The sequence below is a fragment of the Delftia sp. CH05 genome (assembly GCF_009827015.1).
Taxonomy (GTDB): domain Bacteria; phylum Pseudomonadota; class Gammaproteobacteria; order Burkholderiales; family Burkholderiaceae_C; genus Comamonas; species Comamonas tsuruhatensis.
On sequence record NZ_WUMG01000014.1, the window covers coordinates 1 to 53,607 of the forward strand.

A 53,607-nucleotide genomic window follows, 5' to 3' on the forward strand; every position below is an offset into this window, starting at 1 on the left:
GCGGGGGAATCCGGGGGAGAAAGCTCGTTCAACGCAGAAATCCGTCGTCAACTGTTCTGAAGCGCAGCCCGGCGCATTGCCAGGCGGGTGGCCGCAAGGTCCCAGCCCCCCCATCCGCAGGATTTGAACAGCACCGGCACCTGCGGGCGCAGCCATTGCTCGCGCACCACCTGCTCCAGCGTGGGCAGGGCGGCCACGTCCATGCCCGCCTGCAGCAGATCACCGGCTTCGTGCAGCGCATCTGCGGTATCGACGACGACGCGGCCCGCCTGCGCAAGGCCCAGGCACAGGCGGGGCGCCAGCTCCACCATCTGCGGCGTGAAGGCGCCCACGGCCGAGACGAAGGCATCGGCGCGCGGGGCTGCATGCAGCACCACGGCGCGGGCCGGCGTGCAGGTCACGATCAGCGGGCAATGGCGCGCGGCGGCCTCCAGATCCTGCACGGCACTGGCCTGCAGGCCCATGGCATGCGCCTGGCTGACCAGTGACTGGGCGCTCTCGGCGCTGCGCGATGCCACCTGGACCTCGCGCACGCCCAGGCCTTCTGCAAAGGCCTGCATATGGGCCAGGCCCTGCACGCCGGCGCCCACGATCAGCAGCGGGCCCTGCGGATTGGGAGCCAGCCTTTGCGCGGCCAGCAGCGATACGGCGGCCGTGCGCCGCGCCGTGACCGTGGGGCCGTCCAGGATCAGGCGGCGCTCGCCCGTGGCCACATCGAAGACCACCACATCGCCCTGGATGGTGGCGCGCGGCGTGCCGGCATTGCCGGGCGTGAGGCTGATCAGCTTGGTCATGGCCACCTGCCCATCGGTGGCGGGCATGCAAAACAGGCTGCCTCCTGCGGGCAGTGGCATCACGATGCGCGGCGGCACCTGCACTGCCCGGGGCTGCAGCAGTACAGCCGCGATCTCTTCGGCCAGCTCCTTCCAGGGCAGCAGGGCGGCGGTGGCCTGCGCGTCTAGGGCGGCGGAGGAGTGCGTGCTGGAATGGCTCATGGCCGCGACTGTACACAGTAGGCGCGCGCAGGCCAATGCGCGATGTGTCCGGTGGTGCACCCAGGCCCGCGCGGGCTTGCGCAGGCACTACGATGTCGCCTATGTCACAAAAGCCTTCTTATCCGCGCGAGGAGCCCAGCTGGGACGGTTCGGCGCGGCCCGAAGCTCCCCGCAAGGAATCGGCCCCGCGCTACGAGCAGCAGCGGCGCGGGCCCGCGCCCGAACCGTGGCAGCGCGAGGAGCCTCCCAGCGAACAGGCACCTGCGCCCCGCAGGCCCGGCGAGCCTGCACGCGAGCGGCGCAGGCGCGGCGGATGGGGGCTGGGCCTGGCGGTCGTCGTCGGCCTGTGCATCGTCGCCGCGCTGCTGGCCGGCATGGTGCTGGTGGCGCGCGAGCAGGTACTGCGCAGCCAGGCGCCGCCCGTCACTGCCCCCATGGCGGTGCAGCCCGTGCGCTGATACACGCCGTATCATTGCCGGGACTGCGGACGCTGCGGCCCCGCAGGTTCCGACGTAATATCGCCGCCCGATGCTGCAGGCCGCAGCACAGATCCAGGAGCGAACACCATGAGATGGGAAGGCAACCGCGAGTCGGACAATGTGGAGGACCGCCGTGATGACGGTGGTGGTGGCGGTGGTGGTCCCGTCTTTGGCGGGCGCAGCATCGGCATCGGCACCATCGTCATCGCCCTGGTCGGTGGCTGGGTGCTGGGCATCAATCCGCTGACCATCCTGGGGGCGCTCAGCGGCGGCGCGCCGGTGCAGGTGCAGCAGCCCCAGGGGCCGGCCCACAAGCCGCCGGCCGACGACCAGCTCGCCCGCTTCGTCTCCACCGTGCTGGCCGATACCGAGGATGTGTGGCGCGAGGTGTTCCGCCAGGGCGGAGCCCAATATGCCGATCCCAAGCTCGTGCTGTTCCGCGGCGCCACGCCCACGGCCTGCGGCACGGGCCAGTCCGCCATGGGGCCGTTCTACTGCCCTGCCGACCAGAAGGTCTATATCGACCTGGGCTTCTACGAGACGCTCAAGAACCAGCTGGGCGCGCCCGGCGATTTCGCCCAGGCCTATGTGATTGCCCATGAGGTGGGCCACCACGTGCAGAACCTGCTGGGCATCAGCGCTCAGGTGGACCGTGCGCGGGGCCGCGTCAGCAAGGTCGAATACAACCATCTGTCGGTCAAGCTGGAGCTGCAGGCCGATTGCCTGGCCGGCGTCTGGGCGAACCGCGCGCAAAGCGCACGCCAGATCCTGGAGCAGGGCGATGTGGAGTCGGCCATGAATGCCGCTTCCAAGATCGGCGACGACGCCCTGCAGCGCGCCGGTGGCGGCGCCGTCGTGCCCGACAGCTTCACGCATGGCACCAGTGCCCAGCGCCAGCGCTGGTTCAGCACCGGTCTGCGCACCGGCAGCGTCAAGTCCTGCGACACTTTCTCGGCCGCTTCGCTTTGAAAAATGACCCCCGAGGGGCGCTGTCCCGTCTCGAGGCGGTGTCCCGGCGATGAAAAAATGCCCGCATAGCGGGCCCTCGTACCGGGTTTTTGCGGGTTGCGCTCACGCAACGCCATGCTTGTCCAGGTGCCAATTGGCGTTATTGCAACGCACAAATCGCGCTAGGTGCGACAATAGCGTCCTCAATGACAAGCTCTTTCTCCAATCTCCAACTGGCCGAGTCCCTGGCGCGCGCCGTGGCCGACATGGGCTACGAGTCCATGACGCCCATCCAGGCGCAGGCCATTCCGGTTGTTCTGACCGGCAAGGATGTCATGGGCGCAGCCCAGACCGGCACGGGCAAGACGGCAGCGTTCTCGCTGCCGTTGCTGCAGCGGCTGATGCGCCACGAAAATGCCTCCGCTTCGCCTGCACGGCACCCCGTGCGGGCGTTGGTGCTTTTGCCCACGCGCGAACTGGCGGACCAGGTGGCTCAGCAGATCGCCCAGTACGCCAAGTACACCAAGCTGCGCAGCACCGTGGTGTTCGGCGGCATGGACATGAAACCGCAGACGCTGGAACTGAAAAAGGGCGTCGAGGTGCTGGTGGCCACGCCGGGCCGGCTGCTTGACCATATCGAAGCCAAGAACGTGGTGCTCAACCAGGTCGAGTACGTGGTGCTCGACGAGGCGGACCGCATGCTGGACATCGGCTTCCTGCCCGACCTGCAGCGCATCCTGTCCCATCTGCCCAAGACACGCACCACCTTGCTGTTCAGCGCCACCTTCTCGCCCGAGATCAAGCGCCTGGCCGGCAGCTACCTGCAAGACCCCGTCACCATCGAAGTGGCCCGTCCCAACGAGACGGCGTCCACGGTGGAGCAGCGCTTCTACAGCGTCAGCGACGACGACAAGCGCTATGCGCTGCGTTCGCTGCTCAAGCAGCGCGAGATCCGCCAGGCCTTCGTCTTTTCCAACAGCAAGCTGGGCTGCGCCCGCCTGACGCGTGCCCTGGAGCGTGATGGCCTGCGCGCAACGGCGCTGCACGGCGACAAGAGCCAGGACGAGCGCCTGAAGGCGCTTGAAGCCTTCAAGCGCGGCGAGGTCGATCTGCTGGTGTGTACCGATGTCGCGGCCCGCGGCCTGGACATCAAGGACGTGCCGGCCGTCTTCAACTACGACGTGCCCTTCAACGCCGAAGACTATGTGCACCGCATCGGCCGCACGGGCCGCGCAGGCGCCTCCGGCATTGCCGTGACCCTGGTGACCAGCCACGATGCGCGCCTGGTGGGCGAGATCGAGAAGCTCATCAAGAAGAAGATCAACGTCGAAACCTGCCCCATGGAAGATTTCCGCGGCAGCGCACCGCGTGGTCACCGTTTCGACGAGCTGCCGCGCCAAGGCGCTGGCGGCGGGTACGGTCGTGAACGGGATCGCGGTGGCGAGCGTGGCGATCGCGGTGCCGATGCAGCACGGGGCAGCACGGGCTTCGGCCATCGCGTCTCGCGCATGGCCCAGCGCCCGGCGCATTCCGACCCCTTCTTCGACAAGCCCTATGAGCCTTCGGCCAGCGCCGACGCCAACTGGGAAAGCCAGCGCGCTGCGCCCAAGGCCGGCGGCAACATCAAGCCCAAGCGCAAGCTGGCGGCGCTGTTCAAGGCACCGGTCGCGCCCGCCGCGCCCGTCGCCACCTCCGAGGTCTGAGCGCCGCACACGCGGCCTGCTTCCCGAATAACGCCTGCCTTGCAGGCGTTTTTCATGGGTGCACGGGCTGCTCCCGATCAGCCTGGGGCCTGGGCCTGCGGGCAATCCACCTGGATCAGCTCCCTGTCCACCAGATGGTCGCCGAAGCGCATCATGCTCAGGCAGCCACCCCAGACGCAGCCCGTGTCCAGCGCCACCAGATCGGGCCGGTTGATATGGCCCAGCGTGGACCAGTGGCCAAAGGCAATGGGCACGCCCGCCGTGGCGCGGCCCGGCACATCGAACCAGGGCATGAGTCCTGGCGCCGCCTGCTCTGCCGACTCCGTGCTGTCGAAATCCATGACCCCCTGAGCGCTGCAAAAACGCAGCCGGGTCAGCGCGTTGACGATGACACGCAGCCGTTCCCAGCCCTGCAGATCCGGCGACCAGCGATCGGGCTGGTTGCCGTACATGGCTTGCAGGAAATCCGGCAATTGCGCGCTGCGAAGTACCGTGTGCACCTCGCCTGCAAGGTCCATCACTTCCTGGGCGGTCCACTGCGGCAGCACGCCTGCGTGGACCATCAGCAGCTCATCGCCATGCACCGTGCGGTGGCTGCGCGCCAGCGGCTGCTGTCGCAGCCAGTCCAGCAGCTGGTCACGATCGGGCGCTTGCAGCACCTGGGCCAAGGTGTCGCGGCGGCTGTTGCGGCGCACGCCGTGGGCGGCGGCCAGCAGGTGCAGGTCATGGTTGCCCAGCAGGGCGCGCATGGAGTCGCCGGCGGCCATGCAGGTGCGCAGTACCTTGTCCGATGCCGGGCCGCGATTCACCAGGTCGCCGAGGATGTACAAGGTATCGCGGCTGGCGGAGAAATCCACGCGTTGCAGCAGGCGCTCAAAGGCGTCGTGGCATCCCTGGATATCACCGATACAGTAAAGTGCCATGGTCTTCTTTCTGATATACGAACCATGGATTTTCTGCTGATCGCGTTGCTTACGCTGCTCAATGGGGTGTTTGCAATGTCCGAATTGGCACTGGCCTCCAGCCGCAAGGCTCGGTTGGTGGCACTGGCTGAAACAGGCGACAAGGGAGCGGTGGCGGCACTGGCCTTGCTCGACAACCCCACGCAATTTCTTTCTTCGGTGCAGGTGGGCATCACCTCCATCGGCCTGCTCAACGGTATCCTGGGTGAGGCGGCCTTCAGCGACGGACTGGCCGCATGGCTGCTGGGCCTGGGCGTTCCAGAGCGCGCAGCCAGCATTTCGGCAACGGCAGTCGTCGTGACCGTGATCACCTTCGTCACCATCGTTTTCGGCGAGCTGGTGCCCAAGCGCATCGGCCAGCTCTATCCCGAAACCGTGGCCATCGTGGTCTCGCGGCCCATGACGTGGGTGGCGTCGGCAGCCAAGCCTTTTGTGCGGCTGCTGGCCTTCTCCACCCGCGCCATGCTGACCTTGCTGCGCATCAATGAATCGGCGGCACGCTCCGTGACCGAGGAGGAGATCGCGGCCAGCCTTGCCGAGGGCCGCGATGCCGGCGTCATCGAGGCCAGCGAACACCAGATGGTGCAGAACGTCTTCCATCTCGATGACCGCTCGCTGACGTCGATCATGGTGCCGCGCGGCGATGTGCAATGGCTGGATGCCGACATGACCGTCACCGAGGCATTGCAGGCCTCGGCCGATGACCACGCAAAGGGCGGCCATTCCTGGTATCCGGTGTGCCGCAATTCCCTTGATGACGTGGTCGGCATCATCAGCGTGGCGCGCCTGCTGGCATTGGGTCCCGATGCGGCGGGCTCCACGCTCTACGAGCATGTGCTGCCGGCCTCGTTCCTGCCCGAGACGCTCAGCGCCATGGAACTGCTGGAGCAATTGCGTGCCCGATCCGGGCGCATGGTGTTCGTGGTGGATGAATATGGCGTGGTGCAGGGCATCATGACGCCGCGCGATTTGCTGGAGGCGATTACCGGCGAGTTACAGCCTGTGACCGAAACGGAAGCATGGGCCATGCAGCGTGGGGATGGCTCCTGGTTATTGGACGGGCTGATGCCCATATCGGAGCTGAAGGCGCGCCTCGATATTCGTGACCTGCCCGATGAGCACCGTGGCCGATACAACACCGTTGCCGGCCTTCTCATGGCGGAAAGCGGTCATTTGCCGGTTCTGGGAGAGCGGATCAGCTGCGCGGGCTGGATCTTCGAGGTGATTGATCTCGATGGCAAACGCATTGACAAGGTGCTTGCCATTTCGGAATTATCCGAAGGGTCCTCGCTGCAATAGGCAACTGCGATATTGTGGATTTTGCTTACATGCGTCTTGCCCTGTAGGGCGATTATGTTTTTATAATGAAAGCTCTTAAACAACTTTCAAGGCGCACACCATGAGCTCTTACAAGGAATTGCTGAAGCAGCGACAGGAACTGGAGCAACAGATCCAGGAAGCGCGCAAGCGTGAACTGTCTGACGCCGTGGGCAAGGTTCGCAATTTGATTGCCGAATATGGCCTGACTGCGGATGACGTCTTTCCTTCGGCTCGTGGTCGCGGCAATGCGGGTGCAACGGGCACCAAGGTGGCGCCCAAGTACCGTGATCCCGCCACTGGCCAGACCTGGACCGGACGCGGCAAGCCGCCGAAGTGGATTCAGAATCAGGACCGCGAAAAGTTCGTCATCTGATTTTTCCATCGCGCATGTTGAAAGAGCCCGCCTTGTGCGGGCTTTTTTCATTGGCACGGCCATTTGTCAAAAATTGACTCGGTTGAGAATGACTATCATGCGCTGTGCAAAGCGTGGGCCTGTGCACGGACATTGCGCGGCGGCGATGCCAGGGGCGATTTCTGGCGGTAACGCAAAATGCACGGTGCCAGTGATGCACCTTGCGGCAGTTTGGAGCATGCGAGGTGGGTGTTTCCGGGTCTTGGCGTCTCAACGCATGGCGGATGCATGCGTGTTTCAGACAAATCCGATGATTTTTTGATTTTCTTCAGTGGTGGCCGACTTGAATATCCAGGCACCAGCCACCATGGGCGAAGGCAGGGGCACAATACGCGCATGAACAAGCAGGTGTTGATTGCCGGCGGCGGCATTGGTGGCTTGGCCGCCGCCATCGGTGCGTCGCGGGCGGGTTGGGAAGTGCGTCTTTTCGAGCAGGCGCCCGCGCTCAGTGAAGTGGGCGCCGGAATCCAGATCGGTCCGAATGTCGTGCGGCGGCTTCAGGCCTGGGGCCTGCAAAAACCGCTGCAACAGGTGGTGGCGCTGCCGGGCAGCCTGCGCGTGCGCAGCGCAGTCACCGGGCAGGAATTGGCGCACATGCCCTTGGGCAGCGAGTCCGTGCAACGCTATGGCGCAGCCTACGCCACCATCCACCGGGCCGATCTGCAGCAATTGCTGCGGGAAGCCGCTCAGACTTATCCGGGCATGCACCTGAACCTGGGCCAGCCCATCGAGAGCTTTTCCGAGACTGACGGCGTGGTCACCGTGCGAACCCAGGCCGGCAAGCTGATCGAAGGCGATGCCCTGGTTGCCGCCGACGGCGTGCGCAGCGTCCTGCGCCAGCAGCTGCTGGGCGACGGCCCGCCGCGTGTCACCGGGCACCTGGCCTACCGCGCCCTGGTGCACCAGGCCCAGTTGCCCAAGCGGCTGCGGGCCACTGATGTCACGGCCTGGCTGGGCTCGCGCATGCATGCCATCCAGTACCCCGTGCGCCGGGGCGAGCTGCAGAACCTGGTGGTCATCGTCCAGGGCCCGGCGCCCGAGGACCTGGCGAACTGGGACCACGCGGGCAATCTCGATGATCTGGTGCGGGTGCTGCAGGGCAGCTGCCCGCACCTGCTGGACCTGGTCCAGCATGTGCCTGCCGCTGGCGGTGACTGGCGGCTGTGGCCGGTGGGGGACCGCCCGCCTGTGCAATCGGCCGCGCAGATGGCGCGCGGCGTGGTGGCGCTGCTGGGCGATGCCGCCCACCCCATGCGCCCCTATCTGGCCCAGGGCGCCGGCATGGCGATTGAAGATGCAGCGGAGCTGCAGCGCGCCCTGTCCATGCATGACCTGGATGTGAACATGCGCCTGCGCCGCTACGCGCTCAATCGCTGGCAGCGCAATGCGCGCGTGCAGGCGCGTTCGCAGCGCAACGGCCGCATCTTCCATGCCACGGGTCCGGTGCGCTGGGGGCGTGACCTGTCGCTGCGCCTGCTGGGCTCCAGGCTGATGGATCTGCCCTGGCTGTACCGTGGCGATGGCTCGGCCGCCAACGCCTTGTAGAGGCACAGACTCCGGCCGCTAGGCGGCGGATGCCTGGCGCAGCAGCGGCGAGGAGGGCAGGAAACGGAACGCGGTCGACGCGCCCACCAGCGTGGCTGCAATCGAGATCATCACGGCCTTGTAGGGCTCCACGCCCCAGGCCTCGGCCCAGGCCGCCACCCAGCCCGTGAACCATTGCACCAGGGCCACGCCCAGGAACATGGCCATGGTGAACAGCGACAGCGCGCGGCCGGTCATCTCTGGGGGGTAGGAAGCGCGCACATCGGCGTACTGCAGCACCGAATAGCCCGACAGCAGGCCCATGGCGAAGATCAGCGCCACATTGGTCCAGCCATGGTGCAAAAAGGCCATGAGCATGAACAGGCTGCCCATGAGCAGCGAGTAATTGGTGAGCCAACGCCGGCGCCGCCCTGGGCCGGGGTCCATGCGCCCGAAAATCGCGGGGCTGAACAGCGAGATCATCGATACGACCAGCGCCACATTGCCGCTTTCCACCAGCGAAAAGCCATAGCGATGGATGAGCAGCGGCCCCAGCCAAAGGCCGCGCAGCGCCAGAAACGATGCATAGCAGGCCATGGCCAGCAGGACGATACCCAGGGTGTGCGGCAGCGTGAACAGCTCGGCCATGCGGCGTGCCGCCACTCCCCAGCTTTCCCGTGCGGCGGTCTGTGCTCCGCGGCGGGCGGGCTCGTGCACGCGCCACCAGATCAGCAGCCAGGACAGGGCCGACATCACGGCCAGCAGCGCAAAGCCCGAGCGCCAGCCGAAATGCTGGACCAGCCAGGCCAGCGGCGTGCCTGTGAACAGCAGCCCCAAGCCGCCCACGCCCATGCCCACGCCCGACAGAAAGGCGAAGCGGTCCATGGGAAAGTGGCGCGAGATGAACATGGTGCAGGCCAGGAAGGCCGGCGAGCAGCCCACGCCGATCAGCAACTGGCCCACCATCAGCCAGCCGTAATTGGGTGCGGCGGCGGACAGTGCCGATCCCGCGATCGCCAGCGGAAACGACAGCAGCACCGTGCGGCGCAGGCCGTAGAGATCCATGCCGATGCCCATGAGCAGCTGGGCCACGCCGAAGGACAGTCCGAACAGGCCCGCAAAGGCCCCCAGCGACTGGGCCGTAAGCCCGAAATCCTGCTGCAGGCCGGTCGCCATGACCGAGGTCGTGGTGCGAAAGGCCTGGCTCAGCGCAAAGGCCGAGAGCAGGGCCAGCAGCATGGCCCACAGCAGCTGGCTGCGTGGCGGCGGTGCTGCGGTGGAGGTCTGCGAAGCCTCTGTGTGTGTGTTGTTGTGTGGGGGCTGTTGCGGCGCTGCGGACACGGTATTTCTCCTGGCGCCGCAGCTTACCCGTTTGCGCGCATGCGCGCTGTCGCCACCGCAGCGGTCTGCCGTCGGTGGCGCCCGCCAGTTCTTACAGCGCGGTGCGCAGCGCCCAGATTTCGGGGAACAGCACCACGTCCAGCATCTTGCGCAGGTAGCTGACGCCGCCGGTGCCGCCCGTGCCGCGCTTGAAGCCGATGACGCGCTCCACAGTCGTCAGATGGCGGAAGCGCCACAGGCGGAAGGCGTCCTCGATGTCGGCCAGCTTTTCGCCGAGCTGGTACAGGTCCCAGTGCTGGTGGGGATCGCGGTAGACCGTGATCCAGGCCTGCTTGACGCCTTCGCTGGCCTCGTAGGGCTGGGTCCAGTCGCGCTCCAGCCGGTCGGCGGGCACCTCGATGCCCTCGCGCGCCAGCAGTTGCAGGGACACGTCGTAGAGCGAGGGCGAGCGCCATGCCGCCTCCACCTGGGCCAGCAGATCGGGCCGGTGGGCATGGGGCTGGAGCATGGCGGCATTCTTGTTGCCCAGGGAGAACTCGATGCAGCGGTACTGGTAGCTCTGGAAGCCGCTGGAGTTGGCCAGGTAGGGACGCATGGCCGTGTACTCGGGCGGCGTCATGGTGGACAGCACGGTCCAGGCGCTGACCAGTTGCTCCATGATGCGGCTCACGCGGGCCAGCATCTTGAAGGCGTCGGCGCGCGTGCCGCCTGCGATGGCGGCCGTGGCGGCTCGGACCTCATGCAGCATCAGCTTCATCCACAGCTCGCTGGTCTGGTGCTGGATGATGAACAGCATCTCGTCATGCGCGGGCGACAGCGGGTGCTGTGCCGTGAGGATCTGGTCCAGGTGCAGGTAGTCGCCATAGCTCATGGACTGGCTGAAGTCCAGCTGGGCGCGCTCCTCTTTGACGATGGATTCGGTGCGGCCGGGGCTGTTCATGGGACAGCCGGAGTGTTCGGTGGTCATGTGGGAGTCTCGCAAGTCTCGATGCGGAAAATGCAGGGCGCAGCGTAACCGAATCCCGCGCAGCAATCCTGCGGCTTGCAAGAAGCGGGATGCGCGCCCGCGCCGGGCTGCGTAGAGTAGGGCATCCGATGATCCTGAAAGACATGCCGTGTCCCACCAAGCCATGAATCAAGCCAGCGATGCCCCTGCCAACCCCGCTGCCCTGGTGGCCCGATGCTGCCGCTGGCTGGAGACCGAGGAGCCGCCCCCCGCCCTGGGCGCGCTGGCAGAACGCTCGGGGCTGAGCCCCTGGCAGCTGCACCGATTGTTCAAGCAGGCCACGGGCCTCACGCCCAAGGCCTATGCCAAGGCGCACCGCGCGCGTGCGCTGCGCCAGGCGCTGCAGCCAGGCCAGAGCGACTCGGTCACCGATGCCGCCTACCTCAGCGGCTATGCGGCCAGCAGCAGTTTCTACCGCGACGCAGGCGCCATGCTGGGCATGGCGCCCGGTGACTACCGGCGCGGCGGCATGCGCCAGACCATCCGCTTTGCGGTGGCCGAATGCACGCTGGGCAGCATCCTGGTGGCCAGCACCGATCGCGGCGTGTGCTGCGTGCTGCTGGGCGACGATGCCGAGGCCCTGGTCCAGGACCTGCAGCAGCGCTTTCCGCTGGCCGAACTGGTGGGCGGCGATGCCGGATTCGAGCACACCGTGGCCCAGGTCGTGGCCCTGGTCGAGCAGCCGCGCCGGGGCCTGGCACTGCCGCTGGATGTGCAGGGCACGGCCTTCCAGCAGCGCGTATGGCAGGCGCTGTGCGCCATTCCCGCCGGGCAGACGCTGAGCTATTCGGAACTGGCCCTGCGCCTGGGCATGCCCACGGGTGCCCGGGCCGTGGCCAGCGCCGTCGCGGCCAACCCCATTGCCGTGGCCGTGCCCTGCCACCGCGTGGTGCGCAACGACGGCAGCATCTCCGGCTACCGCTGGGGCGTGGAGCGCAAGCGCGCCCTGCTGCTGCGCGAGGCGCGCCAGGCGCAGGAGGCGTCTGGCAAGGACGCTGGGCACGCACCGCTGCGCCAGGCAGGAAGCGCATGAGCGGGCAAGGACAAGGGCCAGGGCAAGGGCGTGGCACCGGCCAGACCTACCAGGCGCAGCAGCAACTGACGCTGCCGGCCGGCTACCGCATGACCGAGTTCTGGGGCTTTCACCGGCGCGATGCCCAGCGCCTGTCCGAATGCGATCTGCAGGATGGCGGCACCATCCGCATGCACAAGGGCCTGATGTGGAAAGGCCTTCCCACGCTGCTCACCCTGGAGCTGACGCAGCAGTGCGAAGAGGCGGCCGTGGTCCAGGCCCGATGGCACCTGCCCGCCGATGCGGGCGCAATCACCGGCATGGACGATGTGCTGGCCGCCATGCTGCGGCGCATGTTCGGACTGTCCCAGGATGTGGGGGAGTTCGAGCGCCGCTTTGGCCGCCATGAGCGGCTGGGACCGCTGCTGGCGCGCCAGCGGGGCCTGCATGTGCCCGCGGCCTGCACGCCCTGGGAGGCGCTGAGCTGGGCCGTCATCGGGCAGCAGATCAGCGTGGCGGCAGCCGTGTCGCTGCGCCGCCGCCTGATCGCTGCAGCCGGCCAGCCGGTGGCGCTGCACGATGGCCATGCCGACGCGCCGCAGCAGCTGTGGTGCATGCCGGAGGCCGCGCAGGTGGCGCAGCTGAGCGAGGACGACTTGCGCGCGGCCGGCTTTTCCCGAAGCAAGACCCATACGCTGCGCCTGCTGGCGCATGCCGTGCAGGCGGGCGAACTGCCGCTGGACGATTGGGCCGCCATGCCCGAGCTGCCCGCCAGCGAGATCAGCCGGCGGCTGCTGGCCCTCAAGGGCGTCGGCCCGTGGACCGTGAACTACATGCTGCTGCGCGGCTATGGCCACCTGGACGGCCCGTTGCACGGCGATGTGGCCGTGCGCCGCGCCCTGGCGCGGCTGCTGGAGACGGAATCCGTGGACGCCGCGCAGACCGAGTTGTGGCTGCGGGACTTCGCGCCCTGGCGCGCCCTGGTCGCGGCCCATCTCTGGGCCTCGCTGTCGTCGACGGCGTTCTGAAGGGCTGGCTCCAGGCTTCAGGTCACCGCATTGACGCGGTTGAACTCCGGCTTGCGCCATTCGCCCGATTCCAGCACCTGGCGCAGGTGCTCCACGGCATGCCAGACATCTTCGAATCCCACGTACAGCGGCGTGAAGCCGAAGCGCAGGATGTCCTTGTGCAGGCCCGTGCCGTCGCCCTTGCGGAAGTCGCCGATCACGCCGCGCGCGATCAGCGCCTGCACGATGGCATAGGCGCCGCTGTCCTTGCCGTCCACGCCCAGCCCTTCCTCGCGCGTGAGGCAGACCTGGGAGCCGCGCCGGCCGTGCTCGCGCGGCGTGGCCAGGCCCAGGCCGTGGCCCTGGCAGCGTTCCTCGACCAGGGCGATGAACAGGTCGGTCAGCGCCAGCGACTTGTTGCGCAGCGCGTCCATGCCGCCCAGCGGCTCCACGGCCGTGAACACGTCCAGGCCGCACTGCAGCACGCTCAGGCTGACCATGGGCTGGGTGCCGCACAGGTAGCGCTGTATGCCCTGGGCCGGGTGGTAGTCCGGCACAAACTTGAAAGGCTCGGCATGGCCGAACCAGCCCGACAGCGGCTGCCAGAAGCGGTTGATCAGGCGCGGATGGGCCCAGACAAAGGCCGGCGCACCGGGGCCGCCGTTGAGGTACTTGTAGCTGCAGCCGATGGCGAAGTCGGCATTCGCGCCCTTGAGATCGACAGGCACGGCGCCCGCGCTGTGGCACAGGTCCCAGACGCAGAGAATGCCCTTGCCCTGCGCGGCAGCCGTCACGGCAGCCATGTCGTGCATGGCGCCCGTGCGGTAGTTCACATGGGTGAGCATGCAGATGGCGACCTCGTCGGTCAGCGCACCGGCAATCTCCTCGGGTTCGAGCAGCACCAGCTCCAGGCCGTATTCCTGGCAGACCGACTGGGCGATGTAGAGGTCGGTGGGGAAGTTGCTGCGCTCGCTGATCAGGCGCTTGCGCTGCGGAGCGTCCTCGCGCGCGATGCGGGCCGCAGCCGTCAGCACCTTGTAGAGGTTGATGGAGGCCGTGTCGGTGAACACCAGCTCGCCCGCGCCCACGCCCAGCCAGGGGGCGAACTGGTCGCCCAGGCGCTGGGGCAGGCTGATCCAGCCGGCGTCGTTCCACGAGCGGATCAGGCCCTGGGCCCATTCCTGCTGCACCACCTCGGCCACGCGCGCGGCGGCGGCGCGGGGGCTGGCGCCCAGCGAATTGCCGTCAAGGTAGATCACGCCTTCGGGCAGCGTGAATTGGTCGCGCAGGGCGCGCAGCGGGTCTTGCGCATCGAGGGTGAGGCAGTCTTGCAGGCTCGTCACGGGGTCTCCTTGGGTATGGAAAAGGCGAAAGGCGAAAGGTGCGGCCCGGGAATCAGGCCAGGGCACGCAGCACGGCGCGCACGGGCGAGGCATCGGCCTCGACCAGCTTGAGCGGCAGGGCGATGAGCTCGTAGTCGCCCTCGGGCACCTCGTCCAGCACCAGGTTCTCCAGCACGCGCAGGCCGCGCCGGCGGATCACCTGGTGGCTGTCCAGGCTCTTGCTGCTGGCCGGGTCGATGCTGGCCGTGTCTATGCCGATGAGCTTCACGCCCAGGTCGGCCAGACGCTCGACCGTGGCCGGTGCATAGGCTGCCAGTTCCTGGTCCCAGGTGGTGGGGGCGCGCTCGTAGGTGCGCACCAGCACGCGTGCCGGAAGATGCTCCACGGCGTGGGCGATGTGCTCCCATTCGACCAGCGGTCCCTTGCCGATGGCGTGGATCACGCGGCAGGGGCCGAGGAAGGCGTCGAGATCCACGTTGCCGATGGATGCCCCGTCGGCGTCATAGTGCAGCGGTGCATCGGCATGCGCTCCCACATGGGGCGACAGCGTGATGGCGCTGACATTGACCGGGCAGCCCGGCCCGATGGTGGCGCACCATTGCTGGCTGTAGGCCGTGTCGCCGGGAAAGACGGGGCTGGCGGCCTGCACGGCCGGGGAGATGTCCCAGAGTCTGCGGGTCATGGTTTCACTCCTTCGGGGCGGTTCGGGCGGCCTGTGCGCGCGGCCGGTACCACAGCGCATACACCAGGGCCAGCAGGCCCAGGAAGGGCAGGCCCGTGAGCAGCGTCATGTGGAAGACCTCGGTGAAATAGGTGGTGACGATCACGCCCAGCATCAGCGCGGCGCCGGCCAGCGTGAACAGCGGATAGCCCCACATGCGGAACTGCAGGCGCTGGCCCGGATGCTCGCGCGACCAGCGCGCGCGGAAAAACAGATGGGTCACGAAGATCATGAACCAGGTGAACATGGCGCCGAACATGGACACGGACATCATCCACAGCAGCGAGCCTTCGGGCTTCCACAGGTTCACGGCCACGGCCACGGCAATGCCCAGGCAGGAGATGGCAATCGCCGCCACGGGCACGCCGCGGCTGTTCAGCCGCCCGAACACCGAGGGCGCATAGCCACCGCGCGACAGGCTGAACATCATGCGCGAGGTCACATACAGCTGGCTGTTCATGGCCGACAGCGCGGCCACCAGCACCACGAAGTTGATGATGCTGGCAGCGCCCGGGATGCCGATGATCTCCATCACCTTCACGAAGGGGCTCTTGTCCGTGCCGGCCTGCTGCCAGGGCACGATGGCCAGCATCAGCGCCAGCGTCAGCAGGTAGAAGATCACCAGGCGCGCCATGGTGGTGCGAAAGGCCCGGGTGATGGCGCGCTTGGGGTCCTCGGCCTCGCCGGCCGCCACGGCCACGGCCTCCAGGCTCAGGTAGCTGAAGATGGCGATGATCACGGCCACCCAGGTGCCCCACAGGCCCTTGGGGAAGAAGCCGCCATCGGCCGTGTAGTTGAAAAAGCCGATGCCCTGGGGCTGCGAGCCGAACACCACCCAGGCGCCGATCAGGATGAAGGCCACGATGGCGATGATCTTGACCATGGAAAAGCCGTACTCCACCTGGCCGAAGGCCTTGACGCTGCTGGCGTTGACGGCCACCAGCGCGCCCGAGAACACCACCACCCAGATCCAGCGCGGCACGTCGGGGAACCAGTAGCCCATGTAGATGCCTATGGCCGTCACCTCCATGCCCACGGCTAGCACCACGGCGGCCCAGTAGGCATAGCGGACCATGAAGCCGGCCATCGGGCTGATGTAGTGCTCGGCATAGGCGCCGAACGAGCCCGAGGTCGGATGGGCCACCGTCATCTCAGCCAGGCAGCCCATGAGCAGCAGCGAGATCAGCGCGCCGATGGCGTAGCTGACCAGCACGCTGGGGCCGGCGAATCCGATGGCGAAGGCGCTGCCCATGAAAAGGCCGGTGCCTATGGCGCCTCCGATGGCGATCATCACCATCTGGGCGGCGGACAGCTGCTGGCGCAGGCCGGTTTCTCGTTGCTGAATGTCTTGGAAGGCGGCCATGGTGCGCGGCGGTTGGGGGCTGAAAGCGGAAGGCGTAAGTATCTGCGCTTTCACCGCCGGCCCCGGGCTGGCCGCTGCAAAACCATGGGAGGGTCCGGCCCAGATGCGGTCGGCTCAGGTGTGGCCGGCTCAGGTGCGGCCGACCCAGGTACCGGCTCAGGCGCCGCGTGCGTAGCAGCCCGGTGTCAGCGCATGGTGGGCCTTGAAGGCGCGCTGCAGGTGCGCCTGGTCGGCAAAGCCCATGGCATAGGCGGCCTCGGACAGCGCTGCGCCCGTGGCCAGCAGGCGGCGCGCGCCGTTGATGCGCAAGTTCAGGCGGTAGCTGCCAGGCGTCATGCCCGTGGCCGCCTTGAAGCGGCGGATGAAGCGCGTGGCGCTCATGCCGCATTCCTGGGCCAGAGACTGCACGGTCAGGCCCGCATCGGGCCCCGCATGCAGGCGCTGCAGTGCGGGGGCCAGGGCCGCCGCATCGCCGGGCAGGGGCAAGGCTGCGGGCTGGGCACAGCGGTCCAGCAGGTGCTCCAGGCCCAGGGCCAGGCGGTCGGCGGCCGCCGTGCCATCGACGGGGCGGCACAGGCCATCCACCAGGCTGGCGATGTCCGCATCCGTGAGCGTGCGCCGGGGAAAGCGCAGCGCGGCCACGCCCAGCCGCGCGTGCAGCCAGTCGGCATCGACAAACAGCATGCGGTAGGACCACGGCGCGCCGGGGTCGGGATTGCAGGCATGCCAGGCGCCGGGCTCGATCAGCACCACGCCGCCCGCTTCCACAGGCTGCGGGCCGTGGGCATGGTGGAACACGGTACGGCCCGCGTCCACGATGCCGATCGAGTACTCGGCATGCATGTGCAGCCGAAAGCAATGCGGCGAGCGCGCACTGTCGCGCAGCTCGGCCCAGGGGGCGGCCGGATGGCGGTGGAAGCGGTGGGGAGAGGTTGAAGTCATGGCGGCCAGCCATCATGCCAGCATGGCCGCCACGCTGGCGACCAGCAGCAGGGCCAGCAGGCGGTGGAACAGGCGCTGGCGGCGTTCGGTGCGCAGCCAGCCCGAAAGCAGCTGCCCCAGCAGCGCCCAGCTGCCGACCCCCACCAGGCAGGCCAGCAGCGAAATGGCGCAAAACTGCAGGAGCGCCCACGGCGCATTCGCGTGGGGCAGCACGAACAGGCCCACGCCGGCCAGCGCCACCAGCCAGGCCTTGGGGTTGAGCGTCTGCACGGCCGTGCCCTGCAACAGCGCTTGCAGCAAGGCCTGCAGCGTGCGCTGCGATCCGGCCTGCTGCTGCGCACCGGCCTGGCCCACAGGCGCGTTGGCCAGCCGCCAGGCCAGCCACAGCAGATAGGTGGCGCACAGCCACTGTGCGGCCGTGGACAGCTGCGGCAGCGTCTGCAGCAGCCACTGTGCGCCCTGGCCCATGACCCAGACCACGGCCGCATAGCTGGCGCTGGCGCCCAGCACATAGGCGGCAGAGACCAGACGCGAGCGGGCTGCGCCGTGGCGCAGGGCCAGCACATTGACGGGGCCTGGCGTGATGGCGCCCACGAGGGTGAAGACGCCCATGGCGAGCAGCGAGGAGGACATGAGATTTCGCGCGGACGCAGGACTGCACAAGGCACGCAGTCTCGTCCCGCACGCCGGCCCTGTATTGAACGCAATTGCGGGGCGCCGGCATGTCCGTCACAGCCTCTAGGGGAGCATGGCGTAGGCCACGATCTCCAGCTTCATGCCCGGCACCACCAGCGCCGAAATCCCCATGCTGGAGCGGTTGGGATAAGGCGCCTCGAAGAACTCGCGGTACACGGCGTCGATGGCCGGCATGTCGGCCACGTCGGTCATGTAGATCAGCACCTGGGTCACATGCGCCAGCGTGCCGCCTGCGGCCTGCAGCGCGTTGAGCAGGTTGGTGAAGGTCAGGCGCGCCTGCTGTTCGATGGGGCCGGTGTCGATGCTGCCGTCGGGCCGCACGGGGCCGTGGGCCGTGAACAGCATCTGGCCGCTGGCCTTGACGGCCCAGGAGAAGGGCTGCTTGAGCGGCGGCAGTCCCACGTCGATGATTTGCTTCATGGATTTCCTTGTGTTTTGACTACATGCGAAGGCATGGTGTTCTTGCGCCGGAAACTTGGCGCGGCCCATCGGCGGACGCCGAGCAAGGGCCTAGGCCGGCCGCGCCGCCCCGCAGCGATGGTGTCGTCCCGCGCCCGCGCAGCGAGAGCGGGGGAAGCGGCAAAGCCGCTCAGGGGTCACAGTTTCGTTCTCACGGACCAGATTTCGGGGAACAGCACCACGTCCAGCATCTTGCGCAAATAGCTGACGCCGCCCGTGCCACCCGTGCCGCGCTTGAAGCCGATGACGCGCTCCACCGTGGTCACATGGCGAAAGCGCCACAGGCGGAAGGCGTCCTCGATGTCAGCCAACTTTTCGCCGAGCTGGTACAGGTCCCAGTGCGACTGCGGGTCGCGGTAGACCTGCGCCCAGGCGGCCTCGACCTCGGGGCTGGCCGTGTAGGGCTGGGTCCAGTCGCGTTCCAGGTGCCCGGCAGGAATGGCCAGGCCCTGGCGTGCCAGCAGGCGCAGGGCCTCGTCATAGAGCGAGGGCGCTCGCCATGCGGCCTCCACCCGCGCCAGCAGGTCCGGGCGGTGGGCATGGGGCTGGAGCATGGCGGCGTTCTTGTTGCCCAGCGCGAACTCGATGCAGCGGTACTGGTAGCTCTGGAAGCCGCTGGAGCTGGCGAGATACGGGCGCATGGCCGTGTACTCGGTAGGCGTCATGGTGGCCAGCACGGACCAGGCGCCCACCAGCTGCTCCATGATGCGGCTCACGCGGGCCAGCATCTTGAAGGCATCGGCATGGCGGTCGGCCGCCACGGCGGCCGTGGCCGCGCCCAGCTCGTGCAGCATCAGCTTCATCCACAGCTCGCTGGTCTGGTGCTGGATGATGAACAGCAGCTCGTCATGCGTGGGCGACAGCAGTTGCTGTGCGCCCAGGATGGCGTCCAGCTGCAGGTAGTCGCCATAGCTCATGGACTGGCTGAAATCCAGCTGCGCCCTTTCCTCGGCGACGATGCGCTCGGTCAGGCCGCCATGGACGGGGCAGCCGCTCATTGCGGCGACTCCAGCACCGTGGCAATGGCGTCGGCCACGTACTGCACGTTGGCGCCGGACAGGCCCGACATGCACATGCGGCCCGAGCGGATCAGGTACACGCCATGCTCGTCGCGCAGGCGGTGGACCTGGGGCTCGGTGATGCCTGTGTAGCTGAACATGCCGCGCTGGGTCAGCAGGAAGCCGAAGTCGCGCCGCTCGCCAAAGCGCTCCTGCAGCGCGCTGTGCAGCTGGGCGCGCATGTCCTTGATGCGCCCGCGCATCTGCGCCAGCTCCTGCGCCCATTGGGCGCTCAGCTCGGGCGATGCCAGCACCTGCTGCACCAGGCGTGCGCCACGGGTGGGTGGCGAGGAATAGTTGCTGCGCACCGTGGCCTTGAGTTGGCCCAGCACATTGCCGGCCGTGGACGCGTCGTTGCAGACCACGCTGAGGCCGCCCACGCGTTCGCCATACAGCGAGAAGTTCTTGGAAAACGAATTGGCCACGAAGGCCTGGGCGCCCGCGTCGGCCAGGGCGCGCACGGACCAGGCGTCTTCATCGAGCCCATCGCCAAAGCCCTGGTAGGCCATGTCCACAAAGGGGATCAGGCCGCGCTCCACGATCACCGGGATCAGTTGCTGCCACTGCTCGCGCGACAGGTCCACGCCCGTGGGGTTGTGGCAGCTGGCATGCAGCAGCACCACGCTGCCCGAGGGCAGTTCGCGTAGCGTCTGCAGCATGGCGTCGAAGCGCAGGCTGCCCGTGGCCGCGTCGTAGTAGGGATAGCTGTGGGTGCGCAGTCCCGCGCCCTGAAAGATGGCCAGGTGGTTGTCCCAGGTGGGATCGCTGAGCCAGACCTCGGCGCCGGGGAAATAGTGCTGGATGAAGTCCGCGCCCAGCTTGAGCGCGCCCGAGCCGCCCAGGGTCTGCACGGTGGCGATGCGCTGCGTGCGCACGGCCTCGTGCTGCGCGCCGAACACCAGGTCCTGCACCAGCTGGCGGTAGGGAGCAATGCCTTCGATGGGCAGGTAGCCGCTGGGGCTTTGCTCGCGGGCCAGGGCATCGCCGGCCTGGCGCACGCAGTCCAGCACGGGCAGGCGGCCGGCCTCGTCGAAATACAGGCCGATGCTCAGGCTGACCTTGTCGGCGCGTGGGTCCTGCTGGAAGGCCTCCATCAGCGACAGGATGGGATCTCCGGGGTAGGGAGGGACGTGGCTGAACATCGAGGCGCGGGCGGTATCGAGGGGGGCAAGAGTCGTCATGTGTCTAAGGCAGAGAGAGAAACGGGAGGCCGGATGTCACCGGGCGGGAACCTGGGCTTGGGTGGATGTTGGGGTCTGGGTTGGGGTCTGAGGGGAGGGCTGGCCGGCCGGCCGGCGATACCAGATGGCGTAGACGGCGGCCAGCAGCAGCAAAAAGGGCAGGCCCGTGAGCACGGTCAGGCGGAACACGTCGGTGAACAGCGTGGACACCAGGGCGGCCAGCATCAGCGCCGCGCCCAGCAGCGTCAGCACCGGAAAGCCCCACATGCGAAAGGCCAGCGGCTTGTTGCCCTGGCGCACCCAGTGGATGCGGAAGAACAGGTGGGTCACGAAAATCATGAACCACGTGAACATGGCGCCGAACATGGCCACGGCCATCATCAGCATGAAGGACTGCTCGGGATTGATGATGTTGAACAGCGTGGCCACGGCAATGCCCAGGCAGGACAGCAGCAGCGCCGGCAGCGGCACGCCGCGCGAGTTCACGCGGCCCAGCACGGCGGGCGCATGGCCGGCGCGCGAGAGGCTGAACATCATGCGGGTGGTGATGTACAGCTGGCTGTTCATGGCCGACAGGGCGGCCACCAGCACCACGAAATTGACCACGCTGGCCGCGCCGGGCAGGCCGATGATCTCCATCACCTTGACGAAGGGGCTGCCCTCCTTGCCGGCGGCCGACCACGGCACGATGGCCAGCATCAGCGCGATCGTGGCCAGGTAGAACACCACCAGGCGCACCATGGTGGAGCGGAAGGCGCTGGTGACGGCGCGCTGCGGGTCCTTGGCCTCGCCGGCGGCCACCGCGATCATCTCGATGCTCAGGTAGCTGAAGATGGCGATGATCACGCCCACCCAGGTCCCCCACAGGCCGTTGGGGAAGAAGCCGCCGTTGTTGACGTAGTTGGCAAAGCCCACGCCGTCCGGACGGGCGCCGAACACCACCCAGGCGCCGACCACGATAAAGGCCGCGATGGCGATGATCTTGATCATGGAGAAGCTGTACTCCACGGCGCCGAAGGCCTTGACGCTCATCATGTTCACGCCGATGAGCGCGCCCGAGAAGATCACCACCCAGGCCCAGCGCGGCACCTCGGGGAACCAGTAGCCCATGTACAGGCCCACGGCCGTCACCTCGGTGCCCACGGCCAGCACCACGCAGGCCCAGTAGGCATAGCGGACCATGAAGCCGGCCATCGGGCTGATGTAGTGCTCGGCATAGGCGCCGAACGAGCCCGAGGTCGGGTGGGCCACCGTCATCTCGGCCAGGCAGCCCATGAGCAGCAGCGAGATCACTGCGCCGATGGCATAGCTGATCAGCACGCTGGGCCCGGCAAAGCCGATGGCAAAGCCGCTGCCCAGGAACAGGCCGGTGCCGACGGCACCGCCGATGGCGATCATGGTCATCTGTCCGGCGGACAGCTGCTGTTTGAGTCCGGCTTCGCGCTGGACGATGTCTTCGAAGGCTGGCATGGGTTGTTGTCTCCGTTGCTGTGGGGGGCTTCGGAGGCGGATGCTATGGACGGCCTTCGCGGGGCGTTTAGTAGTTATCCCTAAATCGACTTGATCTTGGATAAGTTATTCTGTGAAACATGAATTCATAGGTGGTTTATGCCAATCGACATCGACAGAACGGACCGGCTGCTGATCCGCGCCCTGCAGGACAACGCGCGGCTGACCTCGGGGGAGCTGGCGCAGCGTGTGCATTTGTCGCAGTCACCGTCATGGCGGCGCATCAAGCGGCTGGAGGACGAGGGCGTGATCACCGGCTACCACGCCGCACTGAGCCGGCGCGCCATAGGCTTTGGCGTGCTGGCCTTCGTGATGGTGGGCATAGACCACCAGAACGAGGAGTCCTCGCGCCATTTCCAGGAAGCGGTCTGCGCCATTCCCGAGGTCGTGATGTTCCATGGCATCTCGGGGCCGGAGGACTTCCTGCTGGTCGTCGTGGCGCGCGATCTCGACGCCTATTCCGATCTGCTGCTCAGCCGCCTGCACCGGCTGCCCGGCGTGCGCCAGGTGCACACGCATTTCTCGCTGCAGGAATTCAAGGGACAGCTGGCGGGGCTGCCGGTGGAATGACGGCTGGTGGCGCCTGGCAGGCTGCTAGAGCAGGCCGCTGTCCAGCGCCTGCATGCCATGGCGCACGCGCACGCGGTTGCAGGCATCGCTGCCGGCGGCGAACTCGCGGCAGGGCGAGGGGCGCCATTCATAGATGCCGCAATGGGCCTTCTCGCCCACCTTGCCGACCAGGGCCGCGCAGCGGGGACGCGCCCAGTCGGTTCCGCGCATGCGGCAGGTGTGGTCGGTGACTTCCTCGGCCAGCCCGGCTGGCACGCGGCCGCCCTGCGCCTGCGACTCGTGCACGGAAAAGTCCACGCGAAACGATGCGCAGCAGGCGCCGCAGCTCAGGCAGGGATGGGTCATGGCGTGGGGAGGGGAGTGCGCAAAGGCCGTGTCGGCGTCGGCCGCCATTGTGCCGCGCGCCGCCCGCCTGGGCCCGCCAGGGGGCAAAGCCGGGAACGCAAAACCCTGTCCCGCACTCCGATACCATGCGCGGTCCCGCCGCCCGGGTTCGATCAAAATCAAAATGAGAATAAAAATCAATTGATACAACACGCCATGCATTCGATGAACCCCGCGACGGACGCTGCGGCTCCGTCCACGCTGTCCGCGCCTCCCATGTCCTCCTCTGCTGCCGTTGCCGCCGTTGCTGCCACCACGGCCATCACCCTTGATGCCCTGCCCCGCCAGGTATCGGCGCGCGTGGTCGAGCTCCATGCCGCACGCGATGCCAGCGAGCAGGAACTGCTGCTGCGGCTCATGGAGATCGGCTTTCTGCCCGGCGAGCCCGTGCGCATCCTGGCCGCGGGCTTTCCGGGCGACGACCCGCTGGCCGTGCGCGTGGGCCAGACCACGTTCGCTTTGCGCCGCCATGAGGCGGCCCTGGTGCGCGTGGCGCCGGAGGCGGTGGCATGAGCGCGTCGTCCTCTCCCAAACTCATCCAGCCGCTGCAGCCTGCCCAGGGCGGCGGCGGCAGCGGTGATTCCGCACTGCGCCTGGCCTTGCTGGGCAACCCCAACTGCGGCAAGACGGCGCTGTTCAACCTGCTGACCGGCGCACGCCAGAAGGTGGCCAACTACGCGGGCGTGACCGTTGAGCGCAAGGAAGGCTGGCTGAGCACGGCCAGCGGCCGGCGCGTGCGCGTGCTGGACCTGCCGGGCACCTACAGCCTGCACGCCCACAGCGAGGATGAGCGCATCACGCGCGACATCGTCTCGGGTCGCCATGCGCGCGAGGCGCCGCCCGAACTGCTGGTCTGCGTCACCGACGCCACCCATCTGCGCCTGAACCTGCGCCTGGTGCTGGAGGCCCAGCGCCTGGGCCTGCCCATGTTGCTGGTGCTCAACATGAGCGACATGGCCAGGCGCCAGGGCATCGATATCGACCGCGAGGCGCTGTCACGCGCCCTGGGCATGCCTGTGCTGTCCACGGTGGGCGTGCGCCAGGACGGCGCGCGCGAACTGCTGCAATGGCTGGACGGCCCCGAAGCCCGCGCCCTGGCGGCGCCGCAGCTGCAGGCCCCGGCCCGCCCGGGCGATGCGCGCGAGCAGGTGCTGGCCCTGCACCAGCAGGTGGCCCGCATCATGGCCGACTGCGTCAAGGAGCCCGTGGTGGACACCCGGCGCGACGACCGCATCGACGCCGTGGTGCTGCACCCGCTGTGGGGCATGCTGCTGCTGGCGGCCACGCTGTTCCTGATGTTCCAGGCCGTGTTCAGCTGGGCGCAGCCGCTGATGGATGGCATCGAGGGCGGCGTTTCGGCCGTCTCGGCTCTGGTCAACGAGCACATGCCCGAAGGCGCGCTGCGCAGCCTGCTGGCCGATGGCGTGATCGCCGGCACGGGCGCCGTGCTGGTCTTCCTGCCGCAGATCCTGATCCTGTTCCTGTTCATCCTTGCACTCGAGGATTCGGGCTACCTGCCGCGTGCCGCCTTTTTGCTGGACCGCATCATGGGCAAGGTCGGCCTGTCGGGCCGCTCCTTCATTCCGCTGCTGTCCAGCTTCGCCTGCGCCGTGCCCGGCATCATGGCCACGCGCTCCATCACCAGCTGGCGCGACCGCCTGGTGACCATCATGATCGCGCCGCTGATGACCTGCTCGGCGCGCCTGCCGGTCTATGCGCTGCTGATCAGCGCCTTCATTCCCGAGCGCACGGTGGGCGGCATCTTCAACCTGCAGGGCCTGGTGCTGTTCGCGCTGTACGTGGCCGGCATCGCCAGCGCCATGGCCGTGGCCGGCGTGGCCAAGCTGGTGGGCCGCAGCGCCGGCCCCACGCCGCTGCTGATGGAGCTGCCCTCCTACCGCTGGCCCAGCCCGCGCAGCCTGGCCCTGGGCCTGTACGAGCGCGCCATGATCTTCCTGCGCCGCGTCGGCGGCATCATCCTGACCGTGAGCATCGTGCTGTGGTTCCTGGCCAGCTACCCGGCGCCGCCCGATGGCGTCACCGAAGCGGCCATCCGCTACAGCTTTGCAGGCCGCATCGGCGGCTGGCTGGAGGTGGTGCTGGCGCCGATCGGCTTCAACTGGCAGATCGCCATCGCCCTGGTGCCCGGCATGGCCGCGCGCGAAGTGGCCGTCAGTGCCATGGGCACGGTCTATGCACTGTCCGCTGCCAGCGACGAGGCCATGGCCGAGCAGCTGGGGCCGCTGATCGCCCATACCTGGTCCCTGGCCACGGCGCTGTCGCTGCTGGCCTGGTTCGTGTTCGCGCCCCAGTGCATTTCCACGCTGGCGGCCGTGCGGCGCGAGACCAATGGCTGGCGCTATCCGCTGCTGATGACGGGCTACCTGTTCGCGCTGGCCTACCTGGCCAGCTTCATCACCTACCGCGTGGCCCTCGCGCTGGGAGCGGGCTGAGGAGGGCCTTGAGCATGTGGCAAAACATCATCGTGGGCGTGATCGTGGTGGTGGCGGCCGTGTCCCTGGTCTGGCGCTACCTGCCGGCAAGTTGGCGGCTGAAGGCCGGTCAGCTGCATCCGTCGCTGGCGCCCAAGGACGGGGGAGGCTGTGGCGGCTGCAGCGCCTGCGGCGGAGACAGCTGCGCACCGGACAGGCGCCAGCCATAGCGCCAGATCGGTCGCCAGGCCGGTCGCCGGGCCGCCGGCCGGTTGCACGCTCAGGCAGCGGCCAGCCAGATGCGGGCGCCGTCATCCAGCGCAGGCAGGCCATGCGCCAGGCGCGCAGCGTTGCAGCGGTCCGTGCCCATCTCGAATTCCCGGCAGGTCGATGAGCGCTGCTCGTAGATGCTGCATGCCACCTGTTCGCCGCAGCGGCCCGTGAGGGCCGTGCAGCGCACGGGGCGGCGCTCGGTGCCGTTCATGCGCCAGCGGTTGCCGTGGACCTCATGGGCCAGTTCATCGGGAACGGTGCCGCCCATGGAGCGCAGCTCGTAGACGGAAAATTCGACACGGAAGTGTTCGCAGCAGACGCCGCAGTTCAGGCAGGGATGCAGGGCTTCGGACATGGAAGTTCTTCTTCGGGAGACAGCAGGGCACGCACAGGCTTGCCGCGCCCGGTGCCCGGGGCGGCGCATAAGGCTGGGAAGAGGGGGTGCGGCCCTAGGTATGGCCCTGGAGGAACTTCAGATAGAAGGTGTGGATGCGCACGAACAGCGCACGCACCCGGGCCGCGAAATGCCGGCGCGGCCCGAAGAACGAGGGCACGCGCGTATGGCGTGCAATGTGCGGATGGCGCAATGCGCAGCCGCCCAACGGAAACACCGCCTGGGGGCGCTTGGCCTGCAGGCGGTGTCTGGAGTGTTCGTGGCTCAGGTGCATGGGTGTGAGGGAATGCGCCTGGGCCAAAGGAGTGGGCGTGATCAGCCCGGCTGGCGGCCCAGCAGCAGGTACTCCATCAGTGCCTTTTGCACGTGCATCCGGTTCTCTGCCTCATCCCAGACCACGGACTGCGGCCCGTCGATGACCTCGGCCTGCACTTCCTCGCCACGGTGGGCGGGCAGGCAGTGCATGAACAGGGCGTCGGCACGCGCGGCGGCCATCATCTCGGCATCCACGCACCAGTCGGCGAAGGCCTTCTTGCGGGCCTCGTTCTCGGCCTCGTAGCCCATGCTGGTCCACACGTCGGTGGTCACCAGGTCGGCGCCCTTGCAGGCATCCAGCGGGTCCTTGAAGACCTTGTAGCAGCCCTCGCGCGGCGCCTTGCCGCCAAAGGCCAGCTTCTCGTCCACTTCGTAGCCGCCCGGCGTGCTGACGTGGACGGTGAAGCCCAGCAGGTCGGCAGCCTGCAGCCAGGTGTTGGCCATGTTGTTGCCGTCGCCGACCCAGGCGACAGTCTTGCCCTGGATCGAGCCGCGGTGCTCGATGAAGGTGAAGATGTCGGCCAGGATCTGGCAGGGGTGGAACTCGTTGGTCAGGCCGTTGATGACGGGCACGCGCGAGTACTCGGCAAAGCGCACGATCTTGTCCTGGCCGTAGGTGCGGATCATCACCAGGTCGGTCATGCGGCTGATGACGCGCGCGCTGTCCTCGATGGGCTCGGCGCGGCCCAGCTGGCTGTCGCCCGTGGTCAGGTGGACCACCGAGCCGCCGAGCTGGTACATGCCGGCCTCGAAGCTCACGCGGGTGCGCGTGCTGGCCTTCTCGAAGATCATGGCCAGCGTGCGGTCGCTGAGCGTGTGGTGCTTTTCGTAGTTCTTGAACTTCTTCTTGATCAGGGCCGCGCGCTCGAGCACATAGGCGTACTCGTCGGCCGTGAAGTCGGAAAACTGCAGATAGTGCTTGATGGCAGTCATAGGCAGGTCCTCATTCGGACAGGAATTGCACGATCAGGGGCTTGAGCTTGGCGACCACTTCGTCGGCCTCGGCCTCGGTCATGATCAGCGGCGGCACCAGGCGCACCACGGTGTCGGCGGTCACGCTGAACAGCAGGCCGGCTTCGGCGCCACGGCCCAGCAGGGCGCCGCAGGGCTTGTTCAGCTCGATGCCGATGATCAGGCCCTGGCCGCGAACATCGACCACGCCCTTGACGTCGGCCAGCTCCTTTTGCAGCGTGGACTTCAGGCGGTCTCCCACCTTGGTGGCATGGGCCAGCAGGCCGTCTTCTTCCATGATGCGGATGGTTTCGATGCCCGCACGCATGGCCAGCGGATTGCCGCCGAAGGTGGAGCCGTGGTTGCCCGGCTGCAGCACGGTGGCCGCCTTGCCATGGGCGACGACGGCGCCGATGGGCACGCCCGAGCCCAGGCCCTTGGCCAGGGTCATCACGTCGGGGACGATGCCGGCCCACTGGTGGGCGAACCACTTGCCCGTGCGGCCCATGCCTGCCTGGACTTCGTCGAACATCATCAGCCAGCCGTTGGCATCGCACAGGGCGCGCACCTGCTGCATGTACTCGATGCGCATGGGGTGCAGGCCGCCTTCGCCCTGGATGGGCTCCATCATCACGGCAACCACGTCGGGGTTGCCGGCCGTGGCCTGCTGCAGCGCCTCGAAGTCATTGACCGGCACGCGCAGGAAGCCGTCGAGCAGCGGGCCGAAGCCGTCGCGCACCTTGGGGTTGCCCGTGGCCGTCATGGTGGCGATGGAGCGGCCGTGGAAGGCATGCTCGTAGACCACGATCACCGGCTTGGCGATGCCCTTGTCCACGCCGTACTTGCGCGCGATCTTGATGGCGGCCTCGTTGGCCTCCAGGCCCGTGCTGCAGAAGAAGACATTGGTCATCTTCGCGCGCTCGGTCAGCAGCTTGGCCAGCGTTTCCTGGCCGGGCACATGGTAGTAGTTGGAGGTGTGGATGAGCTTGGCCACCTGGTCCTGCAGCGCAGGCACCAGCTTGGGGTGGTTGTGGCCCAGCGTGTTCACTGCAATGCCGCCCAGCGCATCGAGGTACTGCTTGCCGTTGACGTCCCACACGCGGCAGCCCTGGCCTCGCTCCAGAGCGATCGGTACGCGGCCATAGGTGTTCATCACGTGGGGCGAGGCAGCCTCGATGAAAGCGGTCATTGCAAAAATCTCCTGAGCTGGAAAGTAAACGGCATCCGGGCGTTGCCGCCGCAGATGCCTGAAAAACAGCGAAGCCCGATTCTAGGGGCCGCGCAATGGCCTACCGTTGCGGTTTGCGCATCACAGCCATGCAATGAACCTACGCCACACTTGGTTAGTGCGCTGCACAACGGTCCAGCTCTTATATAAGAGATAAAATGCCTGCTTGGCCTGCCGGCAGCGATCCTGTCTGCGGGCTCTGGCTTTTTTGAAGGACTTGCGCAAACAGGAAGTGGCAAGGTGCTGGGCCCCTTGGCAAGCCGCCTGTTTTGCTCCTTGTTGCGCAAGTCGTATTTTGGTGCGCATCCTGATGGTCTCTCCCTCCAGCAAAGAACTGTTCATCCAGGGCATCACCCACGAAGGCAAGACTTTCCGGCCCAGCGACTGGGCCGAGCGGCTGGCAGGCGTCATGAGCCAGTTCCGCCCCGGTGGTGCCCAGCGCGGCAGCCACCTGAGCTACTCGCCCTGGTGTGTTCCCACAACGCTCAACGGCGTCAAGTGCGTGGTCGTGCATCGCGACCTGCGCGACTACGAGCCCATGGCCTGGGATTTCTGCCTGAATTTCGCCAAGGACAACAACCTGCAGGTTGCCGAAGCCTGCCTGATACCGGACGAGCCGGCCCGCTGAGGCCGGCTTCTTTTTTTGCGGGGCCGGTTCCCGCCCGATGTGAAGCGCGCCTGGGGTGCGTTTTTTTTCGGCTGCGCTTTGCTGGAGCCGGGCTTTTCCTTCGGTGCGATTGCCGATGGCGGCGCTTTTGTCCAGGCACAAAAAAACCGCCCGAAGGCGGTTTTCTCGTTCGCTGACAGCGCACCCGTTACAAACGGCAGATGGCCGGGGCCATCCGTGCGGTTGCCTAAGTGGATTAGGCGGCGGGGGCTGCCAGGGCCTTGACCTTGGCGGACAGGCGGCTCTTGTCGCGAGCGGCCTTGTTCTTGTGGAAGATGCCCTTGTCGGCGATCGTGTCCAGAACGGATTGGGCTGCGGCAAACAGTTCGGTTGCCTTGGCCTTGTCGCCAGTCAGAACGGCCTTCTCGACCTTCTTGACGGCGGTGCGGTACTTGGAGCGCAGCGAAGTGTTGGCTGCGTTGAGCTTGACGTCCTGGCGGGCGCGCTTGCGGCCGGATGCCAGGCGGGGGTTCTTCTTTACGGGCTTGGATGCCATGATATGTATTCCTAGTGTCTGAGGATGTTGTCGGCGAAGCGTGGGATTATAGCATGCAGTCCCTCCAGGGCCTGTGGGCCCCAGGCCGCGCAATCGGGCCTGTTGCAACGGAGTGCAAGAGCCGTCCGGCCCGCCCGGGCACGCAACTGCGGTGGCCGTGCCAGCGCATACACTCCCCACGGTGTCACTGTTCAAAGCCGCCTCCACCGTTTCCCTGCTGACGCTGGCCTCCCGTATCACCGGGCTGGTGCGCGATCTGCTCATGGCCTCCATGTTCGGAGCCAATGCGCTGACCGATGCGTTCAATGTCGCGTTCAGGATTCCCAATCTCTTTCGGCGCCTGTTCGCCGAAGGCGCCTTCAGCCAGGCCTTTGTGCCGGTGCTGGCCGCCAGCAAGGCCAAGGAGGGGGAGGAGGCCACGCGCAGGCTGATCTCCCATGTGGCCACGCTGCTGTTCTGGGTGCTGCTCGTGACCTGCGTGCTGGGCGTGGTCGGCGCGCCGCTGCTGGTCTGGCTGCTGGCCAGCGGCCTGCGCCAGTCGCCCGAAGGCTATGACGCAGCCGTGCTGATGACGCGCTGGATGTTCCCCTACATCGGCTTCATGTCGCTGGTGGCGCTGTCGTCCGGCGTGCTCAATACCTGGCGGCGCTTTGCCGTCTCGGCCGCCACGCCCGTGCTGCTGAACCTGGCCATGATTGCCGCCGCCTTCTGGGGTGCACCCTGGCTGCAGGCGCGCGGCATAGAGCCCATCTATGCCATGGCCGGCGGTGTGATGCTGGGCGGCGTGCTGCAGCTGGCGGTACAGCTGCCGGCGCTGGCAGGCCTGGGCCTGCTGCCCCGCATCGGGTTTTCTCCAGCCGCCTTGCGCCAGGCTTGGCAAGAGGCCGGCGTGCGCCGCATCCTCAGGCTGATGGCGCCGGCGCTGCTGGGCGTGGGCGTGGCCCAGGTCTCGCTGATGATCAACACCCAGATCGCCTCCTATCTGCAGCCGGGCAGCGTGACCTGGCTGTTCTATGCTGACCGGCTCATGGAGTTTCCGACGGCGCTGCTGGGCGTGGCGCTGGGCGTGGTGCTCACGCCCCAGCTGGCCGCGGCCAAGGCGGCCGACGACTCGGAGCGCTACTCGGCCATGCTGGACTGGGGGCTGCGCCTGGTGGTGCTGTTTTCCGTGCCCTGCGCGGTGGGGCTGCTCACTTTCGCCGAGCCGCTCGTGGCCACGCTGTTCCACCGTGGCGCGCTGCAGGACAGCGATGTGGGCCAGATCGCGCTGGCGCTGGTGGGCTACGGCGCCGGCCTGGTGGGCCTGGTGGCCATCAAGGTGCTGGCGCCCGGCTACTACGCAAGCCAGGACATCCGCACGCCCGTCAAGATCGCCATCGTGGTGCTGATCATCACCCAGCTGCTCAACCTGGTGCTGGTGCCCTTCATGGCGCATACGGGTCTGGCGCTGTCCATCGGCCTGGCGGCCCTGGTCAATGCGGGCTGGCTGCTGTGGGGGCTGCTGCGCCGGGGCGTCTACCGTCCCAAGCCCGGCTGGGGGCGGCTGGCCTTGCAGGTGATTGCGGCCAGCAGTCTGCTGGCCGTGCTGCTGACCTGGGGAAGCCAGCATTTCGACTGGATTGCGCTGCGTGCCAACGGATGGCAGCGCGTGGGCCTGCTTGCCGGCCTGATGGCGGCCTCGGCCCTGCTGTACTTTGGCGCGCTGTGGGCAGCCGGGCTCAAGCTGCGGGCACTGCTGCGGCGCTAGCCCGAACCCGCATAATTGCAGGCCTGGGCGCTGCAAATTCACAAGGCATCATGAGCTGGAGCTACGACGACACGCCAACGGCCCTGCAATACTTTGCAGCGCTGGTGCAAAGCGATGAACACCTGCCGCTGATGGAGGCGGCAATCAGCATCGCCCAGGATGCCGTGCCCGATCTCGACCTGCAGGCGGCCAGCGCCGAACTGGACCGGCTGCAGGTGCGCCTGGTCCAGCGCCTGGCCGGCGAAACCGATCCGCTGCAGTGCCTGCGCGGACTCAACCAGTTCTTCTACGGCGAGCTGGGCTTTGGCGGCAATCTCAACGACTACTACGACCCCGCCAACAGCTACATCCACCATGTGCTGCAGACGCGGCGCGGCATTCCCATCAGTGTGGCGCTGATCTGGCTGGAGCTGGCTGCGGCCATCGATCTGCCGGCGCAGGGCGTGAGCTTTCCCGGCCATTTCCTGGTCAAGATGCGCCTGCCCCAGGGGCAGGTGGTGATGGACCCGTTGAGTGGCGAGTCCTTTTCTGCCAACAGCCTGGCCGAGCGGCTGGAGCCCTTCTGGCAGAGCGCGGGCCTGTCGGCCGAAGAGGCCGCTCCGCTGGGCATGTACCTGCAGGGCGCCTCGCCGCGCGACGTTCTGGAGCGCATGCTGCGCAACCTGCAGGAAATCCACCATGCCCGGCGCGACTGGCCGCTGCTGGTGGCCGTGCTCAACCGGCTGGCCGTGCTGCGGCCCGACATGCCCGAGATCCTGCGGGACCGGGGGCTTGCCTATGCGCAATGGGGGGTGACCGAGCGTGCGCTTGAAGACCTGGAGCGCTTCCTGCAGTCCCAGCAGGGCGCGCAGGCCGTGGCCGTGCGCGAGGTGATCCGGCGGCTGAGAGGGCTGTAGCCGCCCGCGCGTGGGCTGATCAGACCAGCCGGACGGCTTCCAGCTCTTTCTTGAGATAGGCGTAGAACAGCGGAGCGGCCACCAGGCCTGCAGGGCCGAACACCGATTCGGCCACGAACATCACCGCCAGCAGCTCCCATACGCCCATGTGCGTGCGCTGGCCCACGACCTTGGCGTTGATCACGTACTCGGCCTTGTGGATCAGGATCAGAAAGCCCAGGCAGGCGGCGGCGGCCACAGGGGACACCGACAGGCCCACGATGGTGATCACCGCATTGCACAGCAGGTTGCCCACGATGGGCACCAGGCCTGCAATGAAGGTCAGCGTGATCAGGGCTGGCGTGTAAGGCAGGGTCAGGTTCCAGTGCGGCAGCACGCCCAGAAGGAAGATGGCCGTCAGGAAGGTGTTGAAGGCCGCAATCCAGAACTGGGCCGCCACGATCTGGCGGAAGGCCAGTCCCATGAGCCGGATGCGCTCGCGCAGCGCTGCCACCAGGGGCGGGCGGCGCGTGACCATGGGACGCACGGCGGCCAGGGCGCCGATGATCAGGCCCACGTAGGCATAGAGCAGGCCGGTGAGCCAGGCGCGGCCCGCATGGGCCAGGGCGCCGGCCTTGGCGGCCAGGTAGCTGGCCAGCAGGTGCTGGATTTCCTGTGCGCCGTCCGGCAGCTGGTCGGCCATGTCGGCCGGCAGCTTGTCACGCAGCTCCAGCACCGTGTGCGCCAGATAGTCGAGCAGCTCGCGGTACTGCTGCGGCGCGTCGGTGATGTAGGTGCGCGTGTGCGACAGCGCGCCGCTGAGCAGGGCCAGCGGCGCAAGAATGACGATGGTGGCTGCCACCAGTTGCGTCCAGCGCGGCAGCGAGCCGCGCCGGGACTTGGGCTGGGCGCGTGACAGCAGCCCGGCAAGCGCGCGCGTGACCAGAAAGCCCACGCAGACGCACAGCATGCCCGGCAGCAGCCCCTGCCACATGATCAGCAGCAGGGCGCCGGCCATCAGCACATAGCTGGACAGCGTCACGCCGCGCGTGGGCGCGGGCTGCGGGGAGATGATGGGCGAGGGCAGGTGCTGGGTCATGCGCTGCGGGCCCGTGGTCAGCGGACCTCGACAGGCTCGCCCTCGCCGCGTGCGGCGATGCGTCCGATGGTGTGGACCGTCTCGCCCAGCTTCGCGAGCGTGGCGGCCGTGGCTTCGGCAGCCTCGGCGGGCACGACAACGACCATGCCGATGCCGTTGTTGAAGGTGCGGTTCATTTCCACGGCGTCGATGCCGGCCGTCTTCTGCAGCCAGGCGAACAGCTCGGTCTGGGGCCAGCTGCCGGCATCCAGGTGGGCGGCCAGGCCTTCGGGCAGCACGCGGGGGATGTTCTCCAGCAGGCCGCCGCCCGTGATGTGGGCCAGCGCCTTGATGGGGTGCTGCTCCAGCGCCGCCAGCACGTTCTTCACGTACAGGCGCGTGGGTTCCATGATGGCCTGCTTGAACGACTTGCCGTCCAGCGTTTCGGGCAGGCTGCCCTGGCTTTCGGCGCGCTCGATGCACTTGCGCACCAGGGAGAAACCGTTGGAGTGCACGCCGGCCGAGGCCAGTCCCAGCACCACGTCGCCAGCAGCCACGCTCTGGCCCGTGAGGATCTTGGACTTTTCGACGGCGCCGACGGCAAAGCCGGCCAGATCGTATTCGCCGGCCGGGTACATGCCGGGCATTTCGGCGGTTTCACCGCCGATCAGTGCGCAGCCCGACAGCTCGCAGCCGCGCGCAATGCCGCCGACCACGGCAGCGGCCGTGTCCACGTCCAGCTTGCCGCAGGCGAAGTAGTCGAGGAAGAACAGGGGCTCGGCGCCCTGGACCAGCACGTCGTTGACGCTCATGGCCACCAGGTCGATGCCGACGGTGTCGTGCATGTTCCACTCGAAGGCCAGCTTGAGCTTGGTGCCCACGCCGTCGGTGCCCGAGACCAGCACGGGCTCCTTGTAGCGCTTGGGCACCTCGAACAGTGCGCCGAAGCCTCCGATGCCGGCCATCACGCCTTCGCGCATGGTCTTCTTGGCCAGCGGCTTGATGCGCTCGACCAGCGCGTCGCCAGCGACGATGTCGACGCCGGCGTCTTTGTAGGAGATCGGGGTAGAGGAGGGGGCAGAAGAGCTCATGGATGGGTACGGTGCGGTAGGCCCGAGGCCGGGCTGGAACCCCGGGATTCTACGGCGCCGGCCGCCGGCAGGCGCGCGCGCCAGTGGGCTTCGAGGGGGCTTTCGTTGCACAAGCGGGCCGGCTGCCGCCGTGCCGTGCGCCGCGCAGACTAAAATCCCTGTTGCGCCCGGGAACGCCCCGGCGTCGCCCGCCTTGCCGCAGCGCTGCGGCAGGGCGGGCCTGTCTTTGCTATCAACCCAATGCCGTTGCCGATTCCTTTGCCTGCTTTTGCCGCATGGACCCGCCTGGACACAGGAAAGGGGGCGCTGCGCGTATGTCGCAGATGAAGCAGCTGGCTCTGGATATCAGCATGGCGTCGAGCCCGACGCTGTCGCGCTTTTTCGTCGGCCCCAATGCCGCGGTGATCGATCATTTGCGCCATTGGGTGGGCGATGGCCGCATGCAGACGGCCCGCACGCCAGTGCCCACTTATCTTTGGGGCGAATCGGGTTCGGGCAAGACCCATCTGCTCAAGGCCGTGCGCGAGGCCCTGCGCGAGCAGGGTGCCATGGTGGGCTGGATGGATGCCTCCACCCTGTTCCCGCCGCCCTTCGACGAGCGCTGGGCGGCGGTGCTGATGGACGATGTGGACATCTACACTCCGCTGCAGCAGGCGCGGGCCTTCAACTGGTTTGTGAATGCGACGAGCCCGGCCACGGGCTCGCCGCGCTGGGTGCTGGGGGCCGGCCCGCTGCCGCCGGCAGACCTCAAGCTGCGCGAGGATCTGCGCACGCGGCTGGGCTGGGGCCATGTGTTCCAGCTGCAGCTGCTCGACGAAACCGCGCGCCGCGCGGTGCTGCGCCAGGAGGCCGATGCCCGTGGCGTTTTTCTGGGCGACGATGTGATGGACTACATGCTCAAGCGCTTCTCGCGTGACCTGGGCAGCCTGATGCAGCTGCTCGACATGCTCGACGGCTTTGCGCTGCGCAACAAGCGCGCCATCACCATTCCGTTGCTCAAGACGATGCTGGAAACCGAATGAGCCCGCATTTTCTTGTGGGCAGGGACTGCGGGAGCCGGCGGAGCCTGCGTTGCAAGGGCAGCGCGGGACCCATTTTTTTAGGATATGCATGACCTTTGATCAGAAGCAACTCCGGCCCCGGCTGGCGTTGTTCGACCTGGACCACACGCTGCTGCCGCTCGATTCGGACTATGAGTGGGGCGAGTTCACGACGCGCATCGGCTGGACCGATCCGGTCGAGTTCGGCCGCCGCAATGCCGAGTTCTTCGCGCACTACCAGGCGGGCACGCTCGACGTGCACGACTATGTGCGCTTTGCCACCGAGGCCTTCTGCGCCCGTGGCGCGCAGCAGGCCGCCGAGGCGCACGAGCGCTTCATGCGCGAGGTGATCACCCCCGCCATCCGTCCCCAGGCTCTGGAGCTGCTGCGCACGCACCAGCAGGCGGGCGACCAGATCATCATCGTCACGGCCACCAACGAGTTCGTGACGCGCCCCATCGCCGCCGCCCTCGGCGTGCAGGAATTGATCGCGGTGGAACTGGAGCGCGACGCGCAGGGCTGGTTCACGGGCGAGATCCGTGGCACGCCCAGCATGCGCGGCGGCAAGGTGCAGCGCATGCAGCAGTGGCTGGATGCGCGCGGCCTGCAGTGGAGCGGCGTGGAGACCTTCTTCTACAGCGACTCCTGGAACGACGTTCCCCTGCTCGAGCGCGTGGACCACCCCGTGGCCACCAACCCCGACACTCGGCTGCGCGCCCTGGCCCAGGAACGTGGCTGGCGCATTCTGGACCTGTTTGGCGAAGCACCATGATCAAGAACATCATCGACAAGCTGCTGGGCAAGGCCTCGGCCGCCCCACGGGCGCGCAAGTCGCCCTTCGGCAAGCGCCAGGAGGTGCCCGTGCAGGTGCACGGCATCGATCCCAACCTGGTGGACCGGCGTGCCCTCGACGTGGTCGAGACGCTGCAGGACGCTGGCTACGAGGCCTACATCGTCGGCGGCGCCGTGCGCGACCTGCTGCTGGGCCTGCGCCCCAAGGACTTCGACGTGGCCACCAATGCCACGCCCGAGCAGGTCAAGGGCCTGTTCCGCCGCGCCTTCATCATCGGCAAGCGCTTTCGCATCGTGCACGTGGTCTATGGTCGCGGGCGCGAGAACGAGGTCATCGAAGTCTCCACCTTCCGCGCCTTCCTGGACAACAGCGCGGCCGAGGCCGTGAGCGGCAACGAGCGCACCAGCAAGGCCCAGCTCGCCGGCATGCACCATGCGGTGGACGCCAGCGGCCGCGTGCTGCGCGACAACGTCTGGGGTCCGCAGGACCAGGATGCCACGCGCCGCGACTTCACGATCAACGCCATGTACTACGACCCGCGCACGCAGATCGTGGTCGACTATCACAAGGGCATTGACGACGCCAAGAAGCGCATGCTGCGCATGATTGGCGACCCGGCCACGCGCTACCGTGAAGATCCGGTGCGCATCATCCGCGCCGTGCGCTTCGCCGCCAAGCTGGCGGGCAAGGGCTTCAAGCTCGAGCCCAAGACGGCCAAGCCCCTGGTGGAGTGCGAGCCGCTGCTGGCCGATGTGCCGCAAAGCCGCCTGTTCGATGAAATGCTCAAGCTGCTGCAGACCGGCCATGCGCTGGCTTCGGTGGAGCAATTGCGCGGCCTGGGCCTGGCGCGCGGCATCTACTCGCTGCTGGATGTGGTGGTCGAGCGTGCCGAGCAGCCCTTCGTGCAGGCCGCTCTGACCGATACCGATCGCCGTGTCGAGGAAGGCAAGCCCGTGGCACCCAGCTTCCTGCTGGCCTGCGTGCTGTGGCATGACGTGAAGACCGGCTGGGAGCGCCGCCTGAACCAGCGTCAGCACCCGTTTCCCGCGCTGCAGGAATCCATCGACGAAGTGTTCGACCAGCGCATCGGCGATGTCTCGGGACGCGGCAAGCTGGCCGCCGACATGCGCGAGATCTGGGTCATGCAGCCGCGCTTCGACAAGCGCACGGGCGCCACGCCGTTCAGCCTGGTGGCCCAGCCGCGCTTTCGCGCGGGCTTCGATTTCATGCGGCTGCGCGCCGATATCGGCGAGGTCGAGGAAAGCCTGGCCAGCTGGTGGCAGGAGTTCCAGAATGCCGACGACGCGCGCCGCGACGACCTGATCGCCCAGGCGCGCGACGAGCAGCGCGCCCGCCAGCGCAGCGCCGAACCCAAGGTGCACCGCGTGCCCAAGGTCCGCCAGCCGCGCGATGGCGTGAACCTGGCGGAAGGCGTGCAACCTGAGGATCCCGCACCGGCACAGGCTGGCAGCGAGGAGGCTGCAGCGCCCAAGAAGCGGCGGCGCCGCCGCCGCAAGCCCCAGGGCGGGGGCGATGGCGGCATGGGCGGCGATGACTGAGCCAGGCCACTGGGTCGCCATCGGCCTGGGAGCCAACCTCGGTGACTGCGGCCAGGCCCTGGGCCAGGCCTTGAAGGCCATCGGCGGCCTGACGGGCACGCGCCTGCTGGCCGTCTCCTCGCTCTACAGCACGGCGCCCATCGATTCCAGCGGTCCCGACTATCTGAACGCCGTGGCCGCCGTGCGCACCACGCTGCAGCCGCTGGCGCTGCTCGATGCGCTGCAGGCCATCGAACTGGCGGCCGGGCGCGAGCGCCCCTACCGCAATGCGCCGCGCACGCTGGACCTGGACATCGAGCTGTGGGGCGACGAGCGCATCGCGCTGCCGCGCCTGAGCGTGCCGCACCCGCGCATGCACGAGCGCGCCTTCGTGCTCGTGCCGCTGGCCGAGATCGCGCCTGAGCGCGTCACGCCCGCGCAGCTGCAGGCCGTGGCGGGGCAGGGCATCTGCCTGGCGCACAAGCCTGGCTGGCATCTCCGGCAAGCCTGAATCCCGACAGTGGCCTGAATGAAAAAGCCGCAGCGCCCTGAGGGCGGCTGCGGCTTTTTGCCAGGCGGGACGCGATGGATCGGCTCAGTCCACCTTCGCTCCGGAGGCCTTGACGATGGCCTGGTACTTGGCGCGCTCGGCCGCCATGAACCTGTCGAACTCGGCGGGCGTGGAGGACACGGGCTCGGCCATCAGGGTCTCGAAGCGGGTCTTGGTCTCGGGCGCGGCCAGTGCGTCGGCAAAGGCCCGGCTCAGCTTGTCCAGCACGGGCTTGGGCGTGCCGGCCGGGGCCACCAGGCCCCACCAGGTGTCGATGGCAAAGCCGGGGAAGGTCTTGGACAGCGCGGGCACGCCGGGCAGCAGCGTGGTGGGGTTCAGCGAGGTCACGGCCAGCGCCTTGAGCTTGCCCGAGCGGATATTGGGCGCAGCGGCAGCCAGGTTGTCGATGTTGAAGTCCACCTCGCCCGACAGCAGGGCCAGCTGGGCCGGGTTGGCGCCACGGTAGGGCACGTGCAGGGCGAAGATGCCGGCTTTTTGCTTGAGCATTTCGCCGGCCAGGTGGCCTGCGCTGCCGTTGCCGCCGCTGCCGTAGTTGAGCTTGCCGGGGTGGGACTTGGCGTAGGCGATCAGGTCGGCCACGCTGTGGATCTTGAGCTGCTCGGCACGGGCCGCATTCATCACCAGCACGTTGGGCACGCGCACCATCTGGGTGATGCCCGCGAAGTCCTTGCCCGCGTCGTAGGGCATCTTGGTGTACAGCCAGGGATTGACGGCATGGGTGGCCGTGGCGGCCAGGCCGATGGTCATGCCGTCCGGCGTGGCGCGGGCAATGGCGTCGGCGCCGATGTTGCCGCCGGCGCCGGCCTTGTTGTCGATGATCACCACCCCCAGGGAGTCACGCACCCGCTCGGCCAGCGCGCGCGCGGTGATGTCCAGCGGACCGCCGGGCGCATAGGGCACGATCAGGCGGATGGGCTCTTGCGCCAGGGCAAGCGGGGAGGCCAGGGCAGCAGCGGCCGCCATGACCGAGAGAAGGCTGTTTCTACGGTTCATAGGGGCGCTATTGTGCAAAAAAATTGCGACGCCTGGCTGCGCGCAGGTATGGGAAGCAGTTTTTCTGCGTATTGCTTGATCCGTGCCACCTTCTGCGCACTCAGGAAGCCTTGTCGGCCTCGGAGGTGAACGCGTCCGCGTAGAACTCTTCCGCCGGCAGGCCGCGTTGCTCCACATAGGCATGGCGTGCCGAATCGACCACGATGGGCGCACCGCAGGCATAGACCTGATGGCCGGACAAGTTGGCAAAGTCGTCCAGCACGGCCTGGTGCACGAAGCCCGTGCGGCCGTTCCAGCCGTCTTCCGGCAGCGCGTCGGAGACCACGGGCACATAGCACAGCTGGGGCATGGCCTCGGCCTGCTCGCGCACCCAGGCGTCGAGGTAGAGGTCCTCGGGCCGGCGTCCTCCCCAGTACAGGGTGACGGAGCGGGTGATGCCCTTGTGGCGGATGTGCTCCAGCAGTGCCTTGATGGGGGCGAAGCCCGTTCCCGAAGCCAGGAAGATGAGGGGCTTGTCGCTGTCCTCGCGCAGGAAGAAGCTGCCGAACGGGCCCTCCACGCGCAGGATTTCCTTTTCCTTCATGGCGCCGAACACGTGGTCGGTGAACTTGCCGCCCGGCATGTGGCGGATGTGCAGCTCCAGCCCCGGTGCCGTGTCCTGCACATGGGGGGCCGTGGCCATGGAGTAGGCGCGGCGGGCGCCGTCGCGCAGGATGAATTCCACGTACTGGCCTGCGTGGTAGCGGAACTTGTCTGCAGCGGGCAGCTGCAGGCGCACCTGCATCACGTCGTGCGACTTCTTCTCCAGCGTGGCCACGCGCACGGGCATCTTCTTGATCGGGAAGGCGCTGGCATCGGTCACCTGGCGCGACTCCAGCACCACCGAGGTGCTGGGCGTGGCGCAGCAGGTCAGCACATAGCCGTCGGCCTCTTCCTGGGCGGTCAACGCTTTTTCCGAGTGGGCGCCATGGGTGACCTCGCCGAGCAGCTTCTTGCACTTGCAGGAGCCGCAGGCACCGTCCTTGCAGCCATAGGGCAGGCCCACGCCGCAGCGGATGGCGGCGGCCAGGATGGTCTCGCTGCCCTGCGTGGCGAAGGCGCGGCCGCTGGGCTGTACGGTGATTTCGTGGGAAGCGTTGGCTATCTCGGTCATGTTCTCGGTATCCTCGGGGGCGCTGGCGGCGCGTGGAGCGCGCCGGCGATCTTCTTTCCCGGACGGACATGCCGCTGCCGCGACCGGCGGCGCGCGGGTGGCCGCCCTCGCAACAGGCCAGGATTTTGCCCTCAAACCAAAACCCATTGGGCGCGCTGCCGGCGCGCTTTCGACGCGAACGCGTGCTCATCGTCGGCTGCGGCGACGTGGGGCTGCGCGTGGCTGGTGCATTGGCGGGCGCGCCCGTCGCCCGTTCGGGTGCCGCACGACGGGGCCCGCGCGTGCTGGCCCTGACGCGTGGCGCCGAGCGCCTGCAGGATCTGCGCGGGCGCGGCATCACGCCGCTGCTGGGCGATCTGGACGCGCCTGCCACGCTGCGCCGTCTGGCCGGCCTGGCCACGCGCGTCGTCCACCTGGCGCCGCCGCCCAATCCGCCTGCCGGCGAAGATGGCTGGTGGCTGGACCCGCGCACCACGGCTTTGCTGCGCGTGCTGCGCCTTCGCGGCCGGCCGGCCAGCCTGGTCTATGGCTCGACCTCCGGCGTCTATGGCAACTGCGAGGGCGCCTGGATCGACGAAAGCCGCCCGCCCGCACCGGCCACGGCGCGTGCCCAGCGCCGCGTGAACGCCGAGCGAGCCGTGCGCTTTGCCGGGCGCGGCGGCCTGCGCGCCAGCATTCTGCGCATCCCGGGCATCTATGCGCCGGACCGGGAAAACGGCACGCCGCGCGGGCGCCTGCTGCGAGGGACACCCCTGCTGTGCGCCGCAGAGGATGTCTATACCAACCACATCCATGCCGACGACCTGGCCCGCGCCTGCGTGCGGGCGCTGTGGCTCGGCCGGCCGCAGCGCATCTACCACGCCAGCGACGATACGCAGCTGCGCATGGGCGACTACTTCGACCTTGCGGCCGATCTCTATGGACTGCCGCGCCCCGCACGCATCACGCGCGAGCAGGCGCAGCGCGAGCTGCCTGCCAGCCTGCTGAGCTTCATGGGGGAGTCACGCCGCCTGCGCAACCAGCGCCTGAAGGAGGAGCTGGGCCTGAGATTGCGCTACCCGACCGTGGAGCAGGGGCTGCGCGCCTGAATCAGCGCGGGAGGATGCCGCCGTTGGTGTCGTAGCAGCGGAACACGTTGCAGTGCGAGATGGGGGCCGAAGGCGGCAGCGGCTGCGGCGGCACGGGGCGTCCGACGATCCACGGCCGGTTGATGGCATTGGGCTGCAATGCGCGCGATTGCTGCAGCTGTTCATAGGCCTTGGGGCCCAGGCAGGCCATCTCCATCTGCTGCTGGGCGGCCTGGCTGCGCGGGCCCCAGGTGGCGGGATCGGGATTGGCCTCGGCCAGGATGGTGTCCAGGCGGCGGCGCGCCTGCTGGCAGGCCGGGGAGTCGCCGCCGTCGCGCTGGGCCGAGTTCTCGCGCTCGCGCCGGCTGCGTGCCTCGCGCTCCTGCTGCTGGGCACGCGTGCGGCGCTCGGCCTCTTCGCGGGCCAGTTGCTGGTTCTTGCGCTCTATGGCGGCGGCGGACTGCGCGCGCTCGCGCTCCAGCTCTTCGGGGCTGGGGGCTTCCTGCACCTGCACGCGGTTTTCGCCGTCCTTGCAACTGCTGTTGGTGTAAGTGACTCGGCCGGTCTTGGCATCCGTGCAGCGGATGACCTGGGCCGAGGCCGGGCCTGCGATGAGCGCCGCCACCAGCGTTACAAGCATCGGCACAAGCGCAGGGCGCTGGCAAAGGTCTTGGGTACGGTGCATGGCGGTTTCCTTTCCCATCACAAGCGGCACAGGGATGCGGTGTATTGCCGATTATGGTGCGGCGCCCAGGGGCTGGAAATGCCGCCGGTCAGCCGTTCAGCGCCAGTGGCGCGGATCCTGGGTGGGGTAGGGGTTGCCACCGCCCTGGCTTTCGCGCTGCATGCGCTCGATGGCGCGTTGCTGCTGCTCGCGGTCACGCTGCTGCTGCTCCCGGTCCCGTTGCTGGCGTTCGCGCTCGCGCTGCTGCTGGCCCTGGTCGCGTTCGCGCTCCCGCTGCTGGCGCTCGGCTTCGCGGCGCTGCTGCTCCTGCATGCGCTCGCGCAACTGGCGGTCGCGGTCCTGGGCCTGGCGGTCACGGTCCCGGTCGCGCTCGCGCATTTCACGCTCGCGTTGTTGGCGGTCACGCCAGGCATCGCGGTTGCGTTCCTGCTGGATGCGCTCGCGCTCGTATTGCAGGCGCTCACGTTCGCGCTGCAGGCGCTGGCGCTCGTACCAGCCGTTGTCCGGATAGGCGGGTTGCGTGGGATACGAGGGGTAGACGACGCCGCCCGACGGATAGCTGGGATAGGACGGGTAGCTGGGATAGCTGGGGTAGCCGGAGCCCATGTCCGAATAGCCATCGGGCGGCACGGCGCAGGCGGTGACCAGGGCTGCAAGGCCAAGGCCGGCCAGCAGGCGCAGGGGGCGCAGGCCAGGCTGCGGGCGCTGCTGCGTGGGGGAGGCGTTGGTTCGGGTCATGGTGTGGTGTCCGGGCAAAGGCGTGTTTCCTGTCTGGATCTCTTCATATGACGTTTGACAGGCCTCGATGGTTGACCTGGATCGTCCTGACGAGGCAACGACGGCGACAGCGGGACTTCTATTTTGATAGCAATTGGTCCATGTGCTGTAGGTGCTTCCAGATGAAATCCGCAGGCACAGCGCGCAATGGCTGCGGTCGCCCCGATCGCCGCAATGGCATCTGCGCGGGACTAGAATGGCCGCTGTCTTTGGCGGCGCGCAGTCCGTGCGCCGCAAAGCAGCGTTCTCAGGGCGGGGTGAAATTCCCCACCGGCGGTATCTGGATCTGTCTTTCGGCATGTGTCCAGCAGCCCGCGAGCGCCCGGCTAGCCGCAAGGCCGGCCGGGGTCAGCAGATCTGGTGAGATGCCAGAGCCGACGGTCACAGTCCGGATGAAAGAGATCGCGCAGCACCTGCATGGCAGGCGCCATGCCCATGGTTGTCCCATGGGCTGTGCCGCGCCATGCGGCGCCATGGCGCGCGCCCTGATTCATTTGTCTCATCTCGAAAGAGCACCATGAATCAGACTCCTGTCTCCTTGAACTTCTCCGCACACGGCACGGCCTCGGGCACGCCGTGGAAGGCCGTCGCGGGCCGCAGCCGCGTGGCCGTGATCTGCGCGAGCTGGCATACCGATGTCGTGCACCAGGCGCGCGACTCCATGGCGGCCGAGCTGCAGGCCCAGGGAGTGGCCGCGCAGAACATCAGCCACTTCAACGTGCCCGGCGCCTTCGAGATCCCGCTGCTGGCCAAGAAGCTGGCCGACAGCGGCCGTTTCGACGCGGTCATCGCCTGCGCGCTGGTGGTCAACGGCGGCATCTATCGCCACGAGTTCGTGTCCTCGGCCGTGATCGACGGCCTGATGCGCGTGCAGCTCGATACCGAAGTGCCGGTGTTCTCGGCCGTGCTCACGCCGCGCGATTTCCACGAACATGGCGACCATGTGGAGTTCTTCCGTGCCCACTTCGTGAAGAAGGGCGTGGAAGTGGCGCATGCCTGCCTGGCGGCGCTGGACCAGCTGGCGCAGGTACAGGCACTGGGCCAGGCGCGCGCGGCGTGAGCCGGCCAGCCTCCCAGCACAGCTTTGGTTGGGGATGGATTCTCGTAAACACTGAGTTGGGGCCGAGTGTCGCGGTCCCGTCACGCGGCGTGACGCGCCATTGCCAAGCCGCGATGACGGGAATAACGTGACGGCCTGTTTCAACTGAGGAGTGCGCGATGAAGATGTCCCGGAAGTTGTGTATTGCGGCCGTCGTGGCCGGCATGGGTGGCGTGGCCATGGCCCAGGAGCAGGTGATCCGCATCGGCCACATCGGCCCCGTGTCCGGACCCCAGGCCAATTTCGGCAAGGACAACGAGAACGGCGTGCGCATGGCCATTGACGACCTCAATGCCAAGGGCATGGAGATCGCCGGCAAGAAGGTCAAGTTCCAGCTGGTGGCCGAAGACGATGTGGCCGATCCCAAGCAGGGCACGGCCGCTTCGCAGAAGCTGTGCGACGACAAGGTCGCCGGCGCCGTGGCCTTCCTCAACTCGGGCGTGGCCATCCCCTCGTCCAAGGTCTTCCAGGACTGCGGCATTCCCATGATCACGGGCGCGGCCACCAACCCCGACCTGACCAAGCCCGGCTGGAACACCACCTACCGCGTGATTGCCAATGACAACGCGCTGGGCGCGGCGCTGGCCAAGTACGCGGCCGAAACGCTCAAGCTCAAGACCGTGGCCATCATCGATGACCGCACGGCCTACGGCCAGGGCCTGGCCAATGTGTTCAAGAAGGATGCGGAAAAGCTGGGCGTGAAGGTCGTGGCCTCGGAGTTCACGAACGACAAGGCCACGGACTTCATGGCCATCCTGACCTCGATCAAGGCCAAGAAGCCCGAAGGCATCTTCTACGGCGGCATGTATGGTCAGGCCGGCCCCATGCTGCGCCAGATGGCCCAGCTGGGCATGAACGATGCCAAGTACTTCGGCGGCGACGGCCTGTGCGTGCCCGAGCTGGCCAAGGTGGCCGCCGGCGCCAAGCCGCTGGACAACGTGATCTGCGCCGACGGCGGCGCCTCGCTGGCCAAGATGCCTGGCGGCACGGAATGGAAGAAGCGCTACGACGCCAAGTACCCCGGTCAGTTCCAGGTCTACAGCCCGTACTTCTACGACGCCACCATGATGCTGGCCGACGCCATGAAGCGCGCCAACTCCTGGGACCCCAAGGTCTACATCCCCTTCCTGCAGAAGGCCGACTACTCGGGCGTGACCTCCAAGATCGCTTTCGAGAAGAACGGCGAGATGAAGAACCCTTCGTACACGCTGAGCGTGTTCAAGAACGGCCAGAAGACGGCCCTCGACTGAGAGCCTGTCCTCCCTTCGTTTTCATGCCCGCCTTGTGCGGGCTTTTTTTATCGGCCCGGGACCTCGGCCGGGGCCTGCGCCGGCGCATCGACCACGCCGGGCAACTGCGCCAGATAGGCCTGCAGCGCGGCAATGGCCTGGCGCACCTTGGCGGGCTGGGCCTGGCGCTGCGGGGTGACGGCCCAGATGTCCAGGCCGCCGAAGTCCCAGTCGGGCAGCAGGCGCACCAGGCGTCCTTCGGCCACCGCGTCGGCAACGTCCATGCTGCCCAGCAGGGCCAGGCCCAGGCCGGCCTCGCACATCTGCTGGAGGGACAGTTGGTTGTTGCTGGCCACATGGGGCTGCACCTGCAGGCTGTAGGTCTCGCCCGTGGCCGGGTGGCGTGCCTCGGCCCGCAGAGCCTGGCCCTGGCCCTCGCGCGCAAGGCCCAGCCAGCGCGCGCTGGCCAGCGGTGCCGGGTGGCGCCAGGCCGCGCCGCCGCCGTGCTCCTGTATCCATGCGGGCGAGGCGCACAGCCAGTTGCGCATGGCGCCCAGGCGCCGGGCCGCCCAGCCTGAGTCGGCCAGACGGCCAAAGCGCAGCGCCAGGTCGATGCGGCTTTGGATGAGGTCGATGGGCGCATCGTCCACATCCAGGTGCAGGCGCAGTGCCGGATGCCGGGCCAGCCAGCTGCCCAGGGCTGGCGCGATATGGCGCGCAAAGCCCACGGTGGCTGACAGGCGCAGTTCGCCGCCGGGCTCGTCGCGCGCGGCGGCCAGTTCGGCCCGCGCCTGGCTGGCGGCCTGTGCCATGGCGGCGCACTGCTGGTAGTAGCGCTCGCCCGTGTCGGTGAGGGCGATCTGCCGGGTGGAGCGGTGCAGCAGGGTGACGCCGCCGTCGCGCTCGAGCTGGCGCACCTGCTGGCTCACGGCCGAGGGGCTCATGCCCAGGGCGCGCGCGGCGGCGCTCATCGATCCGTGCTGCACCACGGCGGCGAAAACGGCCATGCGTTTGTAGTCGTCCATAGGCTGCATTGTGAAGTGGTGCTTCAAGCTGTTGGTGAAAACTGCCGTCTTCCGCAGCGATTGTGAACGGCGTAATCTCAATGCCATCGTGAACAGGCGCCCAGGCGCCGCAAAGGAATGAAGATGAAAGTGGCACTCATTGGCGCAACCGGCTTTGTGGGTTCGGCGGTATTGAAGGAGCTGCTGCAGCGCGGTCACGAGGTCGTGGCCCTGGTGCGCGACCCCGCCAGGCTGGCGGCCCAGCCGCATCTGCACGCCGTGCAGGCCGATGTGCTGGATGCCGCCGCCGTGCAGCGGGCCGTGGCAGGCGCGGACGCCGTGGTCAGCGCCTACAACGCGGGCTGGGGCAATCCCGACATCTATGAGGACTTCATGCGCGGCTCGCGCGCCATCGTGGCGGGCACGAAGGCGGCTGGCGTCAAGCGCTATCTGGTGGTGGGCGGTGCGGGCAGCCTCTACATCGCGCCCGGCAGGCAACTGGTGGACACTCCCGAGTTCCCGGCCGCCATCAAGCCCGGCGCCTCGGCTGCGCGCGATGCCCTCAACGATCTGCAAAAGGAGCAGGGCCTGGACTGGACGATGCTGAGCCCGCCGATTGCCCTGCACCTGGGTGACCATGGCGAGCGCACGGGCCAGTACCGCACGGGCAAGGATGAGCCGTTGATGCAGGCCGACGGCCAGCCCGGCACCATCTCCGCCGCCGATCTGGCCGTGGCCCTGGTCGATGCGCTGGACAAGGGCCTGCACCTGCGCGAGCGCTTTACCGTCGCTTACTGAGCACCGGGGGCTCCCGGCTGGTGCGCAGGCGGCCTCCATGGCATGCTGGTGCCTGTCACGAACAGGCAGGAGCGCCGCCATGATCGACCACACGGGAATCCTCGTATCGGACTTCGACCGCAGCCGGGAGTTTTATGCGCGGGCGCTGGCTCCCCTGGGCTACGAGATCCTGATGGAGCTGTCAGCCGAGCTCACCGGCCACGGCGACACGGCCGGCTTTGGCGAGCCGCCCAAGCCTGATTTCTGGATCACCGGCGGCGAGCCCAACCAGCCGCCCATCCATGTGGCCTTTCGCGTGGACAACCGCAACATGGTCGATGATTTCCACGCGGCCGCCCTGGCCGCAGGCGGGCGCTGCAATGGCGAGCCCGGCCTGCGACCGCACTACCACGACGACTATTACGCAGCCTTCGTGCTCGACCCCGACGGCCACAACATCGAGGCCGTCTGCCACCTGCCGCCCGCCTGAGTCCCCCTGGCGGCACTGGGGCCTGCGCGGCAGCTGACATCAGGCGGTCGCATGGCGCAGCACAATATTGCGCTGCAACAAAAAAGGCCCCACGTTCCCCATGCCCCCTTCCGTTTCCGCTGCGGCCGGCTCCGTTTCCGCGTCATCCACACCCACGGCCGCCCAGGCCTGGCTCAGCGTGATTGCGCTGGCGCTGGGCGCCTTCGTCTTCAATACCACCGAGTTCGTGCCCGTGGGCCTGCTCAGCAGCATTGGCGCGAGCTTTGGCATGCCCACCGAGCAGGTCGGGCTGATGCTGACCATCTACGCCTGGATCGTGGCCCTGGCCTCGCTGCCCTTCATGCTGCTCACGCGCAATGTGGAGCGGCGCAAGCTGCTGATGGGCGTGTTCGCGCTGTTCGTGGCCAGCCATGTGCTGTCGGGCGTGGCCTGGAGCTTTGCCTCGCTCATGGTCAGCCGCATCGGCATCGCGCTGTCGCATGCGGTGTTCTGGTCCATCACGGCCTCGCTGGCCGTGCGCGTGGCGCCGCCCGGAAGGAAGGCCGTGGCGCTGAGCCTGCTGGCCACCGGCACCTCCATGGCCATGGTGCTGGGCATTCCGCTGGGCCGCATCGTGGGCGAATGGCTGGGCTGGCGCACGACGTTCCTGGCCGTGGGCGGGGTGGCCGCCATCGTCATGGTGGCCCTGGCCCGGCTGCTGCCGCGCCTGCCCAGCGAGAACGCGGGCAACCTGGCCAGCGTGCCCATGCTGCTGCGCCGTCCGGCGCTGCTGTCCATCTACATCCTGCTGGTGGTCGTGATCACCGGGCAGTTCACGGCCTACAGCTATATCGAGCCCTTCGTGCAGGACATCGCGGGCTTCGAGAGCAAGGTGACCACGGCCGTGCTGCTGCTGTACGGCGGCATGGGCATCGTGGGCAGCGTGATGTTCAGCTGGTGGGGCCTGCGCCATCCGCGCGGCTTTCTGCTGGCCGCCATTGGCGTGCTGTCGGCCAGCCTGCTGATGCTGGTGCCGGCCTCGGGCCATGAGACCTCGCTCTATGTGATGAGCTCGGTCTGGGGTGTCGCCATGATCTGCTTCGCCCTGGCCATGCAGTCCCAGGTGCTCAAGCTGGCGGCCGACGCCACCGATGTGGGCATGTCCATGTTCTCGGGCATCTTCAACATCGGCATTGGCGGCGGTGCGCTGCTGGGCAGCCAGGTCAGCATGCACGCGGGCATGCAGAACATCGGCTGGATCGGCGGCGGCCTGGTGGCGCTGGGCCTGGCCTGGTGCGTCTGGGTCTTCGTGCGCTGGTCTGCCGGCTTCCAGGCAACGGCGCACTGAAGCGGGTCAGCCGCCGGGTGCCCGCACGGCCTGGGCGTAGCGCTGCGGTGCCAGGCGGGACACCAGTACGCAGACCACGAGCACGGCGGCCATCTGTGCCAGCCAGCCGGCGCTGAATCCGCCCGTGAACTGGTGCAGCCGGGCGATCACATAGGGCGCCAGCGCCGCAATCAGAAAGCCGCCGCCCTGCATCAGCGCATTGAGCGCCCCGGCCTGCGTGGGGTGGGGAAGATGGTCCAGCGCCACCACCATCATCAGCGCGAAGCAGCCACCCAGGCCGATGCCGAGGATGACGATGTTGAGCAGCGGCGCCGCATCAGGCCACCAGGCCAGCGCGGCCAGGCCGATGATCTGGCACAGCAGCGTGAACCCCAGCCATGGCCGCCGGTCGGCTTGGCGCGAAGCCAGCACGGGCAGGCCCAGCGCGGCGCTGGCCTGTGCCACCGACAGCAGGGCGACCAGGCCGCCGCTTTGCGCGGGGCTCCAGCCGTGCGTCTGGTAGAAGGGCGCAAGCCAGGCCACCATGGCCGCATAGCCGCCGTTGATGAGGCCGAAGCAGGCCATCAGCATCCAGGTGCGCGGGCGCCGGCGCAGCCAGCCGGTGTCTTGCGTGGCGTTGGCCCCTGCCATGGGCGCCGGAGCCGGCAACGCACGCAGCGCATGCCGCGCCAGCGCCAATGCCAGCAGGGCGGGCGCAGTCCACAGCGCCAGCGCAAGGCGCCAGTCCAGTCCCCATTGCACGGCCAGCGGCGAAATCTGGGCGCCCAGGGCGCCGCCGCCCATGAGCGCGGCCGAGTACAGCCCCATCATCTGCGCCGTGCGTGCGGGCGACTGGCGCTTGATCAGGCCCGGCAGCACGCCTTGCACCAGGGCCACGCCAGCGCCGCACAGCGCGGCCGTGGCCAGCAGGGTGGCCGCACTGGAGCCCGCCACGCGCAGCGCGCAGCCCAGCGCAATCACCGCCAAGGAGCCGACCACGGCGCGGCGCGGACCCAGGCGCCGCAGCGCGGCCGGGGCCAGCCAGGCGCCCACGCCCATCAACGCCATGGGCAGCAGGGTCAGCCAGGACAGCGTGGACAGATCCATGCCGGTGGCGGACTGGATCTGCGGTCCCAGCGGGCCGATGGCCGTGAGAAACGGGCGCAGGTTCAGCGTGACCAGCACGACGGTGGCCAGCCACAGCGCCGTTGGAATGGCGTGTGCCGCGGCAGGGGTCTCGGTGTGCGCAGGCGCAATGGACGACATGGCTTCAGGCCCAGGGGACGTTGCCGTACAGCTGGGCCGCCGTGATGCCCGTGTCCAGCCGCGTCAGGGGCAGCGGTGGCGGCTGCAGCGGCATGCGCAGCCGCTGGTAGGCGCCCTCGCTGGACAGACCATACGGCTGGGCATCCGCGTTGTCGAAGGCGAAGAAGACCTGCTCGGCCCCGGCCATCACCAGCGCCGCCAGGCACATGGGGCAGGGGTGGCCGCTGGCGTAGATGGTGCAGCCGGCCAGGCTGACGTTGGCCTGGGCGCGCGTGCCCGCGCGCAGCGCCTGCATTTCGGCATGGGCGCTGGGGTCATGGCTTTGCACGATCTCGTTGACGCCCGTGGACAGGATCTGCCCCTCGCGCGCGAGCAGGGCGCCGAAGGGCCGGCCGCCCCGCAGGCGGTTGTCGTGCGCCAGCTGCACGGCATGGCGCAGCAGGCGGATGTGTTCTTGTTCTTGCATGGGGATGGCTGGGCAATCGGGAGCTGAGGCCGCAGTCTAGGACGGGGGCCATCAATTGGAAAATTAAATGATCAAATGCCAGGCAGTGACAAAGCCACTGAAATTCGCCCAAGCCCCATGCAACCCTCTTCCATAGACCCCACCCTGCTGCGCAGCTTCTGCGCCGTGGCCGAAACCGGCAGCTTCACGCGCGCGGCGCAGGGCGTGCACCTGACCCAGTCCACGGTCAGCCAGCAGATCCGCAGGCTGGAGGAGCAAATGGGCTGCACGCTGCTGGACCGCAGCGGGCGCCATGTGGAATGCACGCTGGAAGGAGAGCGCCTGCTGGCCTATGCGCAGCGCATCCTCGCGCTCATGGACGAGGCCGTGGAGCAGCTGGCAGGCGCCACCGAGGCCGTGCTGCGCATCGGCGTTCCCGAAGACTTTGCGGCCGGCGCCGTGATGCCCGCCTTTGCGGCGCTGGCACGCAGCCAGCCGCAGTTGCGGCTGGAGCTGAGCAGCGGGCTGTCGCAGGCGATATGGCAGCAGTTCCAGTCCGGCGAGCTGGACCTGGCCATCGTCAAGCAGCGCAGCGGCAGCACGCCCGGCATGGCGCGCTGGCCTGAACCGCTGGCGTGGATAGACAGTGCGCGGCATCCCTGCCACGGGATGGATCCCTTGCCTTTGGTGGTGTTTCCACAGGGCGGCCTGTACCGCAGCGAGATGACGCATGCGCTGGATGCCGCCGGCCGGCGCTGGCGCCTGGCCTATGTGAGCGCCAGCCTGGCCAGCCTGGAAGCCGCCGTGGAGCAGGGCCTGGGCATCAGCCTGCTGCCGCGCCGACTGGTCGGGCCCGGCCACCGCCTGCTCGACGGCATGGCCGGCTTCGCCCCCGTGCCTGATGTGGAAGTGGCACTGCACGTGCGGGCCCAGTTGTCGGCGCCGGGTCGACGTCTGGCCGGGCGCCTGTGTGAGGTGTGCGAGGCGTTGCTGGGCGTGTCTTAGTCGAACAGCTCGGCGTGCGTGCCGGCTCGCACGAAAATGATCGATTCGTTGGCGCCCTGGCCATCGAGCCGGTAGATCAGCAGGAAATCGCCCCCCACGTGGCACTCCCTGTGATCGGCCCAGTCGCCGGTGAGGACATGGTCAAGCCACTGAGGCTCCAGGGGGGCATCGTTGGCAATCAGCAGCAGCATGGCCTCCTTCAACCGCTTCATGTCATGGCGGCCGGAATGCGACAGCCGGACCCAGTCCTTGGCGAAAGCCTTGGTCCGGTCCGATGCGCGGGGAAGGACTGCGCGCTTACTGCTCGGTGCCTTTTTCGAGGTCATGGAGCAAATCGTCCGCGGTGGCAAAGCGTGCCTTGCGCATGGCGCGTGCCTCCTGCATGGCTGCGCGCGTCTCGGCGTTGGGTGCCCTGAGGTCGAAGGGCAATTGCTGGTCGGCCACCACGCGCATCAGGAAGACACGTACGGCATCCGACACCGTCAAGCCCATGCCGGCCAGGGTTTCGGCGGCCTGTGCCTTGATCTCTTCATCCACGCGCACGTGGATCATGGTGGTGGTTGCCATGGTGTGCTTCTGCAAAAATGGGTGAGATACATTGTATCTCGCAGGGCAGAAGACAGGTAGGCAGGCAGGTTGCTGGGATGTCGCTTGGCGGCTCCCGCCTTCGAGCCCTCCAACAAAAATCCCCGCCGTGGCGGGGATGGTCGGTGGAGACGCGCAGGCTCAATCCATCGTCAGGTTCTGCTTTTGCACCACGTCCTTGTAGACCGCCAGTTCGGCCTTGATCTCTTCAAAGAAATGCTCGGGCGTGTCGGCCACGATCAGCGAGCCGGTTTCCTCGATGCGCTTCTTGATGGCCGGGTCCTGCAGCACCTTGCGCGTGGCGGCGTTGACCTTGTCCACGATGTCGCGCGGCAGGTTCTTGGGGCCGACGATGCCGTAGTAGGCCATGCGGTTGACGGGGGCCAGGCCCACTTCCTTGAAGGTGGGCACATCGGGCAGGGCGGCCAGGCGCTGGGGCGCGGCCACCACGATGGGCACCAGGCGCTTTTCCTTGACGAAGCCCAGTGCGGAGGGCAGGTTGTCGAAGATCAGCGGAACCTGGCCGGCCACGGCGTCGTTCAGCGCGGGGCCGCTGCCACGGTAGGGCACGTGGGTGATGTCGGTGCCCGTGGACAGCTTGAACATCTCCATCATCAGATGGGTGATGCTGCCGTTACCGGGCGAGGCGTAGGAGTACTTGCCGGGGTTCTTCTTCACCTCGGCCAGGAACTCCTGGTAGTTCTTGCCCGCGAACTTGGGGTGGGCCGCAATGATGTTGGGCGTGGCCGCGATGTTCACGATGGGCGTGAAGTCTGTCAGCACGTTGTACGGGATCTTGGGGTTGATCGCCGGGTTGGTGGCCGTGGTGGACACGGTGGCGATGCCCAGGCTGTAGCCGTCGGGCTGGGAGCGCGCCGTCTCGGCCGCGCCGATGCTGCCGCCGCCGCCGCCCTTGTTCTCGACCACCACGGGCTGGCCCAGGGCGCGGCCCAGCGGCTCGGCCACGATGCGCGCGATCAGGTCGGTGGTGCCGCCGGCCGCGAAGGGCACGAGCAGCTTGATGGGTTTGGCAGGGTAGCCCTGGGCATGGGCTGCGCCCGACAGCGCGAGGGCGCCGAGGATGCCGGCGAGCGCGATGCGAGTGGTGTGAGTCATGGTGTTGTCTCCTTGAATGGATGTTGTGAGCGTTTGTTGTGAGGCACCGACGGGTGGGAAGGCTGGGTTTTTTTAAGACATTCGTATGGCGGTGCTTGAGGAAAAAGATTTGGAGGAGGCGGTGTTGCCTGGCGCAGGCGATCAGACCACGCCGCGCGAGCGCAGCGCCTGGATGGCCATGGGCGC

Annotated in this window: 58 protein-coding genes and 1 riboswitch (1 of these 59 only partly in view); of the genes, 26 read left to right on the forward strand and 32 right to left on the reverse strand. The window is 67.8% G+C overall.

Annotated elements, in window-relative coordinates; genetic code table 11:
* Positions 1-47 precede the first annotated feature (47 nt).
* Positions 48-995 carry a delta(1)-pyrroline-2-carboxylate reductase family protein gene (locus GRX31_RS13295; protein ID WP_160853124.1) on the reverse strand — a complete coding sequence of 316 codons (948 nt, stop codon included), beginning with the start codon at positions 993-995 and terminating at the stop codon, positions 48-50.
* 101 nt (positions 996-1,096) lie between these two features.
* Here GRX31_RS13295 and GRX31_RS13300 point away from each other — a divergent pair, with 101 nt between their 5' ends.
* From GRX31_RS13300 to GRX31_RS13310, 3 genes are all read left to right on the forward strand, one after another.
* Positions 1,097-1,453, forward strand: coding sequence for a hypothetical protein (locus GRX31_RS13300; RefSeq protein ID WP_227472599.1), 357 nt, complete (start codon positions 1,097-1,099; stop codon positions 1,451-1,453).
* 108 nt (positions 1,454-1,561) lie between these two features.
* Positions 1,562-2,443 (forward strand): KPN_02809 family neutral zinc metallopeptidase, encoded by an 882-nt coding sequence (ypfJ, locus tag GRX31_RS13305; protein ID WP_016449008.1) that lies wholly within the window; start codon positions 1,562-1,564, stop codon positions 2,441-2,443.
* A 185-nt stretch (positions 2,444-2,628) separates the two neighbouring features.
* Positions 2,629-4,125, forward strand: coding sequence for a DEAD/DEAH box helicase (locus tag GRX31_RS13310; protein WP_160853126.1), 1,497 nt, complete (start codon positions 2,629-2,631; stop codon positions 4,123-4,125).
* Between the two features lie 77 nt (positions 4,126-4,202).
* On the opposite strand, the gene GRX31_RS13315 is transcribed toward GRX31_RS13310, so the two are convergent.
* Positions 4,203-5,048: a symmetrical bis(5'-nucleosyl)-tetraphosphatase gene (locus GRX31_RS13315; RefSeq protein ID WP_016452605.1), complete on the reverse strand. Its 846-nt coding sequence runs from the start codon at positions 5,046-5,048 to the stop codon at positions 4,203-4,205.
* 24 nt (positions 5,049-5,072) lie between these two features.
* Between GRX31_RS13315 and GRX31_RS13320 the strand changes: the two genes are divergently transcribed.
* The 3 genes from GRX31_RS13320 (at position 5,073) to GRX31_RS13330 (ending at position 8,364) form a co-directional block, all read left to right on the forward strand.
* Entirely contained in the window at positions 5,073-6,386 is a 1,314-nt protein-coding gene (locus GRX31_RS13320) for a hemolysin family protein (RefSeq protein WP_016449005.1), read from the forward strand.
* A gap of 100 nt (positions 6,387-6,486) precedes the next feature.
* The gene (locus GRX31_RS13325) at positions 6,487-6,780 is read left to right on the forward strand and encodes an H-NS histone family protein (protein ID WP_016449004.1); all 294 of its coding nucleotides are present in this window, start codon (positions 6,487-6,489) and stop codon (positions 6,778-6,780) included.
* Positions 6,781-7,155: 375 nt separating this feature from the next.
* Entirely contained in the window at positions 7,156-8,364 is a 1,209-nt protein-coding gene (locus GRX31_RS13330) for an FAD-dependent monooxygenase (protein WP_160853128.1), read from the forward strand.
* A gap of 18 nt (positions 8,365-8,382) precedes the next feature.
* Here GRX31_RS13330 and GRX31_RS13335 read toward each other — a convergent pair whose 3' ends face one another.
* Positions 8,383-9,684 carry an MFS transporter gene (locus GRX31_RS13335; RefSeq protein WP_160853130.1) on the reverse strand — a complete coding sequence of 434 codons (1,302 nt, stop codon included), beginning with the start codon at positions 9,682-9,684 and terminating at the stop codon, positions 8,383-8,385.
* Positions 9,685-9,775: 91 nt separating this feature from the next.
* Positions 9,776-10,651, reverse strand: coding sequence for a tryptophan 2,3-dioxygenase (gene kynA, locus GRX31_RS13340; RefSeq protein ID WP_160853132.1), 876 nt, complete (start codon positions 10,649-10,651; stop codon positions 9,776-9,778).
* A gap of 163 nt (positions 10,652-10,814) precedes the next feature.
* On the opposite strand from kynA (GRX31_RS13340), the gene ada reads away from it, so the two are divergent.
* Positions 10,815-11,723, forward strand: a complete 909-nt coding sequence (gene ada, locus GRX31_RS13345; RefSeq protein ID WP_016449000.1) for a bifunctional DNA-binding transcriptional regulator/O6-methylguanine-DNA methyltransferase Ada — start codon at positions 10,815-10,817, stop codon at positions 11,721-11,723.
* The gene (locus tag GRX31_RS13350; protein WP_160853134.1) at positions 11,720-12,730 is read left to right on the forward strand and encodes a DNA-3-methyladenine glycosylase family protein; all 1,011 of its coding nucleotides are present in this window, start codon (positions 11,720-11,722) and stop codon (positions 12,728-12,730) included. Before ada ends, GRX31_RS13350 begins: the two co-directional genes overlap by 4 nt.
* A gap of 17 nt (positions 12,731-12,747) precedes the next feature.
* Here GRX31_RS13350 and kynU read toward each other — a convergent pair whose 3' ends face one another.
* From kynU to GRX31_RS13395, 9 genes are all read right to left on the reverse strand, one after another.
* Positions 12,748-14,052 carry a kynureninase gene (gene kynU, locus GRX31_RS13355; protein ID WP_016448998.1) on the reverse strand — a complete coding sequence of 435 codons (1,305 nt, stop codon included), beginning with the start codon at positions 14,050-14,052 and terminating at the stop codon, positions 12,748-12,750.
* Positions 14,053-14,104: 52 nt separating this feature from the next.
* Complete coding sequence (kynB, locus tag GRX31_RS13360) at positions 14,105-14,734, reverse strand: arylformamidase (protein ID WP_160853136.1); 630 nt, start codon at positions 14,732-14,734, stop codon at positions 14,105-14,107.
* Positions 14,735-14,738: 4 nt separating this feature from the next.
* Positions 14,739-16,136, reverse strand: coding sequence for an amino acid permease (locus tag GRX31_RS13365; RefSeq protein ID WP_016448996.1), 1,398 nt, complete (start codon positions 16,134-16,136; stop codon positions 14,739-14,741).
* A gap of 156 nt (positions 16,137-16,292) precedes the next feature.
* Positions 16,293-17,078, reverse strand: a complete 786-nt coding sequence (locus GRX31_RS13370; RefSeq protein ID WP_012204090.1) for a helix-turn-helix domain-containing protein — start codon at positions 17,076-17,078, stop codon at positions 16,293-16,295.
* A 12-nt stretch (positions 17,079-17,090) separates the two neighbouring features.
* The gene (locus GRX31_RS13375; protein WP_160853138.1) at positions 17,091-17,711 is read right to left on the reverse strand and encodes a LysE family translocator; all 621 of its coding nucleotides are present in this window, start codon (positions 17,709-17,711) and stop codon (positions 17,091-17,093) included.
* 105 nt (positions 17,712-17,816) lie between these two features.
* A complete protein-coding gene (locus tag GRX31_RS13380; protein ID WP_160853140.1) occupies positions 17,817-18,194 on the reverse strand; it encodes a RidA family protein in 378 nt (125 codons plus the stop codon).
* Between the two features lie 176 nt (positions 18,195-18,370).
* Entirely contained in the window at positions 18,371-19,231 is an 861-nt protein-coding gene (kynA, locus tag GRX31_RS13385) for a tryptophan 2,3-dioxygenase (protein WP_046238767.1), read from the reverse strand.
* Complete coding sequence (locus GRX31_RS13390) at positions 19,228-20,433, reverse strand: amino acid aminotransferase (protein WP_202396580.1); 1,206 nt, start codon at positions 20,431-20,433, stop codon at positions 19,228-19,230. Before GRX31_RS13390 ends, kynA (GRX31_RS13385) begins: the two co-directional genes overlap by 4 nt.
* A gap of 75 nt (positions 20,434-20,508) precedes the next feature.
* Positions 20,509-21,942, reverse strand: a complete 1,434-nt coding sequence (locus tag GRX31_RS13395) for an amino acid permease (protein ID WP_034365342.1) — start codon at positions 21,940-21,942, stop codon at positions 20,509-20,511.
* A 138-nt stretch (positions 21,943-22,080) separates the two neighbouring features.
* Here GRX31_RS13395 and GRX31_RS13400 point away from each other — a divergent pair, with 138 nt between their 5' ends.
* Positions 22,081-22,551, forward strand: a complete 471-nt coding sequence (locus GRX31_RS13400) for an Lrp/AsnC family transcriptional regulator (protein ID WP_016448991.1) — start codon at positions 22,081-22,083, stop codon at positions 22,549-22,551.
* A 24-nt stretch (positions 22,552-22,575) separates the two neighbouring features.
* Here the strand turns inward: GRX31_RS13400 and GRX31_RS13405 are convergent, their stop codons facing one another.
* The gene (locus GRX31_RS13405; RefSeq protein WP_026062772.1) at positions 22,576-22,896 is read right to left on the reverse strand and encodes a YkgJ family cysteine cluster protein; all 321 of its coding nucleotides are present in this window, start codon (positions 22,894-22,896) and stop codon (positions 22,576-22,578) included.
* A gap of 195 nt (positions 22,897-23,091) precedes the next feature.
* Here GRX31_RS13405 and GRX31_RS13410 point away from each other — a divergent pair, with 195 nt between their 5' ends.
* The 3 genes from GRX31_RS13410 to GRX31_RS13420 are packed head-to-tail and all read left to right on the forward strand — an operon-like array spanning position 23,092 to position 25,597.
* Entirely contained in the window at positions 23,092-23,448 is a 357-nt protein-coding gene (locus GRX31_RS13410) for a FeoA family protein (protein ID WP_016448989.1), read from the forward strand.
* Positions 23,445-25,388, forward strand: coding sequence for a ferrous iron transporter B (feoB, locus tag GRX31_RS13415; RefSeq protein WP_016448988.1), 1,944 nt, complete (start codon positions 23,445-23,447; stop codon positions 25,386-25,388). The genes GRX31_RS13410 and feoB overlap by 4 nt, the downstream gene beginning before the upstream one ends.
* Before the next feature lie 14 nt (positions 25,389-25,402).
* Positions 25,403-25,597 carry a hypothetical protein gene (locus tag GRX31_RS13420; RefSeq protein ID WP_034365348.1) on the forward strand — a complete coding sequence of 65 codons (195 nt, stop codon included), beginning with the start codon at positions 25,403-25,405 and terminating at the stop codon, positions 25,595-25,597.
* A 50-nt stretch (positions 25,598-25,647) separates the two neighbouring features.
* On the opposite strand, the gene GRX31_RS13425 is transcribed toward GRX31_RS13420, so the two are convergent.
* From GRX31_RS13425 to GRX31_RS13440, 4 genes are all read right to left on the reverse strand, one after another.
* A complete protein-coding gene (locus GRX31_RS13425; protein ID WP_016448986.1) occupies positions 25,648-25,995 on the reverse strand; it encodes a YkgJ family cysteine cluster protein in 348 nt (115 codons plus the stop codon).
* Between the two features lie 94 nt (positions 25,996-26,089).
* Positions 26,090-26,308, reverse strand: a complete 219-nt coding sequence (locus tag GRX31_RS13430; RefSeq protein WP_016448985.1) for a hypothetical protein — start codon at positions 26,306-26,308, stop codon at positions 26,090-26,092.
* Between the two features lie 41 nt (positions 26,309-26,349).
* Positions 26,350-27,282, reverse strand: coding sequence for an ornithine carbamoyltransferase (argF, locus tag GRX31_RS13435; RefSeq protein WP_016448984.1), 933 nt, complete (start codon positions 27,280-27,282; stop codon positions 26,350-26,352).
* Between the two features lie 10 nt (positions 27,283-27,292).
* Entirely contained in the window at positions 27,293-28,489 is a 1,197-nt protein-coding gene (locus GRX31_RS13440) for an aspartate aminotransferase family protein (protein ID WP_016448983.1), read from the reverse strand.
* A 349-nt stretch (positions 28,490-28,838) separates the two neighbouring features.
* On the opposite strand from GRX31_RS13440, the gene GRX31_RS13445 reads away from it, so the two are divergent.
* Complete coding sequence (locus GRX31_RS13445; RefSeq protein WP_012204103.1) at positions 28,839-29,156, forward strand: DUF3579 domain-containing protein; 318 nt, start codon at positions 28,839-28,841, stop codon at positions 29,154-29,156.
* Positions 29,157-29,391: 235 nt separating this feature from the next.
* On the opposite strand, the gene rpsT is transcribed toward GRX31_RS13445, so the two are convergent.
* Complete coding sequence (rpsT, locus tag GRX31_RS13450) at positions 29,392-29,691, reverse strand: 30S ribosomal protein S20 (protein WP_016448982.1); 300 nt, start codon at positions 29,689-29,691, stop codon at positions 29,392-29,394.
* A 181-nt stretch (positions 29,692-29,872) separates the two neighbouring features.
* On the opposite strand from rpsT, the gene murJ reads away from it, so the two are divergent.
* Positions 29,873-31,438, forward strand: coding sequence for a murein biosynthesis integral membrane protein MurJ (gene murJ / locus GRX31_RS13455; RefSeq protein WP_016452589.1), 1,566 nt, complete (start codon positions 29,873-29,875; stop codon positions 31,436-31,438).
* A gap of 50 nt (positions 31,439-31,488) precedes the next feature.
* Entirely contained in the window at positions 31,489-32,334 is an 846-nt protein-coding gene (locus tag GRX31_RS13460; RefSeq protein ID WP_016448980.1) for a SirB1 family protein, read from the forward strand.
* Positions 32,335-32,353: 19 nt separating this feature from the next.
* Here GRX31_RS13460 and GRX31_RS13465 read toward each other — a convergent pair whose 3' ends face one another.
* Positions 32,354-33,412, reverse strand: a complete 1,059-nt coding sequence (locus GRX31_RS13465; RefSeq protein ID WP_016448979.1) for an AI-2E family transporter — start codon at positions 33,410-33,412, stop codon at positions 32,354-32,356.
* Between the two features lie 17 nt (positions 33,413-33,429).
* Positions 33,430-34,482, reverse strand: a complete 1,053-nt coding sequence (gene purM / locus GRX31_RS13470) for a phosphoribosylformylglycinamidine cyclo-ligase (protein ID WP_160853144.1) — start codon at positions 34,480-34,482, stop codon at positions 33,430-33,432.
* 323 nt (positions 34,483-34,805) lie between these two features.
* Between purM and hda the strand changes: the two genes are divergently transcribed.
* From hda to folK, 4 genes are all read left to right on the forward strand, one after another.
* The gene (gene hda / locus GRX31_RS13475) at positions 34,806-35,504 is read left to right on the forward strand and encodes a DnaA regulatory inactivator Hda (RefSeq protein ID WP_026062235.1); all 699 of its coding nucleotides are present in this window, start codon (positions 34,806-34,808) and stop codon (positions 35,502-35,504) included.
* Between the two features lie 88 nt (positions 35,505-35,592).
* Positions 35,593-36,294, forward strand: coding sequence for an HAD family hydrolase (locus GRX31_RS13480; RefSeq protein ID WP_160853146.1), 702 nt, complete (start codon positions 35,593-35,595; stop codon positions 36,292-36,294).
* A complete protein-coding gene (gene pcnB / locus GRX31_RS13485; protein WP_016448976.1) occupies positions 36,291-37,874 on the forward strand; it encodes a polynucleotide adenylyltransferase PcnB in 1,584 nt (527 codons plus the stop codon). The genes GRX31_RS13480 and pcnB overlap by 4 nt, the downstream gene beginning before the upstream one ends.
* Positions 37,849-38,364 (forward strand): 2-amino-4-hydroxy-6-hydroxymethyldihydropteridine diphosphokinase, encoded by a 516-nt coding sequence (folK, locus tag GRX31_RS13490; protein ID WP_016452586.1) that lies wholly within the window; start codon positions 37,849-37,851, stop codon positions 38,362-38,364. Before pcnB ends, folK begins: the two co-directional genes overlap by 26 nt.
* A gap of 84 nt (positions 38,365-38,448) precedes the next feature.
* On the opposite strand, the gene GRX31_RS13495 is transcribed toward folK, so the two are convergent.
* Positions 38,449-39,417 carry a Bug family tripartite tricarboxylate transporter substrate binding protein gene (locus tag GRX31_RS13495; protein ID WP_026062233.1) on the reverse strand — a complete coding sequence of 323 codons (969 nt, stop codon included), beginning with the start codon at positions 39,415-39,417 and terminating at the stop codon, positions 38,449-38,451.
* Positions 39,418-39,517: 100 nt separating this feature from the next.
* Positions 39,518-40,570, reverse strand: coding sequence for a CDP-6-deoxy-delta-3,4-glucoseen reductase (locus GRX31_RS13500; RefSeq protein WP_016452585.1), 1,053 nt, complete (start codon positions 40,568-40,570; stop codon positions 39,518-39,520).
* Positions 40,571-40,638: 68 nt separating this feature from the next.
* Between GRX31_RS13500 and GRX31_RS13505 the strand changes: the two genes are divergently transcribed.
* On the forward strand, positions 40,639-41,658 hold the full coding sequence (locus GRX31_RS13505; protein ID WP_016448972.1) for an SDR family oxidoreductase: 1,020 nt from the start codon (positions 40,639-40,641) through the stop codon (positions 41,656-41,658).
* A gap of 1 nt (position 41,659) precedes the next feature.
* Here the strand turns inward: GRX31_RS13505 and GRX31_RS13510 are convergent, their stop codons facing one another.
* Positions 41,660-42,322, reverse strand: coding sequence for a DUF4124 domain-containing protein (locus GRX31_RS13510; RefSeq protein ID WP_160853148.1), 663 nt, complete (start codon positions 42,320-42,322; stop codon positions 41,660-41,662).
* Positions 42,323-42,418: 96 nt separating this feature from the next.
* The gene (locus GRX31_RS13515; RefSeq protein WP_016448970.1) at positions 42,419-43,060 is read right to left on the reverse strand and encodes a hypothetical protein; all 642 of its coding nucleotides are present in this window, start codon (positions 43,058-43,060) and stop codon (positions 42,419-42,421) included.
* A 278-nt stretch (positions 43,061-43,338) separates the two neighbouring features.
* Positions 43,339-43,507: riboswitch (FMN riboswitch) on the forward strand.
* Between the two features lie 109 nt (positions 43,508-43,616).
* Between GRX31_RS13515 and GRX31_RS13520 the strand changes: the two genes are divergently transcribed.
* Both GRX31_RS13520 and GRX31_RS13525 read left to right on the forward strand, forming a co-directional pair.
* Positions 43,617-44,159 (forward strand): 6,7-dimethyl-8-ribityllumazine synthase, encoded by a 543-nt coding sequence (locus GRX31_RS13520; RefSeq protein ID WP_016448969.1) that lies wholly within the window; start codon positions 43,617-43,619, stop codon positions 44,157-44,159.
* 158 nt (positions 44,160-44,317) lie between these two features.
* Positions 44,318-45,448: a branched-chain amino acid ABC transporter substrate-binding protein gene (locus tag GRX31_RS13525; protein ID WP_016448968.1), complete on the forward strand. Its 1,131-nt coding sequence runs from the start codon at positions 44,318-44,320 to the stop codon at positions 45,446-45,448.
* A 47-nt stretch (positions 45,449-45,495) separates the two neighbouring features.
* Here the strand turns inward: GRX31_RS13525 and GRX31_RS13530 are convergent, their stop codons facing one another.
* Positions 45,496-46,452 (reverse strand): LysR family transcriptional regulator, encoded by a 957-nt coding sequence (locus GRX31_RS13530; protein WP_016448967.1) that lies wholly within the window; start codon positions 46,450-46,452, stop codon positions 45,496-45,498.
* Positions 46,453-46,575: 123 nt separating this feature from the next.
* Between GRX31_RS13530 and GRX31_RS13535 the strand changes: the two genes are divergently transcribed.
* From GRX31_RS13535 to GRX31_RS13545, 3 genes are all read left to right on the forward strand, one after another.
* Positions 46,576-47,229, forward strand: a complete 654-nt coding sequence (locus GRX31_RS13535) for an NAD(P)-dependent oxidoreductase (protein WP_016448966.1) — start codon at positions 46,576-46,578, stop codon at positions 47,227-47,229.
* Between the two features lie 79 nt (positions 47,230-47,308).
* Entirely contained in the window at positions 47,309-47,698 is a 390-nt protein-coding gene (locus tag GRX31_RS13540; RefSeq protein ID WP_016448965.1) for a VOC family protein, read from the forward strand.
* A 100-nt stretch (positions 47,699-47,798) separates the two neighbouring features.
* Complete coding sequence (locus GRX31_RS13545; RefSeq protein WP_160853150.1) at positions 47,799-49,025, forward strand: sugar transporter; 1,227 nt, start codon at positions 47,799-47,801, stop codon at positions 49,023-49,025.
* A gap of 6 nt (positions 49,026-49,031) precedes the next feature.
* Here GRX31_RS13545 and GRX31_RS13550 read toward each other — a convergent pair whose 3' ends face one another.
* Both GRX31_RS13550 and GRX31_RS13555 read right to left on the reverse strand, forming a co-directional pair.
* Complete coding sequence (locus GRX31_RS13550; protein WP_160853152.1) at positions 49,032-50,270, reverse strand: cyanate transporter; 1,239 nt, start codon at positions 50,268-50,270, stop codon at positions 49,032-49,034.
* Positions 50,271-50,274: 4 nt separating this feature from the next.
* A complete protein-coding gene (locus tag GRX31_RS13555; protein WP_047472795.1) occupies positions 50,275-50,736 on the reverse strand; it encodes a nucleoside deaminase in 462 nt (153 codons plus the stop codon).
* Between the two features lie 117 nt (positions 50,737-50,853).
* Between GRX31_RS13555 and GRX31_RS13560 the strand changes: the two genes are divergently transcribed.
* Positions 50,854-51,720 (forward strand): LysR family transcriptional regulator, encoded by an 867-nt coding sequence (locus tag GRX31_RS13560; RefSeq protein ID WP_160853154.1) that lies wholly within the window; start codon positions 50,854-50,856, stop codon positions 51,718-51,720.
* Here GRX31_RS13560 and GRX31_RS13565 read toward each other — a convergent pair.
* The 4 genes from GRX31_RS13565 to GRX31_RS13580 all read right to left on the reverse strand — a co-directional run.
* A complete protein-coding gene (locus GRX31_RS13565; protein WP_160853156.1) occupies positions 51,717-52,046 on the reverse strand; it encodes a type II toxin-antitoxin system YafQ family toxin in 330 nt (109 codons plus the stop codon). The two genes, GRX31_RS13560 and GRX31_RS13565, sit on opposite strands and share 4 nt — an antisense overlap.
* Positions 52,018-52,287 carry a type II toxin-antitoxin system RelB/DinJ family antitoxin gene (locus GRX31_RS13570; protein ID WP_160853158.1) on the reverse strand — a complete coding sequence of 90 codons (270 nt, stop codon included), beginning with the start codon at positions 52,285-52,287 and terminating at the stop codon, positions 52,018-52,020. Before GRX31_RS13570 ends, GRX31_RS13565 begins: the two co-directional genes overlap by 29 nt.
* Positions 52,288-52,446: 159 nt before the next feature.
* Positions 52,447-53,421 carry a tripartite tricarboxylate transporter substrate binding protein BugE gene (locus GRX31_RS13575; RefSeq protein WP_016452578.1) on the reverse strand — a complete coding sequence of 325 codons (975 nt, stop codon included), beginning with the start codon at positions 53,419-53,421 and terminating at the stop codon, positions 52,447-52,449.
* Between the two features lie 141 nt (positions 53,422-53,562).
* Positions 53,563-53,607 carry the final stretch of a CaiB/BaiF CoA transferase family protein gene (locus GRX31_RS13580; RefSeq protein ID WP_160853160.1) on the reverse strand. The gene runs 1,203 nt beyond the window's last position, so only the last 45 of its 1,248 coding nucleotides appear in the window; its start codon lies beyond the right edge, outside the window; the stop codon is at positions 53,563-53,565.

Excerpts from the sequence above, each read along its gene's own strand:
- GRX31_RS13295 (WP_160853124.1), bottom strand. The coding sequence starts at position 995 with ATGAGCCATTCCAGCACGCACTCCTCCGCCGCCCTAGACGCGCAGGCC.
- GRX31_RS13300 (WP_227472599.1), top strand. The coding sequence starts at position 1,097 with ATGTCACAAAAGCCTTCTTATCCGCGCGAGGAGCCCAGCTGGGACGGT.
- ypfJ (WP_016449008.1), top strand. The coding sequence starts at position 1,562 with ATGAGATGGGAAGGCAACCGCGAGTCGGACAATGTGGAGGACCGCCGT.
- GRX31_RS13310 (WP_160853126.1), top strand. The coding sequence starts at position 2,629 with ATGACAAGCTCTTTCTCCAATCTCCAACTGGCCGAGTCCCTGGCGCGC.
- GRX31_RS13315 (WP_016452605.1), bottom strand. The coding sequence starts at position 5,048 with ATGGCACTTTACTGTATCGGTGATATCCAGGGATGCCACGACGCCTTT.
- GRX31_RS13320 (WP_016449005.1), top strand. The coding sequence starts at position 5,073 with ATGGATTTTCTGCTGATCGCGTTGCTTACGCTGCTCAATGGGGTGTTT.
- GRX31_RS13325 (WP_016449004.1), top strand. The coding sequence starts at position 6,487 with ATGAGCTCTTACAAGGAATTGCTGAAGCAGCGACAGGAACTGGAGCAA.
- GRX31_RS13330 (WP_160853128.1), top strand. The coding sequence starts at position 7,156 with ATGAACAAGCAGGTGTTGATTGCCGGCGGCGGCATTGGTGGCTTGGCC.
- kynA (WP_160853132.1), bottom strand. The coding sequence starts at position 10,651 with ATGACCACCGAACACTCCGGCTGTCCCATGAACAGCCCCGGCCGCACC.
- ada (WP_016449000.1), top strand. The coding sequence starts at position 10,815 with ATGAATCAAGCCAGCGATGCCCCTGCCAACCCCGCTGCCCTGGTGGCC.
- GRX31_RS13350 (WP_160853134.1), top strand. The coding sequence starts at position 11,720 with ATGAGCGGGCAAGGACAAGGGCCAGGGCAAGGGCGTGGCACCGGCCAG.
- kynB (WP_160853136.1), bottom strand. The coding sequence starts at position 14,734 with ATGACCCGCAGACTCTGGGACATCTCCCCGGCCGTGCAGGCCGCCAGC.
- GRX31_RS13365 (WP_016448996.1), bottom strand. The coding sequence starts at position 16,136 with ATGGCCGCCTTCCAAGACATTCAGCAACGAGAAACCGGCCTGCGCCAG.
- GRX31_RS13370 (WP_012204090.1), bottom strand. The coding sequence starts at position 17,078 with ATGACTTCAACCTCTCCCCACCGCTTCCACCGCCATCCGGCCGCCCCC.
- GRX31_RS13375 (WP_160853138.1), bottom strand. The coding sequence starts at position 17,711 with ATGTCCTCCTCGCTGCTCGCCATGGGCGTCTTCACCCTCGTGGGCGCC.
- GRX31_RS13380 (WP_160853140.1), bottom strand. The coding sequence starts at position 18,194 with ATGAAGCAAATCATCGACGTGGGACTGCCGCCGCTCAAGCAGCCCTTC.
- kynA (WP_046238767.1), bottom strand. The coding sequence starts at position 19,231 with ATGAGCGGCTGCCCCGTCCATGGCGGCCTGACCGAGCGCATCGTCGCC.
- GRX31_RS13390 (WP_202396580.1), bottom strand. The coding sequence starts at position 20,433 with ATGTTCAGCCACGTCCCTCCCTACCCCGGAGATCCCATCCTGTCGCTG.
- GRX31_RS13395 (WP_034365342.1), bottom strand. The coding sequence starts at position 21,942 with ATGCCAGCCTTCGAAGACATCGTCCAGCGCGAAGCCGGACTCAAACAG.
- GRX31_RS13400 (WP_016448991.1), top strand. The coding sequence starts at position 22,081 with ATGCCAATCGACATCGACAGAACGGACCGGCTGCTGATCCGCGCCCTG.
- GRX31_RS13405 (WP_026062772.1), bottom strand. The coding sequence starts at position 22,896 with ATGACCCATCCCTGCCTGAGCTGCGGCGCCTGCTGCGCATCGTTTCGC.
- GRX31_RS13410 (WP_016448989.1), top strand. The coding sequence starts at position 23,092 with ATGCATTCGATGAACCCCGCGACGGACGCTGCGGCTCCGTCCACGCTG.
- feoB (WP_016448988.1), top strand. The coding sequence starts at position 23,445 with ATGAGCGCGTCGTCCTCTCCCAAACTCATCCAGCCGCTGCAGCCTGCC.
- GRX31_RS13420 (WP_034365348.1), top strand. The coding sequence starts at position 25,403 with ATGTGGCAAAACATCATCGTGGGCGTGATCGTGGTGGTGGCGGCCGTG.
- GRX31_RS13425 (WP_016448986.1), bottom strand. The coding sequence starts at position 25,995 with ATGTCCGAAGCCCTGCATCCCTGCCTGAACTGCGGCGTCTGCTGCGAA.
- GRX31_RS13430 (WP_016448985.1), bottom strand. The coding sequence starts at position 26,308 with ATGCACCTGAGCCACGAACACTCCAGACACCGCCTGCAGGCCAAGCGC.
- argF (WP_016448984.1), bottom strand. The coding sequence starts at position 27,282 with ATGACTGCCATCAAGCACTATCTGCAGTTTTCCGACTTCACGGCCGAC.
- GRX31_RS13440 (WP_016448983.1), bottom strand. The coding sequence starts at position 28,489 with ATGACCGCTTTCATCGAGGCTGCCTCGCCCCACGTGATGAACACCTAT.
- GRX31_RS13445 (WP_012204103.1), top strand. The coding sequence starts at position 28,839 with ATGGTCTCTCCCTCCAGCAAAGAACTGTTCATCCAGGGCATCACCCAC.
- rpsT (WP_016448982.1), bottom strand. The coding sequence starts at position 29,691 with ATGGCATCCAAGCCCGTAAAGAAGAACCCCCGCCTGGCATCCGGCCGC.
- GRX31_RS13460 (WP_016448980.1), top strand. The coding sequence starts at position 31,489 with ATGAGCTGGAGCTACGACGACACGCCAACGGCCCTGCAATACTTTGCA.
- GRX31_RS13465 (WP_016448979.1), bottom strand. The coding sequence starts at position 33,412 with ATGACCCAGCACCTGCCCTCGCCCATCATCTCCCCGCAGCCCGCGCCC.
- purM (WP_160853144.1), bottom strand. The coding sequence starts at position 34,482 with ATGAGCTCTTCTGCCCCCTCCTCTACCCCGATCTCCTACAAAGACGCC.
- hda (WP_026062235.1), top strand. The coding sequence starts at position 34,806 with ATGAAGCAGCTGGCTCTGGATATCAGCATGGCGTCGAGCCCGACGCTG.
- GRX31_RS13480 (WP_160853146.1), top strand. The coding sequence starts at position 35,593 with ATGACCTTTGATCAGAAGCAACTCCGGCCCCGGCTGGCGTTGTTCGAC.
- pcnB (WP_016448976.1), top strand. The coding sequence starts at position 36,291 with ATGATCAAGAACATCATCGACAAGCTGCTGGGCAAGGCCTCGGCCGCC.
- folK (WP_016452586.1), top strand. The coding sequence starts at position 37,849 with ATGGCGGCATGGGCGGCGATGACTGAGCCAGGCCACTGGGTCGCCATC.
- GRX31_RS13495 (WP_026062233.1), bottom strand. The coding sequence starts at position 39,417 with ATGAACCGTAGAAACAGCCTTCTCTCGGTCATGGCGGCCGCTGCTGCC.
- GRX31_RS13500 (WP_016452585.1), bottom strand. The coding sequence starts at position 40,570 with ATGACCGAGATAGCCAACGCTTCCCACGAAATCACCGTACAGCCCAGC.
- GRX31_RS13505 (WP_016448972.1), top strand. The coding sequence starts at position 40,639 with ATGCCGCTGCCGCGACCGGCGGCGCGCGGGTGGCCGCCCTCGCAACAG.
- GRX31_RS13510 (WP_160853148.1), bottom strand. The coding sequence starts at position 42,322 with ATGCACCGTACCCAAGACCTTTGCCAGCGCCCTGCGCTTGTGCCGATG.
- GRX31_RS13515 (WP_016448970.1), bottom strand. The coding sequence starts at position 43,060 with ATGACCCGAACCAACGCCTCCCCCACGCAGCAGCGCCCGCAGCCTGGC.
- GRX31_RS13520 (WP_016448969.1), top strand. The coding sequence starts at position 43,617 with ATGAATCAGACTCCTGTCTCCTTGAACTTCTCCGCACACGGCACGGCC.
- GRX31_RS13525 (WP_016448968.1), top strand. The coding sequence starts at position 44,318 with ATGAAGATGTCCCGGAAGTTGTGTATTGCGGCCGTCGTGGCCGGCATG.
- GRX31_RS13530 (WP_016448967.1), bottom strand. The coding sequence starts at position 46,452 with ATGGACGACTACAAACGCATGGCCGTTTTCGCCGCCGTGGTGCAGCAC.
- GRX31_RS13535 (WP_016448966.1), top strand. The coding sequence starts at position 46,576 with ATGAAAGTGGCACTCATTGGCGCAACCGGCTTTGTGGGTTCGGCGGTA.
- GRX31_RS13540 (WP_016448965.1), top strand. The coding sequence starts at position 47,309 with ATGATCGACCACACGGGAATCCTCGTATCGGACTTCGACCGCAGCCGG.
- GRX31_RS13545 (WP_160853150.1), top strand. The coding sequence starts at position 47,799 with ATGCCCCCTTCCGTTTCCGCTGCGGCCGGCTCCGTTTCCGCGTCATCC.
- GRX31_RS13550 (WP_160853152.1), bottom strand. The coding sequence starts at position 50,270 with ATGTCGTCCATTGCGCCTGCGCACACCGAGACCCCTGCCGCGGCACAC.
- GRX31_RS13555 (WP_047472795.1), bottom strand. The coding sequence starts at position 50,736 with ATGCAAGAACAAGAACACATCCGCCTGCTGCGCCATGCCGTGCAGCTG.
- GRX31_RS13560 (WP_160853154.1), top strand. The coding sequence starts at position 50,854 with ATGCAACCCTCTTCCATAGACCCCACCCTGCTGCGCAGCTTCTGCGCC.
- GRX31_RS13565 (WP_160853156.1), bottom strand. The coding sequence starts at position 52,046 with ATGACCTCGAAAAAGGCACCGAGCAGTAAGCGCGCAGTCCTTCCCCGC.
- GRX31_RS13570 (WP_160853158.1), bottom strand. The coding sequence starts at position 52,287 with ATGGCAACCACCACCATGATCCACGTGCGCGTGGATGAAGAGATCAAG.
- GRX31_RS13575 (WP_016452578.1), bottom strand. The coding sequence starts at position 53,421 with ATGACTCACACCACTCGCATCGCGCTCGCCGGCATCCTCGGCGCCCTC.